49 protein-coding genes, 1 tRNA gene and 2 pseudogenes (1 of these 52 running past the window's edge) are annotated in these 57,671 nt (G+C 45.5%); 21 read left to right on the top strand and 31 right to left on the bottom strand.

Translation table 11 applies throughout. The annotated features are described in order from the left end of the window. Positions 1-202 precede the first annotated feature (202 nt). The 3 genes and pseudogenes from QUA97_RS05680 to QUA97_RS05690 all read right to left on the bottom strand — a co-directional run bounded on the left by QUA97_RS05680 (position 203) and on the right by QUA97_RS05690 (position 8,584). Complete coding sequence (locus QUA97_RS05680; protein WP_333193809.1) at positions 203-5,686, bottom strand: response regulator; 5,484 nt, start codon at positions 5,684-5,686, stop codon at positions 203-205. An 838-nt stretch (positions 5,687-6,524) separates the two neighbouring features. Beyond that, positions 6,525-6,680, bottom strand: coding sequence for a hypothetical protein (locus tag QUA97_RS05685; RefSeq protein WP_194070797.1), 156 nt, complete (start codon positions 6,678-6,680; stop codon positions 6,525-6,527). Positions 6,681-7,615: 935 nt separating this feature from the next. Continuing rightward, a pseudogene (locus QUA97_RS05690) lies at positions 7,616-8,584 on the bottom strand (metal ABC transporter solute-binding protein, Zn/Mn family). Between the two features lie 66 nt (positions 8,585-8,650). On the opposite strand from QUA97_RS05690, the gene QUA97_RS05695 reads away from it, so the two are divergent. Further along, positions 8,651-9,379, top strand: coding sequence for a metal ABC transporter ATP-binding protein (locus QUA97_RS05695; RefSeq protein ID WP_333193812.1), 729 nt, complete (start codon positions 8,651-8,653; stop codon positions 9,377-9,379). Continuing rightward, positions 9,379-9,735 (top strand): metal ABC transporter permease, encoded by a 357-nt coding sequence (locus QUA97_RS05700; RefSeq protein ID WP_333193814.1) that lies wholly within the window; start codon positions 9,379-9,381, stop codon positions 9,733-9,735. Before QUA97_RS05695 ends, QUA97_RS05700 begins: the two co-directional genes overlap by 1 nt. 283 nt (positions 9,736-10,018) lie before the next feature. Here the strand turns inward: QUA97_RS05700 and hemB (QUA97_RS05705) are convergent, their stop codons facing one another. The 8 genes and pseudogenes from hemB (QUA97_RS05705) to QUA97_RS05740 form a co-directional block, all read right to left on the bottom strand. Further along, a complete protein-coding gene (gene hemB / locus QUA97_RS05705) occupies positions 10,019-11,053 on the bottom strand; it encodes a porphobilinogen synthase (RefSeq protein WP_194070800.1) in 1,035 nt (344 codons plus the stop codon). 33 nt (positions 11,054-11,086) lie between these two features. After that, positions 11,087-11,443, bottom strand: a pseudogene (gene hisI, locus QUA97_RS05710) (phosphoribosyl-AMP cyclohydrolase). Between the two features lie 144 nt (positions 11,444-11,587). Then, positions 11,588-12,238: a GTP cyclohydrolase I FolE gene (gene folE, locus QUA97_RS05715; protein ID WP_293153275.1), complete on the bottom strand. Its 651-nt coding sequence runs from the start codon at positions 12,236-12,238 to the stop codon at positions 11,588-11,590. A 392-nt stretch (positions 12,239-12,630) separates the two neighbouring features. Next, entirely contained in the window at positions 12,631-13,656 is a 1,026-nt protein-coding gene (locus QUA97_RS05720; protein WP_333193819.1) for a CobW family GTP-binding protein, read from the bottom strand. 247 nt (positions 13,657-13,903) lie between these two features. After that, positions 13,904-14,473, bottom strand: coding sequence for a Crp/Fnr family transcriptional regulator (locus tag QUA97_RS05725; RefSeq protein WP_194070804.1), 570 nt, complete (start codon positions 14,471-14,473; stop codon positions 13,904-13,906). 157 nt (positions 14,474-14,630) lie between these two features. Beyond that, positions 14,631-15,359, bottom strand: coding sequence for a metallophosphatase (locus QUA97_RS05730; protein ID WP_333193944.1), 729 nt, complete (start codon positions 15,357-15,359; stop codon positions 14,631-14,633). Positions 15,360-15,531: 172 nt separating this feature from the next. After that, a complete protein-coding gene (locus QUA97_RS05735) occupies positions 15,532-16,347 on the bottom strand; it encodes a metallophosphoesterase family protein (RefSeq protein WP_333193821.1) in 816 nt (271 codons plus the stop codon). Further along, entirely contained in the window at positions 16,344-17,123 is a 780-nt protein-coding gene (locus QUA97_RS05740; RefSeq protein WP_333193823.1) for a GTP-binding protein, read from the bottom strand. Before QUA97_RS05740 ends, QUA97_RS05735 begins: the two co-directional genes overlap by 4 nt. Before the next feature lie 278 nt (positions 17,124-17,401). Here QUA97_RS05740 and QUA97_RS05745 point away from each other — a divergent pair, with 278 nt between their 5' ends. Together QUA97_RS05745 and QUA97_RS05750 are read left to right on the top strand one after the other, a co-directional pair. Next, entirely contained in the window at positions 17,402-17,620 is a 219-nt protein-coding gene (locus tag QUA97_RS05745; RefSeq protein ID WP_333193825.1) for a chlorophyll a/b-binding protein, read from the top strand. A 400-nt stretch (positions 17,621-18,020) separates the two neighbouring features. Continuing rightward, positions 18,021-18,470: a pyridoxamine 5'-phosphate oxidase family protein gene (locus tag QUA97_RS05750; RefSeq protein ID WP_333117378.1), complete on the top strand. Its 450-nt coding sequence runs from the start codon at positions 18,021-18,023 to the stop codon at positions 18,468-18,470. Between the two features lie 198 nt (positions 18,471-18,668). On the opposite strand, the gene QUA97_RS05755 is transcribed toward QUA97_RS05750, so the two are convergent. Then, entirely contained in the window at positions 18,669-19,541 is an 873-nt protein-coding gene (locus QUA97_RS05755) for an alpha/beta fold hydrolase (RefSeq protein WP_333193828.1), read from the bottom strand. A 332-nt stretch (positions 19,542-19,873) separates the two neighbouring features. Between QUA97_RS05755 and QUA97_RS05760 the strand changes: the two genes are divergently transcribed. Continuing rightward, complete coding sequence (locus QUA97_RS05760; RefSeq protein ID WP_194070624.1) at positions 19,874-20,368, top strand: GAF domain-containing protein; 495 nt, start codon at positions 19,874-19,876, stop codon at positions 20,366-20,368. 116 nt (positions 20,369-20,484) lie between these two features. Here QUA97_RS05760 and QUA97_RS05765 read toward each other — a convergent pair whose 3' ends face one another. The 4 genes from QUA97_RS05765 to uvrA form a co-directional block, all read right to left on the bottom strand. After that, positions 20,485-20,838 (bottom strand): helix-turn-helix domain-containing protein, encoded by a 354-nt coding sequence (locus QUA97_RS05765; RefSeq protein ID WP_194070625.1) that lies wholly within the window; start codon positions 20,836-20,838, stop codon positions 20,485-20,487. Between the two features lie 14 nt (positions 20,839-20,852). Then, positions 20,853-20,972, bottom strand: a complete 120-nt coding sequence (locus tag QUA97_RS05770) for a type II toxin-antitoxin system HigB family toxin (RefSeq protein ID WP_333193945.1) — start codon at positions 20,970-20,972, stop codon at positions 20,853-20,855. 63 nt (positions 20,973-21,035) lie between these two features. Next, positions 21,036-21,851, bottom strand: coding sequence for a hypothetical protein (locus QUA97_RS05775; RefSeq protein WP_333193831.1), 816 nt, complete (start codon positions 21,849-21,851; stop codon positions 21,036-21,038). Between the two features lie 177 nt (positions 21,852-22,028). Next, positions 22,029-24,992 (bottom strand): excinuclease ABC subunit UvrA, encoded by a 2,964-nt coding sequence (gene uvrA, locus QUA97_RS05780; RefSeq protein WP_333193833.1) that lies wholly within the window; start codon positions 24,990-24,992, stop codon positions 22,029-22,031. A 404-nt stretch (positions 24,993-25,396) separates the two neighbouring features. Here uvrA and QUA97_RS05785 point away from each other — a divergent pair, with 404 nt between their 5' ends. From QUA97_RS05785 to QUA97_RS05795, 3 genes are all read left to right on the top strand, one after another. Next, positions 25,397-27,178 (top strand): SWIM zinc finger family protein, encoded by a 1,782-nt coding sequence (locus QUA97_RS05785; RefSeq protein ID WP_333193835.1) that lies wholly within the window; start codon positions 25,397-25,399, stop codon positions 27,176-27,178. A 91-nt stretch (positions 27,179-27,269) separates the two neighbouring features. Next, a complete protein-coding gene (locus QUA97_RS05790; protein WP_255515923.1) occupies positions 27,270-27,578 on the top strand; it encodes a WD40 repeat domain-containing protein in 309 nt (102 codons plus the stop codon). Further along, a complete protein-coding gene (locus tag QUA97_RS05795; RefSeq protein ID WP_333193838.1) occupies positions 27,575-28,642 on the top strand; it encodes a WD40 repeat domain-containing protein in 1,068 nt (355 codons plus the stop codon). The genes QUA97_RS05790 and QUA97_RS05795 overlap by 4 nt, the downstream gene beginning before the upstream one ends. 247 nt (positions 28,643-28,889) lie before the next feature. Here QUA97_RS05795 and QUA97_RS05800 read toward each other — a convergent pair whose 3' ends face one another. Further along, complete coding sequence (locus tag QUA97_RS05800) at positions 28,890-29,522, bottom strand: 7-carboxy-7-deazaguanine synthase QueE (RefSeq protein WP_194070630.1); 633 nt, start codon at positions 29,520-29,522, stop codon at positions 28,890-28,892. A 192-nt stretch (positions 29,523-29,714) separates the two neighbouring features. Continuing rightward, positions 29,715-30,413 (bottom strand): class I SAM-dependent methyltransferase, encoded by a 699-nt coding sequence (locus tag QUA97_RS05805; protein WP_333193841.1) that lies wholly within the window; start codon positions 30,411-30,413, stop codon positions 29,715-29,717. Positions 30,414-31,241: 828 nt separating this feature from the next. Between QUA97_RS05805 and QUA97_RS05810 the strand changes: the two genes are divergently transcribed. Further along, positions 31,242-32,009, top strand: coding sequence for a hypothetical protein (locus QUA97_RS05810; RefSeq protein ID WP_333193843.1), 768 nt, complete (start codon positions 31,242-31,244; stop codon positions 32,007-32,009). Positions 32,010-32,270: 261 nt separating this feature from the next. On the opposite strand, the gene QUA97_RS05815 is transcribed toward QUA97_RS05810, so the two are convergent. After that, positions 32,271-32,459 (bottom strand): hypothetical protein, encoded by a 189-nt coding sequence (locus tag QUA97_RS05815; protein WP_333193949.1) that lies wholly within the window; start codon positions 32,457-32,459, stop codon positions 32,271-32,273. A 280-nt stretch (positions 32,460-32,739) separates the two neighbouring features. Between QUA97_RS05815 and QUA97_RS05820 the strand changes: the two genes are divergently transcribed. Then, positions 32,740-33,186, top strand: a complete 447-nt coding sequence (locus QUA97_RS05820; RefSeq protein WP_333193845.1) for a hypothetical protein — start codon at positions 32,740-32,742, stop codon at positions 33,184-33,186. Positions 33,187-33,345: 159 nt separating this feature from the next. Here the strand turns inward: QUA97_RS05820 and QUA97_RS05825 are convergent, their stop codons facing one another. Both QUA97_RS05825 and QUA97_RS05830 read right to left on the bottom strand, forming a co-directional pair. Then, positions 33,346-33,903 (bottom strand): cyclic nucleotide-binding domain-containing protein, encoded by a 558-nt coding sequence (locus QUA97_RS05825; RefSeq protein WP_333193847.1) that lies wholly within the window; start codon positions 33,901-33,903, stop codon positions 33,346-33,348. Positions 33,904-34,251: 348 nt separating this feature from the next. Continuing rightward, the gene (locus tag QUA97_RS05830) at positions 34,252-35,247 is read right to left on the bottom strand and encodes a DUF1517 domain-containing protein (protein ID WP_333193849.1); all 996 of its coding nucleotides are present in this window, start codon (positions 35,245-35,247) and stop codon (positions 34,252-34,254) included. A 778-nt stretch (positions 35,248-36,025) separates the two neighbouring features. On the opposite strand from QUA97_RS05830, the gene hemB (QUA97_RS05835) reads away from it, so the two are divergent. Further along, positions 36,026-37,009, top strand: coding sequence for a porphobilinogen synthase (hemB, locus tag QUA97_RS05835; RefSeq protein WP_333193851.1), 984 nt, complete (start codon positions 36,026-36,028; stop codon positions 37,007-37,009). Here the strand turns inward: hemB (QUA97_RS05835) and QUA97_RS05840 are convergent. Continuing rightward, entirely contained in the window at positions 36,973-37,200 is a 228-nt protein-coding gene (locus QUA97_RS05840) for a hypothetical protein (RefSeq protein ID WP_194070866.1), read from the bottom strand. The genes hemB (QUA97_RS05835) and QUA97_RS05840 overlap by 37 nt on opposite strands. Positions 37,201-37,376: 176 nt before the next feature. Here QUA97_RS05840 and QUA97_RS05845 point away from each other — a divergent pair, with 176 nt between their 5' ends. Continuing rightward, complete coding sequence (locus QUA97_RS05845) at positions 37,377-37,865, top strand: GNAT family N-acetyltransferase (RefSeq protein WP_194070867.1); 489 nt, start codon at positions 37,377-37,379, stop codon at positions 37,863-37,865. 414 nt (positions 37,866-38,279) lie between these two features. Here QUA97_RS05845 and QUA97_RS05850 read toward each other — a convergent pair whose 3' ends face one another. The 5 genes from QUA97_RS05850 to QUA97_RS05870 all read right to left on the bottom strand — a co-directional run bounded on the left by QUA97_RS05850 (position 38,280) and on the right by QUA97_RS05870 (position 42,438). Then, positions 38,280-39,215 (bottom strand): sensor histidine kinase, encoded by a 936-nt coding sequence (locus QUA97_RS05850; RefSeq protein WP_194070868.1) that lies wholly within the window; start codon positions 39,213-39,215, stop codon positions 38,280-38,282. Between the two features lie 25 nt (positions 39,216-39,240). Beyond that, positions 39,241-39,834 carry an L-threonylcarbamoyladenylate synthase gene (locus tag QUA97_RS05855; RefSeq protein ID WP_194070869.1) on the bottom strand — a complete coding sequence of 198 codons (594 nt, stop codon included), beginning with the start codon at positions 39,832-39,834 and terminating at the stop codon, positions 39,241-39,243. A 164-nt stretch (positions 39,835-39,998) separates the two neighbouring features. Then, positions 39,999-40,916, bottom strand: coding sequence for a peptide chain release factor N(5)-glutamine methyltransferase (gene prmC / locus QUA97_RS05860; RefSeq protein ID WP_228050352.1), 918 nt, complete (start codon positions 40,914-40,916; stop codon positions 39,999-40,001). A 445-nt stretch (positions 40,917-41,361) separates the two neighbouring features. Then, complete coding sequence (locus tag QUA97_RS05865; protein WP_194012713.1) at positions 41,362-42,207, bottom strand: Tic22 family protein; 846 nt, start codon at positions 42,205-42,207, stop codon at positions 41,362-41,364. A gap of 157 nt (positions 42,208-42,364) precedes the next feature. Then, positions 42,365-42,438: transfer RNA gene (locus QUA97_RS05870), tRNA-Pro, on the bottom strand. Positions 42,439-42,684: 246 nt separating this feature from the next. On the opposite strand from QUA97_RS05870, the gene QUA97_RS05875 reads away from it, so the two are divergent. Continuing rightward, positions 42,685-42,831, top strand: coding sequence for a hypothetical protein (locus tag QUA97_RS05875; RefSeq protein ID WP_333193856.1), 147 nt, complete (start codon positions 42,685-42,687; stop codon positions 42,829-42,831). Here QUA97_RS05875 and QUA97_RS05880 read toward each other — a convergent pair. Then, positions 42,828-43,379, bottom strand: a complete 552-nt coding sequence (locus QUA97_RS05880; protein ID WP_194012712.1) for a GNAT family N-acetyltransferase — start codon at positions 43,377-43,379, stop codon at positions 42,828-42,830. The genes QUA97_RS05875 and QUA97_RS05880 overlap by 4 nt on opposite strands. 643 nt (positions 43,380-44,022) lie before the next feature. Between QUA97_RS05880 and QUA97_RS05885 the strand changes: the two genes are divergently transcribed. The 7 genes from QUA97_RS05885 to QUA97_RS05915 all read left to right on the top strand — a co-directional run bounded on the left by QUA97_RS05885 (position 44,023) and on the right by QUA97_RS05915 (position 52,570). Then, positions 44,023-44,748 carry a hypothetical protein gene (locus QUA97_RS05885; RefSeq protein ID WP_006631881.1) on the top strand — a complete coding sequence of 242 codons (726 nt, stop codon included), beginning with the start codon at positions 44,023-44,025 and terminating at the stop codon, positions 44,746-44,748. 88 nt (positions 44,749-44,836) lie between these two features. Continuing rightward, on the top strand, positions 44,837-45,703 hold the full coding sequence (locus tag QUA97_RS05890) for an alpha/beta fold hydrolase (RefSeq protein WP_194070870.1): 867 nt from the start codon (positions 44,837-44,839) through the stop codon (positions 45,701-45,703). Between the two features lie 381 nt (positions 45,704-46,084). Continuing rightward, positions 46,085-47,188: a heat-inducible transcriptional repressor HrcA gene (hrcA, locus tag QUA97_RS05895; protein ID WP_442922485.1), complete on the top strand. Its 1,104-nt coding sequence runs from the start codon at positions 46,085-46,087 to the stop codon at positions 47,186-47,188. A gap of 996 nt (positions 47,189-48,184) precedes the next feature. Next, the gene (gene metG, locus QUA97_RS05900; RefSeq protein WP_333091813.1) at positions 48,185-49,792 is read left to right on the top strand and encodes a methionine--tRNA ligase; all 1,608 of its coding nucleotides are present in this window, start codon (positions 48,185-48,187) and stop codon (positions 49,790-49,792) included. Positions 49,793-49,883: 91 nt separating this feature from the next. Then, positions 49,884-50,489 carry a LabA-like NYN domain-containing protein gene (locus QUA97_RS05905; RefSeq protein ID WP_006631885.1) on the top strand — a complete coding sequence of 202 codons (606 nt, stop codon included), beginning with the start codon at positions 49,884-49,886 and terminating at the stop codon, positions 50,487-50,489. A gap of 212 nt (positions 50,490-50,701) precedes the next feature. Further along, positions 50,702-51,901 carry an LPS export ABC transporter periplasmic protein LptC gene (lptC, locus tag QUA97_RS05910; RefSeq protein ID WP_194067366.1) on the top strand — a complete coding sequence of 400 codons (1,200 nt, stop codon included), beginning with the start codon at positions 50,702-50,704 and terminating at the stop codon, positions 51,899-51,901. 81 nt (positions 51,902-51,982) lie between these two features. Next, complete coding sequence (locus QUA97_RS05915) at positions 51,983-52,570, top strand: Uma2 family endonuclease (protein ID WP_333193864.1); 588 nt, start codon at positions 51,983-51,985, stop codon at positions 52,568-52,570. Between the two features lie 243 nt (positions 52,571-52,813). On the opposite strand, the gene ffh is transcribed toward QUA97_RS05915, so the two are convergent. The 3 genes from ffh to QUA97_RS05930 all read right to left on the bottom strand — a co-directional run bounded on the left by ffh (position 52,814) and on the right by QUA97_RS05930 (position 55,866). Next, a complete protein-coding gene (gene ffh / locus QUA97_RS05920) occupies positions 52,814-54,235 on the bottom strand; it encodes a signal recognition particle protein (RefSeq protein ID WP_333193866.1) in 1,422 nt (473 codons plus the stop codon). A 382-nt stretch (positions 54,236-54,617) separates the two neighbouring features. Beyond that, on the bottom strand, positions 54,618-54,797 hold the full coding sequence (locus QUA97_RS05925; RefSeq protein WP_333193868.1) for an HNH endonuclease: 180 nt from the start codon (positions 54,795-54,797) through the stop codon (positions 54,618-54,620). A gap of 286 nt (positions 54,798-55,083) precedes the next feature. Next, positions 55,084-55,866: a calcium-binding protein gene (locus QUA97_RS05930; protein ID WP_194067363.1), complete on the bottom strand. Its 783-nt coding sequence runs from the start codon at positions 55,864-55,866 to the stop codon at positions 55,084-55,086. Between the two features lie 579 nt (positions 55,867-56,445). Between QUA97_RS05930 and QUA97_RS05935 the strand changes: the two genes are divergently transcribed. Further along, a protein-coding gene (locus QUA97_RS05935) for a GAF domain-containing protein (RefSeq protein WP_333193871.1) crosses the window boundary here: on the top strand, positions 56,446-57,671 show its 5' portion. It continues 1,063 nt past the right edge of the window; only the first 1,226 of its 2,289 coding nucleotides appear in the window; its start codon is at positions 56,446-56,448; the stop codon falls past the right edge of the window.

Here is a 57,671-nt window from a genome sequence, read left to right on the forward strand (position 1 = left end):
TAATGACTAATGACTAATGACTAATGACTAATGACTAATGACTAATGACTAATGACTAATGACTAATGACTAATAACCAATGACTAATGACTAATGACTAATAACCAATAACCAATAACCAATAACTAATAACCAATAACCAATAACCAATAACCAACAACCAATAACAACTAACCAATAACAACTAACAACTAACAACTAACTAATTCCCTATTTGCGATCGCAATTTCCCCGTTTTTAATTCAGTCTCAAACGCCATCCGTACCTTTTCCCACTCCGTTTCGGCTTCCAAAAGCCGATCGCGCGCCGTCCTCGCATCAAAAACCTGTTCCCCTCCCGACTCAACCGCCATGCGGCCCATATACTCCAACTCCTTGCAAACTTCCGAAAAAGACACCGCTCCTAAATTAGCGCTGCTCGACTTCAGGGTGTGAGAAGCCAGCTTCAAACTATCAGCATCGCCGATAAAAATAGCCTCTTTAATTGTTTCTAACTGCTGCGGTGCATCTAACAAATATATCTTAATCAACTCCCCCAAAAAATCCGGGTCTTCATCATCGTCTAACTCGCGGAGACTTTGCAAAACATGAAAATCGATCGGCGAATTTGCTGCAGGTTGAACCATCGAGTGTCCAGCAGCCTCACTGTCAACTTGCTCAGTAATCTGTGGATTTTTTAGTTCAGCAACGGCATCCAATTCATCCCGCTGCAGTGGTTGGCATTTGCCCAGGGCGATCGCCAACTCTTCCCGGCGCACCGGCTTAGTAATATAATCGTCCATACCCGCTTCCAGACACTTTTCGCGATCGCCCTGCATCGCATTAGCCGTCATCGCAATAATTCTCGGCTTCCGATTAGCAGGCCACTCCTGACAAATGCGGCGCGTCGCTTCCAACCCGTCCATCTCCGGCATCTGCACATCCATCAGCACAACATCGTAAGATTGCCGCTTCAGCGCCTCCAAAACCTCCAGCCCATTAGCCGCAATATCTGCCCGATATCCTATCCTGTCGAGCAAATGCGTAGCTACTTTTTGATTCACCACATTATCCTCCGCCAGCAAAATCCGAATCTGAGTAGAATTAGCTCCATCCTGTGCGACAGAATTGCTAGCCACCTGCCTCAAAACCGCAGGTGTCCGCTGCACGCGGTGCTGTTCTTGAGAATTTTCAAAATACTTCAATCCCGAAGTCAAAGTCGCCACATTTGAAACTTCTCCCCTACCACTTCTGCCGGCAACATATCCAAAAACTTGCAGCAACACATTATAAAACTGCGACTGTTTTAGAGGCTTAGTTAAAAAAGCCGAAAAATGTACTTCTGTAGTTTCAAGCTTTTTCCAGACTTCCGCCTTGCTCAAATAAGTAAACAGCACCAAAGGTAGCGGAACTTTGCGAGGGCTTGTAACGATGACATTCGGATTTAGCCCCTCGCCGCCAGACAAATTGCTCAGCTCCAAGGAACGAATCTTCACAGCCAAAGCCACGCCATCCATATCTGGTAGATTCATCGCCAAAATAGCCAAATCTAGCGCCGAGTTTTCTTGGATAATTTTCACAGCCTCAGCACCCGAACTTGCAGCTACAGGTATCATTCCCCAAGCCTCAGCTTGCCGAATCAAAACTTGCCGGTTAATGGCATGATTTTCGACAATCAACAAATGCTTGCCCGCCGCAAATTCCGGCAGTTTTTTTGACTCTCGACTTTCATTAGCTTCTGCTGTCACCGTGAAATAAAAAATTGAACCGGAACCCGATACCGACGGCGGATAAAATCCAGCAGGCGGAATTCCTGCGGTACTTTGTCCGATCGCCGAAACAGCAGGTTGAGACTTAGAACTTGCCGGACAAACTTGACTGACAACCCACATTTTACCACCCATCATATCGCTCAAACGCTGGCTGATAGCCAGTCCCAGACCAGTTCCGCCGTACTGTCGAGTTGTGGAAGCATCCACCTGCGAAAAAGCTTTAAATAGGCGATCGATCCGGTCTGGTGGAATGCCAATGCCCGTATCTTGGACAGCAAATTGAATCTCGTACTGTCTGTTACTTGGCAACTTTTCCTCCTTAGTTGCTAGCGGTTTCAGAGCTAAAATATTGGTTATTTCCGGCAAAATTTTAGCAGCTACAGGCTCGATTTTCCGAGCGGTACAAGAAACGACAATTTCTCCAGATTCTGTAAATTTGACTGCATTTCCTAGCAGATTTACCAGGATTTGGCGCAGCCGCGTGACATCTCCTAAAATGTTTTTTGGAACAGAATCGTCAATAAAGTAAGCTAGCTCTAAACCTTTTTCTGACGCTCTCGGAGCCAGCAATTCCAGAGATTCTTCTATGCAGTTTTGCAGGTCGAAGGGGCTACTTTCCAAATCCATTTTGCCCGATTCAATCTTGGAAAAGTCGAGAATATCGTTAATAATAGTCAGCAAAGCATCGCCGCTGGTGCGAATTGTCTCTACAAAATCCCGCTGTTCTGTAGTTAGTTCCATATCCAGCAGCAAACCGGTCATCCCGATTACCGCATTCATCGGAGTGCGAATTTCGTGACTCATCGTAGCTAAAAACTCGCTCTTAGCTCTGTTAGCAACTTCGGCCGCTTGTCGCGCTTGCTCCAAAGCTTCATTTTGCTCTACTAACTGTTGCTGTCGGTGAACTTCCTTTTCTAAAAGTTGGGCTTGGGCTAAGGTAATTCCGACTTGAGCGGCAACATCTTCTAACAGTTCAATTTCGTCGGGAGTCCACTGGCGAGTTGCATCGCACTGGTGCAAAGTAATAATGCCATTCGGTTCGCCTTGATAGGAAGTGCGAACCGCCAACATAGATTTTAAGCCGATGCGGCGGCACATCGGCACGGAAGATTCGAGCAAAGGATCGGCAAACACATCGGGAGATGCTAGGGCTATATCTTCAGCGAGCAGTTTTTCTGTGTAGGGGTTGTAAGTGACAGAAAGTTCTAAATCTAAAGCTGATATGTAACCTGGTTCGAGGTATTCTGCGACGCAAGGAAGGTGCGGATAAGGTTGGGAAAGGTAGGTGTGAATTGTACAGCGATTGACACCGAATACGCGCCCGATTTGGGTGGCGGTTGTCTGAAAAATTTCTTGAGTATCTAAGGTCGATCGCACTTTTTGAGTGATTTGTTTGAAGAGTAAAACGCACTGGTACTGACGCTGCAAAGTGTGCTCGCGTTCTTCGCGGGCAATTTCCGCGCCGATATAATTGCCCATCAATTTTAACATTTCAAAATTCAGCGGTTTCAAAGGTGGTTTAGCGGAGCTCGAAGTAAAGCTCAAAGTGCCAAAGATTCGCCCTTCCACTATTACCTGCGTGCCGACAAATGCCTCCAACCTGCGGACGGCGTAAGCCGGGTGGTTCTTCCACTGAGTAGTGCCGGCGGATTCGATAGAAATAGGTTCGTTCGATCGCAAAACCTCTCGTTCAAAAGTTCTACTCAAAGCAAAACCATCTCCTTTGGCAAATCCGAAGGGGAAATTTGACGGTACATAGGCGGCGATGACTTCGTAGCGATCGCCCAAAACCCTGCCCAACAGCCCGATATCCATCCCAAACTGACTGCAACCCATCGCCAGCAACTGAGCAGTGCGCTCCTCAAAGGAGCCTGACGAGCTCACCATTACCTCGTAGAGCGATCGAATTGCTCGCTGGCTTTCCCGCAATTCCTCAACGCCTTCGACGCGGCTGCAGACATCGTGCAAAGTTCCTAAAATTCCCGCTATTTCACCCTGGGAATTCAGCCGGACTTGAGCAAATATTTCTACCGAAATAAAGCCCGATTCAGGATGAATGTCTAATTCATTTTTCACCGAGTCCGAATTGTACTTAAATCGCAGTTCTCTCCGACAAAATTCCGATTTTCCAGACAGCAAAGACTCCAATAGATTTTCACACTGCGGGCGTTCATCTGGATGAACCCAATCGAAAAAATTAGTGTGCAAACTTTCGGCAACCGAAAAACCAGTAATTTCAGTCCAAGCGCGGTTGAGAAACGTCCAAACTCCCGCCGCATCCATCTGAAAAATTACTGTTGCTTTCAAAGAATCAAAGACTTGGAATCGATCGGGATCTGCGCCTTTGAGTTCTAACTGCTTATTTGGAGTAATATCTGTATGAGTTCCGACCAAGCGCAGCGGTTTGCCTGCAGCGCTCCGCAAAACTTGACCCCGGTTCAGCACCCAGATAGTGCTGCCGTCTTTGCAGTACATCCGATATTCTGCTGCAAAATCCGCTGTCTTTTGTGCGAAGTGCTCTTCTAAGGCTGCCTTTACTCCGTTAATGTCATCTCGGTGGATGCGACTCCACCATTCCGATCGGCGATTCGAGATTTCCCCTGCTTTGTAGCCGAGCATTTCTTGCCACCGCACGGAATAAAAAAACTCATCTGTTTCGAGATTCCAATCCCAAATCCCCTGATTGTTGACAGTAGCGGGGAGATTTTGGGGCTGCCGGAAACTGTTTTCTGCAATTTCAACTTCCTGGTGGCGATTTGCTGCCGGAAGCTGTATTTGGGCGGCGAGTTTTTTGTATTGCGCGTTGCTAGATTCTAGTTGTCGCTGCAAAGCGATCAAGCTAGAATGCAGAGATTTTGAATCTAGCGCTTGTAAAAGGATAGTTTTAGGATTGACAATCCCGATCGGGTGATTGCTTTCGTTAATGACTAATAATGGTAACTGGTAGTAGTATTGTTGCAGCAGGGCGACGGCTGCTTCTAGGGTAGATTGCGATCGTACCAGCGGCGGCGAGCTGTTGCAAATCGCTCCCGCTTTAATTTTGTTCGAGTCTCTTCCCAACGCCTGCAACTGCACGATGTCCCGCGAACTTACCACCCCAACGAGTTTGTGCAGGTTGGGATTTGTAAATTTGGAATTTGTAGCACCAGTCGAGTTTGGTTCTGGGGTTTCAGTAATTAATACATAGCTAACATTGTGTCGGAACATCAGTTGCGCCAGATAGCGAACTGAAGAACTAGCAGGAGCGTGAATAATTCGTCCTGCTGCGATTTGAGGAATTTGATAAAGTTTAATTAAACTCGCCGGCAGCTCTAATTTCGGTTGTGAACTTGGCAGCGGCGGAGGGAAAGCGAAGGTAACAGGTGGCGGATCGCTGCTTACTTTTTGTGGCGATTTCCCAAGTTCTTCCAACAGTTCTACCAAGCTTTGAGAGCTAATTAAACCGACAAGTTCTTCAGCGTCGCTGACGACGGGTAAATGACCAATCTGATATTTTTCCAGCAGATTTACTAAGGCAAAAAAGTCGGTAATTTCCGATTCTCTGGCTACAGTTACGGTTCTGATCATGATTTGCTCGATGGCAAATCCCCTCAAAGCAGCGCCGATGGAATTTAGCTGTACCACATCTCGCGCCGTAAAAATCCCCAACACCGTCTGCCCGCTCCCATAGGGAGCTTTTGAGCCGCCCTGATGCAGCCCGTTGCCGAAGGCCTTTACCGCACGCGGTAAGCCGTTGTAGAAACCCGACTGTTCCCGCAATCGTCGGGAATTCCCATTGCTGAGATTTTCCAGTTGAGAATGCTCGCGCGGCTCTACCACGAGGACGTAACTGGCTCCTGTGCTGCTCATCAGCTCGATCGCCTTTTCTACGGGCGTCTGAGGGGTGACGGTAAGGGGATTGCGGTTGATGACCTGACTGAGAGAAGGAATAAACATCAGCGGGCATAAGAGTGATATTTGTTAGAAAAACCCGATCGCGGGCAGCAGCTTGATTGAGAGGCTTTACCCGCGAGCTTTCCAAGCACGGTCAAACTTTCTGTACCATAAAATTCACCCCTACTTCCAGCATCTTGGCATTTAAAATTAATTCTGTGCCAAATCCTGACAATTGGCGGGTAACGACAAGTCAGAACCAATGCTATCTGCCACAGGGCGGACTTTTAACTGGCCGGCAATTCCTCGCCGGGCCTAACTACTGCGGGTTGACGAGCAAGAATTTCTGCGATTGTCTAGACTGCACCCTACTTTCTCGCCCTCAACGGAACTCTCGCTCAGATTCTGTTTGAGGCAAGATACCTATACACTACCAATTTACCAGCGGCCGCAGGCTTGTTACAAGATTGCCAATTAGTAGGTATATAAACTGTGCAATTAGGGGGTGGGAGAAGCCAGAGGGAGAGAACGGGAAAGGGGGAGCTTTGAATATATAGCCTTTCTCAAAAAGGTGAGGAGTTGAGATTTTAGATACTTCGGCTTCGCGAGCGTACAAGTTTGAGATTTTAGATTGGGGGATTGAGAAGTCGATCGGTCAATACCTCATTTTTGGCTCGGACTTGTATAGATTTTAGATTAGGGAATTAGGGAATGGGGAAATTGAGGGAATGGGGAAATTGAGGGATTGAGGGATTGAGGGAGCGATCGGTCAATCCCTCATTTTTGGCTCGAACTGCTATCAAACAAATAATTGCTATAATAACTGACTCTGTTATTATAGCAATTATTAATAATTGCTATAAATTCTCAATTATTAGACATTTTTATTTTAAATTACCGTCTACTGCGGGGATGTAGCGATCGCACCCGCAGCAGTACCCGATATTTTAATTGCGACGGCGTTTTGAGCAAAAATTGCGATCGGGCTGCACAACTCAAGAATCGGGGCGATTAAAATGCCTATAACTAAACTTATAATTATGGTTTTTGATAACACTTGAATGCTGACGTTGGACGTTGGACGTTGGACGTTTAACCCAAAGCAAGCAGGGACAGCACTAATGACTAATGACTAATAACGTTTGCGAGCGGGGACGCTAATGACTGATGACTAGCCTTCGACTTCGCTCTTCGGCTAAAATGACTAATGACTAATGACTAGCCTTCGACTTCGCTCTTCGGCTAAAATGACTGATGGCTGATGGCTGATGGCTGATGACTTCAACCAACGCTGAAGTTCCCCAGCGGCCGTAGCAATTACGACCGCCAATCTAAAATCTAAAATCGATTGACGGCTGGTGAAAGTCTGTTGTCTCAAATTGGGGTACAAGGCTGGAGTTTAGGTTGAAAAAGCCATAGAGTTTAGGTTGAGCGCGATCGCTACTTTGGATGATAATGAGTATTTTAGAATAATTAATAATTTATATCAACTAGCTTCCTAGGATTTACCGATTTTGCTCTCTTCTCGGCAAAAGCGGACGATCGATCTTTGTAATCGCAGTTACTATGGATGGCTAAGGTTGAAATCCTTTGCGGGTGCTGTAAGAGATGTTTCAGAACTCCACAGTATATGTGTCTGGGTTGTACGTGGCATAAGTTGCTCGATCGGCTCTGTTAGCGCAGTGTTCGAAGAGGAGCGCCCGCTGTGTAGTCGCAGACACCGTTGCAGGTGGCTCTTGAGAATCAAGTGTTAGTACCAAGCTATTGATAATAGTTAGCTATAGTTGACACTCAAATGCCTAAGCGCGATCGCCTCTCAAGAAAGCTTTAAGGGGCTTTTTTGTGGGTGGGGTTCAAGGTAGAACTCGAATAACGAGCGAAACATATTCGAGTTTTACCTTGAAAGGGTTTATTTAACCTATTTGCAGCCCGATCGTTTGTTGGCGAACCCGCCCCTAAAGCTAGTTGAAAATAGCCTTTGCAGTTCCTCGATTAAGGTTTAAAAGGAGTATATTTGCCACCCAAACCTTCTACAATTGTCCGAGTATTAGCAATCATCATTTTCTGATAAGTATCAGCCTCACTTCCCGGTTCTCCCAAACCATCAGCAAATAATTCTCTTGGCGAAACTTTCACCTTGGCTTCCTTTGCCACGGCCTCAATTAATTTAGGATTAATTGTAGTTTCAGCAAAAATTGTCGGCACTCCAGAAGCCTTAATTTCTCTAACTAATTGAGCCACCCGCGTTGGTATTGGCGCTTCATCGGTACTAATACCTTCTAAGGCTCCTACTACTGGAATTCCGTAAGCTTTTGAGTAGTAACCTAAAGCATCGTGAGTTGTAACAAGCTTGCGCTGTTTGTCAGGAATTGTGGTAATCTCTGATTTAATCCATGTATCTAGTTTTGTCAAACTTGAGGTAATTTGTTGAGTCTTTGCATTATAAACAGGTGCTTGGTTTGGCAAAATTTTACCGAGTTTACTGTTAATAACTTTTGCCATTGCCATGGCATTTTTAGCATCGTGCCAAATATGCGGATCTAGAACTTTTTTGCCGTCTTCTTCAAGCTATAGTGCTTTGGGTACTGCTGCTTCACCGACAGCAAGTTTCGCAGATTTATTGGAACTTGCTTTAATTAATCGAATTAAACTTGGTTCAAAATTATAACCGCTGTATAAAATCAACTTTGCTTGCTCAATTGCTTTGCGATCGTCTGGTTTTGAGGTGTAAACGTGGGGGTCTGAACCTGCATCTATCAAGCATTTGAGGTCAATAGTATTGCCAGCTATTTCCTTCGCTAAGCCGCAAATAACTGTAGACGTTGCCACGACTTGCGGACGACTTTGGGCGACAATCGGATTTTTATTCGTCTGTGAAAAAGTTACCCCCGCGCTACTCGATCCAGCCACCATCATCAAGCCAAACACAGCAAGGCCTTTGAATTTCAATCTTTGTAACATTGTCTGTTTCTCCTTTGTGCTATTATTATATTGTGATAATAATAATCGTTATTACTAAATTTTACTATGTTAGAGGTTCGGCATCTCGCTGTCAACTACCGAGGCGTTTCCGCTGTTGAGGATGTCAGCTTCAGCTTGGCACCGGGGCAAATCGTGGGGGTAATAGGGCCTAACGGCGCGGGGAAAAGTACGATGGTGAAGGCGATTTTAGGGCTAATTCCGACGGAAAATGGGGTTGTCAGGTATCGCGATCGCGCACTTTCTAAGCAGCTAGGAGAGGTGGCTTATGTGCCGCAGCGATCGCAGATAGACTGGGATTATCCTATTTCTATTCAAAATGTAGTAATGATGGCCCGGACACGCCATAGGAGTTGGTGGCGATCGCCTTCACGTCAATCCAGAGAAATTGTCAAAGCCGCCTTAGAAAGAGTCGGAATTTGGGAATTAAGAAACCGCCAAATTGGGGAGTTGTCAGGGGGACAACAACAGCGAGTATTTTTAGCTCAATCATTAGCGCAAGAAGCTGAGTTATTTTTCTTTGATGAGCCTTTTTCGGGAGTTGACAAAAAGACAGAAGCTATACTATTTGAAGTTTTTGACGAACTGAAAGCTGAAGGTAAAATCTTGCTAGTAATTGGTCATGAATTGGGAGAAGCTTCGAGGAAGTACGACCGATTTTTATTGATAAATAAACAACTAATTGCTGATGGAAACAAGTCAGAAGTAATTACCGCTGACAATATTCAGCGGGCCTATGGCGATTGTGTAATATTGGTGCAACGGGAGATTGACTAATGTTAAATTTACTCAGAGAACCCCTAGAATTTGAGTTCATGCGGAATATGCAAGCAGTAGGCGTTGTGTTAGTAGTTTCTCTACTGATTGGACCGAGTATCTCTGGCTATTTATTAGTTAAAGAATTGCACCCGATGATGGGATTTGGAGCAATTATCGGTGTAATCAGTAGTGTGTCTGGGATGTATATTAGTTATTACTTAAATCTGCCTTCAGGTGCAGCAATTGTGTTAGTTGTCACTGGGTTATTTTTAGTAGCATTACTCTTTAGTCCGTCTCAAGGGATTTTGACTCGGCCATCGATGGTGAGTCGTAGGAGTAAGATTTTGCAGCAGTTGAAACAACTGGGGCGGTAATATTCTAGTCTTGAATATACGGGGGCTTAGAAACCGGTTTTTTTTACAAAAATACTGGTTGTAATATCAATTCCGATTACATTGGAATGATATAGAGGAGACGGCAGTGCCGTTTCCCTACCGTGATTAATTGTAGGGAGACGGCACTGCCGTCTCCTGATTTCGGTAATATTAATAATTCCGATGCTACCGGATTTGATATAACTGGCAGATTCGGTAAAAAACCCGGTTTGTCTGTTGGAGTGCGTCGAAGACTGAAGTATCCGCGCTTAAAAAAATTCTCTTATTTCAACATCAAAGCAACTTCCTTAGCAAAATAAGTCAAAATCAAATCAGCACCAGCTCGTTTGATACTCGTCAAATTCTCCAAAATAATCCGCTTTTCATCAATCCAACCCAACTGTGCAGCAGCTTTGATCATTGCGTATTCGCCGCTGACATTATAAGCAGCTACGGGCAAATTAGTTGCTTCGCGCACTTGGCAGATAATATCCAGATAGGCCAAAGCAGGTTTTACCATCACAATATCTGCACCTTCTGCTATATCCAAAGCAACTTCTTTCAGTGCTTCTCGTGCATTAGCAGCATCCATTTGATAAGTCTTTTTGTCTCCAAATTTCGGGGCAGAATCGAGGGCATCTCGAAACGGGCCGTAATAAGCAGAGGCATATTTTGCTGAATAAGCCATGATTGCTGTATCGATGTATCCTGCGGCATCTAAGGCTTTGCGAATTGCGCCGATTCTGCCGTCCATCATGTCGGAAGGTGCTACCATATCCGCACCGGCGGCGGCTTGAGAAACTGCCATTTTTACTAAAACTTCAACAGTCGGATCGTTGAGAATTTTACCAGTTTCGTCAACTAAACCGTCGTGTCCATGAGTGGTAAAAGGATCGAGGGCTACGTCGGTAATTACAACTATTTCGGGGATGTTTTGTTTGATGGCTTTGACTGTTTGTTGCACCAATCCGCCCGGGTTGTAGCTTTCGGTTCCGGTGTCATCTTTTTTGCTGTCTGAGATAACTGGAAAAAGGGCGATCGCATTAATTCCTAACTCCCAACATTCAGCTATTTCTTTGAGCAATAAATCCAAGGAATAGCGATAACAACCAGGCATAGAAGCAATCTCAACTTTTTGCCCTTCCCCTTCCATCACAAACATCGGATAGATGAGGTCGTCAACAGTCAGGTGATTTTCCCGTACCATCCGCCGCAAAGCTGGTGTACGGCGGAGGCGGCGGGGACGGATGGTTGTGAGGGAAGGATTTTGATTGTTTGGAGTGGGAACGGCGGACTCGACGTTATTTGCAGATGACATAGGAACTGGGTGCAATAATGATAATCATTATTATTACATTATTGCACCCAGTGGTAGCGCCACGGAATTGAAAAAACAACTCCTCACGCCTGTGTGACAAGCTATTTCACCAATCTGTTCTATTTTGAGCAGAATAGTATCGGCATCGCAATCGTAAAATATTTGTTTGACTTTTTGGATGTGCCCGGATGTCACGCCTTTGTGCCAAAGTTCAGAGCGCGATCAACTCCAATAGTGTGCTTCTCCTGTAGCTAGAGTCTGCTCGATCGACTCTTTGTTCATCCAAGCCATCATTAAAATGGTACTATCTCGATAGTCCTGGGCGATCGCCGGAATTAAACCTTTATTATTAAACTTTAAAGCTTCAATCCACAAATATTTTTGATCCATATTCAGTTTAGATAAGATTTTTTACCACAGAGGGCGCAGAGGGCGCAGAGGGAGGAAAGGAAAAGAGAGAAATATGGTAATCTAATATGACTCTTTTTTCTTTGTTCAGCCTGCAAACACGGAAGTTTTCGCAGACAATTCTAGCTAGTGAAAGCTTGATTTGTGCGCGATTAAACTCATAAATTCTTGACGAGTTCTGGAATCTTCAGCAAACACTCCCCGCATCGCTGAAGTCGCAGTCCAAGAACCTGGTTTTTGCACACCGCGCATTACCATACACATATGAGTTGCTTCGATTACAACTGCTACACCTTGAGGTTTTAGCAATCCTTGAAGTGCATCCGCAATTTGTGCAGTTAAGCGTTCTTGTACTTGCAATCTGCGGCCGTACATTTCACAAATTCGAGCAATTTTTGACAGTCCAATTACTTTCCCGTTGGGAATGTACGCAACGTGTGCTTTGCCAATAATTGGCAGGATGTGATGTTCGCAGGAACTGAAAATATCAATGTCCCGCACTAACACCATTTCGTTAGCATTTTCTGTGAATACTGCTCCGTTGAGCAGTTCGTCCAGAGATTGACGATAACCTCCAGTTAAGAACTGCAAGGCTTTCACAACTCGTTTCGGTGTATCTCGTAACCCTTCACGGTCTGGGTCTTCTCCCAATCCTAGCAGCAATGTACGCACTGCTTGTCTCATTTCTTCATCTGAAACAGGGGGTTGAGATTGGGTAGGAATTGATGACACTACACCATTTGGAGAAGTCAGTTCTGGGCGAGTAGATAAAGTCATGCTTGCAGTTTTTGAAAATGTTTAACAGTGGGTATGGACTTTTACTTGCCATTTGATTATAACAAGATTTACAAAATGTAACATTAAAATATTTAGATTTTTTTGGGATGATTTTTATGGCTGACATTGTAAAACTAGCCATTGGTAGTTACATGATTTTTTTGTCAAAAACTGCAACGACTAACGACAGAATTAAATCTAAAATGTGTCGGATAGAACCCTAGTTAATTTGTAAGGTGCGTCGCTTGCGGGATCTGGGAGAGAAATTGCTTCTTTACGGGTGGCGACGCACCTTACACGGGCCATAATATTGTGTGTACCACATATACATGGAATATGCTGTAAATCTAAAAGCTCTTAGCTATGAACGTGATACTGAGATGGACGCAATCTTAAACTAAGCAATTGTTAAGTTGTTCTCGAATTTGAGCGGTATCTAAGTTGCGACCGATGACTACGAGTTGATTCTTAGGTGGAGTCAACCATTCGTAAGCATTTAGTTCATAGCGCGCGCCGCTAAGTTGAAAAATGTGTCTCATTGGACTTTCTTTAAACCAGAGAATGCCTTTTGCCCGAAATACATCGCAGGGCATTTCTTCGGTGAGAAATTCTTGGAATTTGTGGAGATCAAAAGGTCGATCGCTCTGAAATGATAGTGAAACAAATCCGTCATTATCTAAGTGAGTCGAGTGATGTCCGTGATGGTGATGTTCATGATGGTGTTCGTGATTCTCGTGTTTTTCCTCAGTTTCAAAACTCTCGAAAAGATCGGCTTGCGTCAAACCCACACCCAAAATTAAGGGTAAAGGAACTTCGCCATATTCAGAGTGTAAAATTCTCGCTCCTTCTTTCACAGTGCGAATGTAAGCTTCTAATTCTTCTACTTTTTCTGAAGGAGCTAAATCGGTTTTGTTCATCAGCACGATATCTGCAAATGCTACTTGTTTTAAAGCTGCTTCGCTGTCAAAATTGTCGGTGGTGAATGTTTCGCTATCGACTACAGTGAGTACAGAATCTAGACTGGTTAAATCCCGCAATTCCGTGCCGAGAAATGTCAATATAATCGGCAGTGGATCGGCAACTCCCGTGGTTTCAATTACCATGCAATCGATGCGGTCTTCCCGTTCTAAAACTCGGTATACTGCATCAACTAAGCCTTCATTGATGGTACAACAAATACAGCCGTTGCTCAGCTCTACCATGTCATTTTCGGTAGAAATTAAAAGCTGCGAATCGATGTTAATATCGCCAAATTCGTTAACTAAAACTGCTACTTTTAAATCTTGGCGATTTTTGAGGATTTGATTGAGTAAAGTGGTTTTTCCGCTGCCGAGAAAGCCGGTAATTATGGTTACGGGCATTCCTCTTTTGGGAAAATCGGAAACTAAATCTGGGGTTTGTACAGTGAGATTAGTCATTGTCCCTCGTTGATTAATTGTAGAAGCCCTGCTGTCAATTTGGAACGCCGCTAAGCATCCCAAAGCTCTTGTCGATAGCACTTCCTAGCCAAAATTTAGGTACGATCGCCTGTATCGCACCGAACCGGTTATGATAATCATTATCATAATTTAGATGTGCTTTAAGCGCAAGCCCTAGAATTATTGCTCAGCTAGCTGATGACTCATAAACACTTCACTGTCATCCCTTTTCCAGATAAATCCCATGTTACAAACGGGAATTTAAAACAATGTATTGAGGGCGAGTGCGATCGATAATTCCCTCCTCCTCCAGCCGACACATCAGCCGCGTCACCGTAATCCGCGTAATTCCCATCGCCTCTGAAATCTCCTGGTGAGTCAATCTCAGATCGATCAAAACTCCTTGTGCGACTTCCCGACCAAATTTTTTTCCCAACCAAACCAATAGTTGCAGCAATCTATCCCGCAGACATTCGCTGCGAACAATGCAGAAAAATTCTTGAGTTTGCTGAAGATGTCTGAAAACTTCATCTAAGGATTGATAGCACAAATTTTGAGGAATGTAACTAATTTCTACATGAGTCTTGCACTCAATTTGATAAGGTTGGACGCCTGACAGTGACTGGCCCAGCACGTCTCCAACTCCCCAATATCCCAGCGTGATTGGTGTCCCCTGGTCGCTCCAAGTTAAGGTTCGGACAGAGCCGCGTTCAATTCGCAGCAACCCTTTAGAGGGCACGGGCACTAACTGACGGCGGGTGAAAGTCTGGTGTCTGAAACTAGCGTACAAGGCTGGGGTGTAGGTTGAAAGAGTCATAGGATTGAGGTTGAGCGCCACCGCTACTTTGGATGATGATGTACAGTTTAGATTAATTGATAATTAATATCAATTAATTTGAGGCAATTTGCCGATCGTCCTGTCTCCCAGGCCAGAGCGGATGATGAATATTTGCGATCGCAGCTACTATGGACGGCTAAGGTTGAAGCCCTTTGCGGGTGCTGTAAGAGACGTTTCGGAACTTTACTGTATCGGTGTCCGGGTCGTACAGGGTATAAGTTGCTTGTCCGGCGAGCCGCCCGATATTCCCGACTCCGATCGCCCGCCGTGCAGTTGCAGACACGGTTGCAGGTGGCTCCTGAGAATCCAGAGTCTGCAGCCAGTTATTGATAATACTTAGCTGTAATTGATACTCAAATGCTAAGCCCGATCGCCCGCAAAACAAAGTATTAGCATCAGCGCGGATTGTGCGATCGAGCATCACAGGCGGCGGAGTCTCCGGGGTAAGCTCATCAGAGGCGCTAACCGTACTCCCGTGAATCAACAAACAATCCAATTCATGAAAACCAAAATTCAAAGAGCGCAACCACTCTACAGTTTTCCGGCTGACAGAATCCCAGAGCAACTTAATCGTATCTGCGCCGTATTTTTGTCGCAATTCTGCCGCATCAGGGCTAGAACCTATTCCGTGTAAGTTGAAACACTGTTCTTCCCACCACCCGATACAGATTTGAGGTGCTATTTCTCCTCGTTTGGGCGATCGGACTCGCTGCACTAATTTTTCGCATTCGGGATTCGGGCCGACTAAATCGCCTAAGATATACAATTCGTCAACGCGAATTCTCAGGCACTTTATGTCAGCTACTACAGATTGATAAGCAGCAATATTTCCTTCTATTCCTGTTAATACGACCCAGTTTTTTATGGGTTTCAACTGTTAGTATTTGTCAAGATTTTTGCGGAGTTTGTTTTGAACGGATCTCTTACACCAATGTCAAAAAGTTGTAGGGTGGGTTCACCAACAATAATCGCCAAAAACCAATAAGCTCATAAACCGGCACCCACCCAACTAATGACTAATGACTAATGACTAATGACTACCTCTCACAAACATGAGTAGGATCGTCAGCTCTTTCGGCATATTCCAAACCCCTAGCCAAACGCCAAGCAAAAATCGGCGGCCAACCTTTTTCAATAATTGCAGCGCAAGTAGCATGATAGTCATATTCGACTTCTCGCAATGTCGCCTGTTGAGCGTCAACATCATAAATCACGTAGGTAGCATTCGGTCTACCGTGGCGCGGTTCTCCTATAGAACCAACATTCACAATCCGCTTTAAAGGAGCAGTAAAACTTAAATCTTTGTCTCCTTCGATGCTCGACCCGCTGACTCGAACCTGCATATTTCCAGCATCTAAAGTACGAACGTAGGGTACATGAGTGTTACCGCAAAACAGCAGGTCAGCATCGGCAGAAAATACCCGCTCTAAGGCATAAAAAGCATCCATTTTTGGCAGTAAATATTCGTGATTGCTGTGGGGGCTACCGTGAACGAAACACCTATTGTATTCTCGCAAACTGTGTGGCAAAGTGGCTAAATATTCCCGCGTTTCTAAGGGGATTTGTGCGTTAGTCCATTCGTGGGCTAATTTGCCTCTTTTTTCGGCTAAAACAGACGGATAGCTGCATTCGCATGAGTTCAAACCTTCGACAATATCTTCGTCCCAGCAGCCGACGCAAGTGGGAATGTCGAGGGAGCGAATCATTTCTACTACGGCGTGGGGATGCGGGCCGTAGCCGACTAAATCTCCAAGGCAAAAGATTTTTTCTGCTTGTTGTTCGTCAATGTCTGACAAAACGGCATTTAAGGCTTCGTAGTTGCCGTGAATGCAGGACATAACTGCTATTTTCATTCGGTTTCTTCTTCTCCTAATAATAGTGCTTGTTTGACTTGCTGTTGGTAATTCAACAGAATTGTTTCGGACAGACAGCAATCTTCTAGGGTTTGTCCTAATGCTGTTTCATCGAGATTTTCGCCGACAATTTCTATGCCGCTAAATCTTTGGGGGCGGCCTTCGAGCCAGCGGGGAAGTGGCAATTCTTCGTGGGCGGTTTCTTTGAATTCGGCAGCGAAATCGAAGTAAAAAGATCGCCCGTCGGCTATGTCAAAAATGCCTTTGGCTCTGTGAACCTTGCCGTAGGCTCCTTGGGTCATTTCTTGGTACCAAAACAGATCGAGGCTGGCTGGATCGAGGACTTGTCCGCTAGCGGGGCTGCGCCAAATTGATAGTTTTTCTGGTTCGCCGCTAACGGCTATTCCCTCGACAATTACATCTGCCCATTGATGCCATTCGGTGTCTTTGATTTCTGGCGGCACTACAGCAAATCGGCGGCTGGGAAAGCTTTGGAGTAGGTTTTCTACTGCTGTCAGTTGCAGGTAAAATCCCAGTTCGATGTAGGCTGAAACGCCGTTTTCTAGGTGTTTCGCGAGCTCGGATTCTTGCCCGTCTGTCAGGGTGGTGATTTGCCCAAATTCGGCGGCGATGCACGTTTGGTCGATCGGCACATTGCCGCTTCCGGGGCAAAAATACAGCAGGGGCGGGGTTTGGGCTGCTAGCTGCTGTCGAATCCAGGTTGTTTTGCCGCTTCCGGGCGGGCCCGCTACGGCGGTGATTGTGGGTTGACTCATAAATATAATGATAATCGTTATCAACCAAGTTGGCTCTTATATATTTAGATTTAAGGTTTTGAACGGGCATCCTGCCCGCTCCACTCTTCGTGGCTATGCCTCTGGAACCAGTTACCGTGCAAGTTAGATCCGCGACAGCTTAGCGTTTCGAGGCCGCCCAAGTCTTAGTGCCAACGTTTGTGACTAGCATCACAAACTTTTATGCGCCCAATCACTGTAATATAAGTTAATACTCTGTTACATTTATTCATATAAAGCAACGAAACAAGGAAAAATCCATGACTTCACGTAACATGATGGTAGATGACCAAGGCCTCCTCAACAACTTCGCGATCGAACCCACGATGTATGTAGACGCCAACGTCAGCACCGGTTTCACACAATACGCTGAGAAAGTTAACGGACGTTTTGCGATGATCGGATTTGTTTCTTTGCTGGCGATCGAAGTTTTGACAGGACAAGGCTTTCTTACATTACTCAAAAATTCTTTAGGCTAGGGCGATCGGTTACATAGATTTAATATAATCTCCGCTGAATAGCTCATAATAAAAAATGTTTGCAGTCAGGACTTTAGTCGTAACTGCAAACCATTTTTTTGTTTAAAATATGTTTGGCCGCTTGTGGCCTATCAAAATAAATCTTATGTCCGATCGCGCGATCGGACATAAGATTAAAACTAATCAGAGCCATACAAATTTTTATACAAACAATCTCGGTCTAAAGGTAGATGACAATTGTGAACAATTAAGGTTACAATCTCCAAAATCATACATTTTTTAGAAAAACCAAACAGGCGCATCAACAACGCAATAAATTAGACCAGCAGCCCAACTCGTGAAGAAATTTTAAACATCGAGGGATTTCTCTAGAGTACCTAAGTCTTATAAGGAGCATAAAATGTTAGATATTGATGAAATGAGCTCAAAAGAAATACAAGAGCTTTTGCAGAAAGTAGGGCACGGACACCTCGGCTGTGTATTTGAAGGGCATCCATACGTTGTCCCAATGCACTATTATCTCCAAGATTCCGACATATACATTTTCACAACTGTCGGGATGAAAACTAAGTATATGGACGGAAATCCAGAAGTCTGCTTGCAAGTTGAAGAAGTCCGCGATTCGGAACACTGGCGCAGCGTTGTCGTCAACGGGCGAGCAGAACGCCTCACCCAGCAGCCAGACATCGATCGCGCGATGCAATTGGTCAAAGAACACAACCCCACACTTTCACCCGCCATCAATCGCACTTGGATTGACTCTTGGGGGCGTGCGGAGGTAATAGCAATCTACCGCATTTACCCCAGCGAAATGAGCGGGCGTACGACGCAGGGAATCAGCAGTCGGTAAGCTTGGAGACATCTGGGTTGAGTAGAGAAAATAGGACTCACTTGAAACCGGGTTTTTTACGAAAATACTTAATTAAGACCTTCAATCTCGCTAAAAAACCCGGTTTCTGAGTGTCGGAGTGCGTCCAAAACTGAAATTACTAAAAAGTCCTCCGGGGGGAAAACCCTGCGCCAGCGGAAAATAGTGCAAAATATTTTCTCAAACAGCTTTGCTTGCCAAAAACTCTCTCATGTACCGATTCACTAACTGCGGCTGTTCCTGCTGTACCCAGTGGCTGCAATTAGGAATGTACTGAATCTGAAAATCCCGGACGTAATCTTCAGTCCCGTAAGTTAACTCTTTGCCGAGGGCGCTATCGTTTTCTCCCCAAATCATCAGCGTCGGAACTTGCAGCACATCCCAATTCTGGCGATCGACCAATCCGCTAGCAATGTTGCGGTAATAATTGATAGTAGCAGTCAGAGCGCCCGGTTTAGCCGCCGCATCTTTGTAAGCTTGGATGTCAGAGGGGGTAAAGCTGCTTTTGTCAACAGCCATGCCTTCAAAAGCAAGGGCGATCGCCCGATAGTCACCCAACCGAATTAAGAACTCCGGCAAAATCGGCAACTGAAACAAAAAAACGTACCAACTTTTTCGCAATTGTTGGGGAGTTCGCAGCCCTTCCGCAAACTTGGCCGGATGCGGTAAATTCATCACAATTAATTTATCGACCATCTCTGGATAAGCATAGGCAAAATTCCAGGCGATCGCCCCTCCCCAGTCGTGACCGACTAAAACGCAACTTTCGTATCCCAAACCCTGAATAATTCCCTTGACATCTTGCACAAACTCTGCCATCACGTAGGCAGATTTATCCTTCGGTTTGTCGCTGTCATTGTAACCTCTGAGATCCACAGCGACAACTTGATAATCTGACGCAAATTCCGGGATTTGATGGCGCCAAGAATACCAAAATTCGGGAAATCCGTGCAGCATCAGCATCAGCGGCCCGGAACCTTGAGTGACACCATGAAGCTTGATGTTATTTGTCGCAATAAATGCGTGTTTCCAAGCTTCTTTCAGCACAGGCATATTTGATAGTTCCTCTAGCTAGAGATAGATTTTAGCAGTTAAATAAGTTGAGATTTCAGATTAAAGAATTGAACAATTCAAAACGATATATCGCCCTTCGTGATTTGGTGATTCCTGTGTGGAACAGGTGTCGAGCCCTTTTCCCGAAAGGATTGCGAACTCAGTCAAAATATTAGTATAATGTTACTTCCGTTTCGAGAACTGTCAAGCCAAAAATAACTTATTTTCGAGCGGGCGAGAATCCAGAACCTCAAAGAGTTGACAATTTTTGAAGATGCAAGTTAAATAATTCATAGTTTGCGAGTACACTAGAAATTGAAGGAGTTCATATCATGTCTGGCGATCGCCTGCAAAACATTGTTAACCGCTTGACAGATAGTCTAAAGCGCGACGTATTAGTTGAAAAATCCCTATACGACATTCGAGAAGTTTTGCAGAGCGATCGCGCGGTGCTGTATTATTTTTACAGGCAGTGGCAGGGTCAAGTGACTTGCGAGATGTTAAGTGCGATCGAATTCTCAATCTTAGGCTCAACCGGGCCAGACGAATGTTTTAACGACGAATACGCAGCATTGTACGAAGGCGGCAGAGTTAGAGCAATTGCAGATATTGAAACAGAACCCCTCAACCAATGTCACCGAGATTTTCTGCGTAGCATGAAGGTTCGCGCTAATTTAGTCGTGCCAATTTTAACGAAAAAAGGGCTGTGGGGGCTGTTAGTTGCTCATCAATGCAGCGGGCCCCGCACTTGGTTGCGATCGGACATTGAATTCATGCAAAAACAAGCGCAAAATATAGCAATGTCTCCGACAATTCAAGATAGTTAATCTTTCATCCAAAATCCTGCTTTGTGACTATTCAGGTGCATTGTCTGTGCAATGGAAAATTACCAACTGTCCCAAAATATGGTGTTCTATTGTTAGGCGGAGGTTTGTAGCGACTCCTAGGGCTGGATGAGAATCTCAGCGGGAATTCCTAACTCTTGATTCAGCTTCCGAATCATTTCCAAAGTCAAGGAGCGTTTGCGAGATAATATCTCAGAAACTTTAACTCGACTGCCAATACATTGTTCCAAATCGCTACCAGACCATCCGCGAGCCTCCATGTAGTATTGAATGGCTGCAATGGGATCGGGTATTGCGATCGGAAAGTGTGCCTTCTCGTAAGCTTCTACTAGGGTACTGAGCACATCTAGGCGATCGGACTCAGGTGTATTAGGAGCTGCATTAAACAGCAACTCAACCTCTCGAAGGGCATCCTGATAGTCAGTTTGGGTTCTAATTGGACGTATATCCATATATCAATTTGTGTTTAGATTGTTTCTGCATCTACCTTGTCATACTCGGCATGAGTGCCAATAAAGCGGATAAAAATAATGCCGATGTCATAACGGATTGAGACAATCAGCCGTAAAATGAAGCGGCGACAAATAACCTCGAATTCATCACCAGTGGTTTTTGCTCGTCCGCTGCCATAAACTGTTACCTCTAGCGCTTATGGTGACTGGCTTTTAGCCTTTTTAATTAGCTTTAAACAAGCGTGTATCGATGCCAGATAGTAATAGAAAATCCAACTATAAAAAATGGCTTTGTCATAATCCTGCTGTTGAGCGTCCTTGTGGTGTCGTATTCCAAAATTATTAGCTATATTAAATAAATCGTCCTCGTCTTTCTTGAAGACTACTTTCTTAATTTGAGGACGCAGAAACTCAAGAACATCAACTAAGTCTCGAACTGCATCACGCTTTCCATCTAGAGATGAGCGAGAACGTCTAAATTTTAGAATTGCGGATTGAACTCGCTGCTCAACATTTTCAGGATCGTAAGGAGGCAGTTCTGCAAGAACTAACTCCTCCAATCCTTGCTCGGGAAATTCTAGAATTTCACCATTTTCGGATAGTTCATATCCCTCTCTATAGTCACACAAGAGCTGATTAATTCTCTCTCTAAATTCTTGCTGACCAGCTAAGGTGTCATAATAATCCTCATAATCATCCCATCCATCGTATCCATGAATATGCTTAGAAACACAATCGTAAAGAAACTCGATGACATCAAACAAGTCATCCTCTGAATAATTATTACATTTTTCCTCAATTGGCCATAAGTCAGGTTTCTTGAGGTCGATAAACATTTGTGCTTCTATATCAGCACCTAGCTTGCTTGGAACATCTCCAGAGTTTTCAGAAAAATAACCGTTCTTTAGAAACTCAAGATAAACAGCTTTGAAAAGTTTAACGAATATGGGTAGATCGAAGCGACTCGCATCAGGATTTTTGCCAGTACGATGAGAATAGTATTTCCGACTCATGAACGATTATCCTAATTTTGTAAATATATCTGGATGGGCGAAGGATTCGCACCTATATTCTATCAATTAGACGACGTATTTTAGTATGGTGCGTCAGATGAGTTTCTTAAACGATTATTGAAGGTTTAAATATCTGACGCACCTTACTAATTATGAGAATTGCGTAATTCCTGCTAGTTAACTAACAGCTACAGCCTCCCCCAAAGGATGCTGCTCTAAAACAGCTTTCAAATATTTCCCAGTATAAGAACGAGAATTTGCCGATACCTCCTCCGGCGTTCCCGCCACAATAATCTCGCCGCCCTTATCTCCTCCTTCCGGGCCCAAATCGATCGCCCAATCGCAGCACCGAATCACATCCAAATTGTGTTCGATGACCAAAATTGAATTACCCTTATCCACCAACCTTTGCAGCACATTTAACAAATGGTGAACGTCGTAAAACGACAAACCAGTCGTCGGTTCATCAATCAAATAAAGCGTCTTCCCAGTCGCGCGGCGCGACAGTTCCGTTGCCAGCTTTACCCGCTGCGCTTCGCCTCCTGAAAGAGTCGGTGCAGGCTGTCCCAACTGAATGTAACCCAAACCCACATCCACCAAAGTTTGCAATCTGACACCAGCCCTAGGAATATTTTTAAACATTTCCCAGGCTTCCTCTACTGTCATGTTCAAAACATCAGAAATAGACTTGCCTTTATACTTCACTTGCAGCGTTTCCCGGTTGTAGCGCGCACCCTTGCAAACCTCGCACTGCACGTAAACATCCGGCAGAAAATTCATCGAAATTACGTTCACTCCTTGGCCGCCGCAAGCTTCGCACCTGCCTCCTTTCACGTTAAAAGAAAACTGCCCAGCTTTGTAACCTCTTGCCTTCGCTTCAATGCTTTCGGCAAACAAATCCCGAATCACATCAAAGACTCCGGTGTAAGTAGCGGGATTGGAACGCGGAGTGCGGCCGATGGGAGATTGATCGATGACAATTACCTTATCAACCACATCCTGCAGAGACCGTTCGCCCTTCGTTTTGAGAGCTTCCATATCCGGCGGTAAAGGAACTTTTTTGGTAAGATAGTGTTGCAGCGACGGGTACAGCAATTCATTGATTAAGGTGGATTTTCCCGAACCGGAAACACCTGTCACGCAGACGAGTTTACCCAGCGGAATTTCCACATCAATATTTTTTAAATTGTTGCGTGTCGCATTTTTGATTGAGAGAGCTTTACCGTTGCCTTTTCTCCTTTCATTGGGAGTTTCAATTACTCGTTTTCCCGACAAATAAGCACCGGTTAAAGATTCCTCGGCGGCAAGCAAGTTTTCTAAACTTCCTTGCGAGATAATTTTGCCGCCGTGAACGCCTGCGCCTGGCCCGATATCGACAATGTGGTCGGCCGATCGCATGGTTTCTTCATCGTGTTCTACGACAATCAAAGTATTGCCTAAATCGCGCAATTTTGTTAAGGTTTGCAGCAGCTTAAAGTTGTCTCTTTGGTGCAGTCCGATGCTGGGTTCGTCCAAAACGTAGAGGACACCGGTCAAGCCGGAACCGATTTGAGTGGCGAGGCGAATTCGCTGGGCTTCGCCGCCGGAAAGCGTCATTGCTGGACGGTCTAATGTCAGATAATCTAATCCGACATCCAGCAAAAATTGCAGCCTAGCTTTGATTTCTCTCAGGGCTAAGTCGGATATTTGAAATTGCCGATCGCTCAATCCCAAATTCTCGACTCTCTCTCGACAGTCGCGAATCGAAATACTGGTCAAATCGACAATGCGGTACTGTCCCAGCCGCACCGCCAGCGCCTCTGCTTTCAAGCGTTTGCCGCGACAAACCTCGCAAGGGCGATCGACTCGATACTGTTCCAGTTTCTGCTTAATTAAATCAGAACCAGTATCGTCGTACTGGCGCTGCAACATGGAAATTACACCTTTAAAATCTCTCCGCAAATCATTGACGCTGGTGTCTCGCTTTTTACCTTCTGCGGTTTGTTTAAACTCGTTTCCATACAAAATCACCTGTTGGTGTTGTGGCTTCAATCGGAACCAAGGAGTGTCGATATCAAAGCCGCAAGCATCAGCAACACTGCACAACAAAGAGAGATAATAGGAATTGTCTTTGTCTGACCAAGGGGCGATCGCGCAATAAACAGGTGCTTTCTCGTCAGGAATGACCAACTCCGGCGCAAAAGTCCGCAAATTCCCCAAACCGTGGCAGTTTTGGCAAGCGCCGTAGGGCGAATTAAACGAAAACAATCGGGGCGAAAGTTCTTCCATCACCGCGCCGTGTTCGGGACAAGCAAAGTTTTCGGAAAATACGATCGGCCCGTTGGGTTCGGAATTTTCCTCAGTCGGTAACTCTTCAACGATCGCAATTCCCTCAGAATGTCGCAGACAAGTTGTTAGAGAGTCAACTAAACGTTCTTCTAAACCGGCTTTTTTAACTAACCTGTCAACAACTATCTCGATGTTGTGCGTATGATTTTTATCTAATTCGATATTTTCTGACAGTTCTAAAATTTCTCCGTTAACTTTGACTCGAATAAATCCTTCGGAAGCTAAACTAGACAGTAATTTGCGGTGAGTGCCTTTTTTTCCGCGCACCACGGGCGCCAGAAGGTGAAAACGAGTGCCGTCTGGAAGTGCCATGACTCGATCGCACATTTCATCAATTGTCTGCGGCGCAATGCAGCGATCGCAAATCGGACAGTGCGGTTCGCCAGCTCTGCCGTAGAGCAATCTGAGATAATCGTAAATTTCTGTAACAGTGCCGACAGTCGATCGCGGGTTGTGAGAAGTTGACTTTTGGTCGATCGAAATAGCCGGACTCAACCCCTCGATCGCGTCCACATCCGGTTTGTCCAACTGTCCCAAAAACTGGCGCGCGTAGGCGCTGAGAGACTCAACGTAGCGGCGCTGTCCCTCTGCAAAAATTGTATCGAAAGCCAGGGAAGACTTACCGGAACCGGAGACACCAGTAAACACGATCAGTCGATCGCGCGGCAGTTCCAAATCGATATTCTTCAGGTTGTGCTGTCTCGCACCCCGAATCTGAATCGTATTTTGGCTGTTGGAGTTCAAAGTCGTCACATGATGTCCGTTGTGGGATGCACTTGACTGACTGGGTGAGGTTTCGGCGCGTTGGGACATGAGAGTAGTGCAAAACAGTGCTTAACCATCTTAGCGCTGCCTTTGGAATAGATAGCATCCAAACTCAAGAATATCAAAGAATCGTCAAATAGTTGACAGTTGACAGTTGACAGTTGACAGTTGAGGGTTCAGTTTTAATACCCGCTGCTGTTTGCACAGTAGACTGCATAATGTTTACTTCCCCTGCATTGAGATTAACATCAAAGAATCTTTAAATAAGTTTCCGTCGGCCCGTCGGGCAAAACCTTCAAAATTTGATGCTTCAAATCCACTTCAATTCCCAGCATGGTTTAAGCGTTCGGAATGCGAGTCCCAATTAAATCCGAGGACTTTAGTCCTCACTACAAACCGACATTTTTCGGGTAAAATCGAGTCTAATATTTTAATTACTGAGGCTTAGTGTCATGCCTATTCCCAAACTTAGTGAAACAATCATCAAAAATAACAGTTCTGAGCGATCGCTCAACCGAGCCGAAGATTACTATTTAGGTGGAACTGTTACTAACGCAGTCCTCCGTGGCAATATGGTGCAAGCAACAGTATACGGTTCTCAATCTCAAGCCTACAGCGTTAGCCTGCCGTTCAATCCTACGGGATTAACATCTGGAGTATTCTGCACTTGTCCTTACGATGGCGATGGATGGTGCAAACACATTATCGCGACGCTGTTTTTGTGTCTGCGAGAACCCGAAAAAATTGAACATGGCGAGAGGCTGGAAGACTTGCTTTCTCGGCTCAACGATGCCCAAATCTATGAGTTAGTAGAGCATTTAGCGGACAATGAACCGTCGCTGATCAATGCGATCGAACTATACGTTAATTCTAACGCTGTGTCTGCGCCGACAAGCCAATTGACGAAAATACATCGCCAAAGTGCGATCGATCCTGCTCCTTTTCGGCGACAAGTACGAGACATTTTCCGACAAGCTGAGGATTATTCCGAGTATGAATATGGTTATGATGAAGAAGACCCAATTACAGAAGAAATTTTAGAATTAATTCAGCAAGCCCAGGAATTCAGCGAACAAGGAGATGGCAAAAACGCTTTAGTAATTTTAGAAGCTATTACTGCAGGCTGCGTTGATGATTGGGATGAGATAGAAGAATATGGTTTTGAAAGTTATGAAATCACCAATGCTTTGGATGAAGCTTGGACAACAGCCATTTTGACCGCCGAACTAACTGCTGAGGAAGAAATAGATTTTCAGGTGATGTTAGAAGGTTGGAACGATGAATGGGATTGTAATTTCAGCATGAGTTTGGAAGCTTTACGCCAAGGTTGGGACTACCCGCCACTCCAGCAGATATTGGAAGGAAACCTTACTGGAACGGGAATCTGGGCTGATAATCCACCAGATTATGCTCGTGAATTAACCTTGACTCGCTTACAAATTCTCGATCGCCAGAACCGCGAAAAAGAATACTTATACCTAGCCAAGGCAGAAGGCTGTATTCAACAATATTTGACCATGTTAGCTCGTTTGGGGAGAATAGAAGAAGCTGTGAAAGCTGCGGAAACCGAGATGACATCAGTCGAAGAGGCTTTTGCTCTAGTTCAAATTTTACAAGAAGACGGATATTCAGAAGAAGCTCTAGAAATTTGTCAAGCTGGGTTGAATTTACCCGGCAATCTTACCTATAAACTGGCAATTTGTATGAGTGAATTAGCCGATGAATTAGGCGAAAAAGAAGCTGCGTTTAATGCTAAACTTAAAATTTTTAAAATTCAACCTTCCTTGAATGATTATCTTTCATTGCAGGAGTTATCAGGAGATAATTGGTCAACCTTGAGAGTAGATTTGTTGGCAATTGTAAGAACCATTCAAAGCTACAGTTCTACCGAAGCAAAGGTTGATATTTTTCTGCATGAAAAAATGATTGAAGAGGCGATCGCCGTTGTAGAAACATCTTACAGTTCAGAACTCGTTCATCGAGTGATGATGGCAGCAATTCCCCATCGCCCAGATTGGGTAATCGCCAATGCTTGTCAGCGCGCTGAATCGATTCTAAATGCAATGAAATCAGCCGAGTACGATAGTGCAATTAAGTGGCTAGAAAAAGCCCGTGCTGCCTATATACAAGCTGAGCGAAAAGTTGAGTGGTCTGCTTATCGCGCTCAACTGATGGAAGTACACAATCGGAAGCGGAAATTCATGGGATTGTTCAGAAACTCATATTTAAATTAAGTCTTAATTTTATCATAAATTTCTGGCAAAAATTGCAGACTTTTGTGAAATTATCTGCGCTTATCTGTATCGATATGCCTCGCATCTGCCCTTGATATCATGTCCGAGCGATTTCTATAACAAAGTCGTTTTCTCGCCCGATGGCAAAATCCTCGCCTCCGCTAGCGAAGACAATACCATCAAACTCTGGAACCCAGACGGCATCTTGCTTATAACCCTTACCGGACACCGCGATAACGTTGGGAATCTCAGTTATTCGCCCCATGGATTGACGATCGCATCTTCGGGCTCCGACGGCACTGTCAAACTCTGGAATACCGCCGACGGCACTTTGCTCAAAACCTTTACAGGACATAGGGGCTGGGCAACAAGCGTCTCAGTTATTCGCCCCATGGATTGACGATCGCATCTTCGGGCTCCGACGGCACTGTCAAACTCTGGAATGCTGCAGACGGAACAGAAATCGCTACGCTGAAAGGCCATACCAAACCTGTCAGAAGTGTCAGTTTTTCCGACGACGGCAAAACCCTAGCATCGGCTGGCGAAGAGGGTTTAGTCAAGCTGTGGGATGTCGAAAACCTGACTCTTCTCACCACCCTGCAAGCCCAGAATAAGGAAATCTGGAGCGTCAAATTCAGCCCTCCTGCCAGCAACAGCCCAACTCTGGCTACCGCTAGCGAAGATGGAACCGTCAAATTGTGGAATTTACCGCTGTTAGGAAATATCGAGCCACAAACGCTCAAAGGACACAGTGGCAGGGTTTCGAGCCTGAGTTTCAGTCCCGGCGGCCGCACTTTGGCAACCGCAGGTACCGATCGCGCGGTACGACTCTGGAACCTCGCCGGCATCGAACCGAAAGTTCTAGAAAGCCACCGCAGTCAGGTTTTCAGCGCGAGTTTCTCGCCAGACGGCAAAACTATTGCTTCCGGTAGTCGCGATCGTACTGTTAAATTGTGGAATGCACAAAACGGCAGCGAAATCAAATCTTTTTTAGGACATCGAGGTGCTGTCACCAGCGTCAGTTTCGCCCCTGATGGCAAAATTTTAGCATCCGCGTCGGGCGATCGAACTATTAAATTATGGAACCTAGAAACTGGGCAAGAAATCAAAACTCTTTCAGGACATCAAAGGGAAATTGACAGCGTTGTTTTCAGTCCCGACGGTAAAATTTTAGCATCTGCAAGTTTCGATCGCACAATTAAACTGTGGAATGTGGCAGACGCCACAACAAACTCGGAGGCTGTGCCCCTACAAGTTTTTGACGGACATCGCGATCGAGTTAACGATGTTAACATTAGTCCCGACGGCAAAACTCTTGTTTCTGCTAGCGACGATTTTACTTTAAGGATCTGGAATTTGGAACTAGATGTAGATAGTTTAATGAAGCTGAGTTGCCAATGGCTGGGCAATTATATTGCTAACTATCCTGACGAAAGGGCGATCGCCCAAATCTGCAATCCTTAAAAAAATTGAATAATATCGTGTCCGCTATACGGGATCTAAGATGTTGATGTGAATCATGGCGGGGATGGGGCGGGTTTATGAGATTATATCGTTTCCGTTTGGATCGTCAGGTGATTTAACCGCAGAGTACACAGAGTACACAGAGTCCGAGAATATATATCTGAATCATTCCGATGCTACCGGATTTGATATTATTTGTGGTTTCATAGATAGTTTATCAATCCGCCCCTACAGGATTTTGGGATGTTTATTGCACGCCAATAAACTTGTGAGTTTGCAAAGACAACCTATAACTCGGATGCTGTTTTAGTAACTCCAAAATAATCGGAATCGCCCGCTCTCGCGATTCCCATTCCGGCTGCAAAAACACAGGAATATTCCTATCTTCAACAAAATATTTTTTGTAAAAATCAACTTCTTCACCCGTGCTAACTACCAACTTAATTTCATTGGCTTTCTCCCAGAAATGCTCTTGTACCGGATATTTAGGATTGACGTGTTCCTTAGGAGACAGAGTAATCCAAGCCAGTGGCGAAACATCTTGCCAATAGGCGCCAGAAGTTTCGATACTTACCTGTTTGTCAGCTTGTAACAATGCTGCCACTAATTTTGGCAAATTCGGGTGGATGAAAGGTTCGCCGCCAGTAATGACAACTCTCGGCGACTGCAATTGAGCTAGCAATTGTGCGATCGACTGCGGCACCGACGGCAAACCTTTGCCACCTTTCGAGTAGCCAGTATCGCACCAAGGACACCCCACGGGACAACCTGCCAATCTAATAAAATCAACTAAAGTACCTGTCCAATAACCTTCGCCTTGAACAGTACACTGAAAAGTTTCGTGAATCGGTAATTTTATTTGTAAATTTGATACCAGCATTTGTCACTTTAATTTAATAATATTTGTTGAGGATTTTGATTAATTCTAATCGATCGTCGGTAATTAATATAGTTCTAGATAAAGGGGTAGGCAGAAACCGGGTTTTTCACCAAAATACTGTATCGCAGCCTTCAATACAGATAAAAACCCGGTTTCTTTGGTCTTAATAAAGTTCCCAGCAGCTAAAACTCTTTAATTGTGATGTTCCGGCTGCATCATAGTTGCCCAGCGGCGTTTCAGGGCTAAAGTTAGTCCGTCAGCAATGGGGACAACACTCAGAGTAACTCTCGGATCGTTACGCAATTTGTCGTTGAAACTGCGAAGGGCGAGGGTACTTGTGTCTTGTACTTGAGGATCGGCAACTCGTCCCGACCACAGAACGTTGTCAATTACTATTAAACCGCCATTGCGTACAAGTTGGAGCGATCGCTCAAAATAAGCCTCATAATTTTCTTTATCCGCGTCTATAAATGCAAAATCAAAGGTTCCTGCTTGTCCCTCGGCTATTAGTTTGTCGAGAGTATTTATTGCCGGGCCCAATTGCAAGAAAATTTTGTTTGCGACACCTGCTGCTTCCCAATAGCGCCGCGCTATAGAAGTATATTCCTCGCTGACATCGCAGGCAATAATTTGACCGTTAGGAGGCAGCGCTAAGGCTACGCACAGGGAGCTATAACCAGTAAAAACTCCAACTTCTAAGGTTTTTGTCGCTCCCATAAGCTGCACCAGCATCTCCATAAACTGACCTTGTTCGGGAGCTATTTGCATCATACCCATCGGATGCTTAGCAGTTTCTTCCCGCAGTGCAGCGAGAATATCTGGTTCCCGCAGGGAAATAGATAATAGATAATCGTAAAGTTTATTTTCTAGACCAATAGTTGAGTTCGTCATCGGTTTGTCCTTGCTGCTGACTTTTGATTTGAGATTGTATGCGTGCAGTTATTGGAAATCGGATACGGTAGAGTTAATTTTAGCTATTTTGCTGTGGCTGCAGCTTGCGGTATGACCCTCTCGGTGACAAGCTGGTAATTTGCTTTCACGGGCGATCGACCTTTCAATCAGTTTATCTCAGCCGCAGGCGATCGAGCTGCTCTGCAAAAGAAAAGTGGAGAGAGGAGCGTTTTGACATTGCTGCGTTGTTCCCCAAGTGTAACCCTGGGAGTTATACCAGTTCAAAAAAGAATGCCACTGTAGATAAGCTGTAAACCCAGACACAATCAGTCATTACTAATTTCAAATCTTAAATTTTAAATTGTATGACTTGGGGAAAATCTGACTTTATCCCGATCGCTAATCACTAATGAATAATTATGTATAACTTAGGCAATTCTTACAGACAAACCGTTTTATTTAACTATTATTGCTCGGCAAAAGACCGTGTATTTTTTTTCAAACAAACCAGGTGTCTGGAAACTCTTGTGTCCTGGAATATTACTAATCACTAATAAACTGGGTTGAACAATAGGACGCTTTATCAACTGTCACAGCTTATTCTTCCACACCCCAAAAACCTACCCACAATCAAAATAACATTCCACGATTGAGATATAGCAAGTATTTCAATAAAAAAGTCAGGTTGGTTGCAACCCTTGCCTAGCACTGTTACTCATAACTAATTAACCTGGATTAATAGGACGATTACTTAACTGTCACAGTTTCTGGCTCCATATCAAAACAACCTACTCACAATCGAAATAACATTTCACAAAGGCTTTCTTTATGTACAGTTTTGCAGGTTTTGGTGCGGGTACGGGCTTATTTCTATTGTTGGTTTTTTCCATTCTGCAATGGCTGCACGTCCCCGCCGGCAGTTTTATTGATTGGGTAATTGCCATTGCTATTTTTGAATGGCTGTTGCTGATAGTTACTGTTCCTTGGAATGTCCATTTTGAAGCTAAAGAAGTTTTAGCGCAAGCGGCTGAATCTACTAAAAAAAATATTGCTGTCGATCATGAACAAGTCAAATACGTTAATGTATTAGTTCGCCGATCGCTCTTTGTGGCGATCGCCCTGCATCTCGGAAGCGCGATCGTATTTTACGCCCTCGCCGCCACTGGAATTAGTGCTGTGGGCTATCTCAGTTCCGGTGCTGCACTGCTGTTAACTGTAATGCGTCCAGCTATCCGAGGTTATCAATATTTAGCCCAGCGGCTGACAACTATCCGCAGCCAATTTTTGTACCCCCGCGAAGATATTGTCGAACTCCGCAGCCGCTTTGCAAACTTAGAATCTACAGTTAGAGATTTATCCAATCAATTCAGTTCAAATAATCCGAATTCGTGGGTGGCTGTCCAAGAGCGGGAGCAACAGGCTACCACCAGAGAATTAACTAATTTATCGGCATCTCTACAATCTTTGCAAGCGAAAAATCAGGCAGAACACACTAAACTGGCAAGAGATGCAGAAAGTGCGATCGCCCAACTTACCGACGACGGACAATTTCTCAACCACGTCCGCGAAATCATCCGCTTCTATAAAGAAGCATAAAGTCAGTAGTCAGTAGTCAGTAGTCATTAGTCATTAGTCATTAGTCATTAGTCATTAGTCATTAGTCATTAGTCATTAGTCATTGGGAATTGTTAGCTGTTGACTTTTGACTGTTAGCTGTTAACTGTTAGCTGTTGACTGTTAACTAATAACTAAGCTGTTGCGGCATTTAAACTGTATGTCAAAACAAATAAAACTCTTGTAGAGGTGGGCATCATGCCCGCCCTGAATATACAATTTAAATGCGCGACGACTTAATAACTAACAACCAATAACTAACAACCAATAACCAATAACCAATAACCAATAACCAATAACCAATAACCAATAACTAACAACCAATAACCAATAACCAATAACCAATAACCAATAACCAATAACCAATAACCAATAACCAATAACCAATAACCAATAACTAACAACTACCAACTGCCAACTACCAACTGCCAACTACCAACTGCCAACTACCAACTACCAACTGCCAACTGCCAACTGCCAACTGACTAATTCCCTACCTTTAGATAGATGTCAAAGGATCCCTACTGTAAATTTTTCACAAAAAACAGAGATTAATCAGTCTTAAGGAAGACTCAATAAATGTATTAATGTAATATATAGCAGGAATTGATCGCAAACTCTAACCAAAGATAGTTTGTGAATGAGTTAGCTTAGGCTTAATATTTGAACATAAGCCAAAGACCTTTTGAAAAAACTCAAGAAGGAATAAATCATGACTAATCGCCAGCCAACACCGCCCGAGAGTGAAATTAGCAAAGCAACACCAACCGACGAAAAAATCGAAGCTAATATGGAAGCCCCCCACTACGACAGGGGCATTACTCCTGCTGAGACAGCAGCGCGGCAAGAACGCGAAGGCGCTAACTTCATGCACGCAACCACCGAAGCAAAGCAGAAAAGCGCCAAAACAGACGACCAAACCGATGACGAAAGCATTCACACTACAGATGGTTATACAGTAGACAAAGAAGGTCTTGTTAACAATTATGCGATCGAACCGGAAATGTACATCAACGAACCGGGCGATTTGAGAGCAAAAGAAGAAGCCGAAGCAGCAGAACGCGCTCGAATTCTTGCGGAAATCAAAGATAAAAAAGGCGAGGAAGGAAAACTGACAGAAGAAGCAGACACCCGTCACAAAGGGCCGGGAATTATCTAGATTGCCTGGTTGATAGTTGCGCCTCAGCGCGCGAGGTAGCAACAAAATAGGGCCCGGATTTTTTTAGATACGGGAAAGGTCGATCGACCTTTCCCCTAAAATCCTGGCCCTATTTTGCTTGAGAATGCTGTGACATATATCCCGATGCCTAAAAATTACTCAAGCCCTAACATTTTCCCTCAGCCAATTAAACTTTGCCTGAGCTAGGGCTAAATTTTGCATAATGCTAGGATTGATATCCTCGCGCTCCAATTCTGGTCGATCAAATTCTTCTATATTGCGCCCGTATTCTATATGTCTAATCGTACCGCGCATCCTGTCTGCCAAACAGAGCGAAATTCCATAATAAAAACGGGAAGCAAAACCCATATCGTGTTCGAGTTTGACTACTAACTGCCGCCGGGGAATTGCCAGCAAGTGAGTTTTTTCGATCGCCTTTACCGTAGCCAAAGGAGGGCGAGCATCAATAAAAGAAACTTCTCCCACAAGTTCACCGCTAGCTATTCTAGCGAGTTCTTTCGTCTCTTGGGCCTCGATAGAAACGCTCAAACTCCCTTCCAAAACAATATATAACGCATCTATCTGTCTCCCTTCAACAATCAAAATCCCGCCCGCATCGAGAACTTCCCTTTTACCTTTTTGGACGATCCAGTCAATATCGTCGTTATTTAGCTGGCTCAAAATAAAAAGTGCTTTTTTTCTGCTGCTGTTTGCCATAAATTTAGCTCCCGATCGCTTCTTTATATAATCATCTTTCGTCTGCTCGTTACCAGTCGGAGCGACAGTAATGCAGATCCGGATGAAGAGCCTTTCTTTACCTCTGCGCCTCGGGATAGAAAAAATTGTGGCAGATGTTTAAGTTATTAAATTTTCGTTCCCAACCGCTGAGGCATCGCGTTGAATAATTAATCTTTTAATAATAGCATTTGTTGAATAAATTTTTTGAACTCGATCGGCATTCACAACAGATTGCAAATTTCTTGTCTGACAACCGATCGGGTTCGCCCCACAGCTTTCTTTGGGGATGGGGCGCCCGAAACAATGCTCCGCGCCCCGTTTGGCTCGCTAAATCAATCGCAAATCAGGATAGCCGGCCAACATATCATCAGCAGTGAGAGTGTCGCCGTTAGCTTGAGGAGTCCACAGCACCTCAACCGCCAGCAACTGCTCGCTCGATACTCCACCAATCTGGCGCAAAGCTTGGCGCAAATCTTCAGAGTTTTTCACTACTGGCAATTCCAATTTGCCTTGAGTACCGACAATCACCGTCACCACAATAAATTCACCGGGAGCAGAATTCAAATCGGAAGCAACCAGCGCGCCGTTTTCCTGCAAACCAGGCAAGATATTGCTGCTCCCTGCCTGCCGGAGCTGATTGTTATAATTCGAGAGCGTTTCTTCAGTAAACTTACTGCGTTCTGCCAAAGAAAACTGGTTAAATTTAGCTTCGGCTGCTTCCAAGCGAGTTTGCATAGATTCAGCGCCCGCGTAAACCCAGTATTCAGGATGGCGCAGCATCGCCAGAGTAGATTCTTGCAGCACTTGAGCGCGACCGACTGCTGTATCGGTATCCGCTGTGCGCGCTAGGGAGTCGAGTTCGGCTTGCAAAGTGCGGGCCTCTGCTAACAAACCCACTTGCAAGCGGGCCACAGATACCGTGGTGCTAGAAACGCTGTTGCCGAGTTCGTCAGTTCCACCCCGGGCGCTGCGGAAGCTTTGCACGAGGAAATTGGCTATCGAAATAAAAATCAAAATCGAGAACAGGCCGCCAAATCCGCCGCCAAATCCAAAAAACGGCAGCAAGAACGGGAAACCAAATCCACCGCCAAATCCACCGCCATAGCCGCCAGGGTAGTAACCCCCTCCAGACGGCGCGTAGGTGCGGCTCGGAGATGAATAACTGCGCGCGGGCGCTCCAAAAGATCCGCCACCGATGCGTCCTCCGCTGCGAGCAGCCAGGGCTCCGTCAGCGTTACTGAGGGCTAGCGTCACTACCAGACCGATCGCAAATAGTGATTTCAAAAGCGGTTTCATCATCTTTGAAATTAGTTGCTTGTACATAACACCGTTACTATTCGATACATTTATAATTTACAATCTATTCTGGCGGATGGGCAGCGCGGTTGTAGGGGTGAACTGTGTGAGATATCCGTACTAGCCGAACCCTACACCGCTAGAACTCTGTCTGGGAAGGACAAAGGCTAGAGAGAGAATAGAGGACTAAAGTCCTTACTGCGAACCGCGTCCGCGGATTTTACAGAACTTTACGTAGTTTGAGGGCGATCGACCAACAATAAGCTCTAGACTTGTGAAATACCTAACACTGACCTTTTGGTACAGTGCAGGCTTCGTGTCTCGTTTGCCGTTGCACGGCGTTGGGGATATCCATTGCTGAATATTCGTCACCCAAGACGATCCGAGTCTGACACAGCATCTCTGGGTTTTTACACCCTTTATCCCTTCCTAGGGAACCCACGCAGAAGCCCTATTTCCTAGGGCAAAAACTATTTTCGTACCACAAACTTGGATTGTATTTTCTGGTGGGACGTGCCTTACCAACCAGCGGTCTGTTCTTTCCCCCTTTCTCTGGCAGTTGTCCTGGGCAAGCATACCACTGCTACTATAGCCTGTTGTTTGCAGTCGAGTGGGTGGGTCGCAACCATTTACATCTTAGACGTTTTGCTGACACAATCCGAAAATTTTCGATAATTTCTTTAACTTATTTAGCCGATATCCCGACGCTGAATTGAGTACAATTACAGCGCGGGACTGACGCCAAATAAGTCAAAGAAACGCCCCAGTCCTAGAAACCAGGACTTTATCCACCGTAAAAAATATTATGTTTCCAACCCACCGCCCCCGCCGCCTCCGCAACCATCCCCAACTCCGCCGGATGGTACGCGAAAATATCTTGACAACCAGCGATTTAATTTACCCTCTATTTGCCGTACCGGGGGAAGCTGTTGCCAAAGAAGTTACATCGATGCCCGGAGTTTACCAGCTATCGGTAGACAAAATCGTAGAAGAAGCAAAAGAAGTTTACGACCTCGGCATTCCCGCGATTATTTTATTCGGGATTCCCGCAGACAAAGATACAGATGCGACAGGTGCTTGGCACGATTGCGGCATCGTCCAAAAAGCGACGGAAGCAGTTAAAAAAGCCGTACCCGATTTAATCGTCAGCGTCGATACTTGTCTGTGCGAATATACCAGTCACGGTCACTGCGGCTATTTGGAAGTCGGAGATTTAAGCGGCCGAGTTTTGAACGATCCGACACTAGAATTGCTCAAAAAAACCGCCGTTGCTCAAGCTAGGGCGGGTGCAGATATTATCGCACCTTCGGGAATGATGGACGGTTTTGTCGGAGCAATTCGCGAAGGATTGGACAGTGCCGGATTTGAAGATATTCCTATCATGTCTTACGCGGCCAAATATGCCTCAGCTTATTATGGCCCGTTCCGGGATGCGGCGGATTCTGCTCCTCAATTTGGCGATCGGCGCACCTACCAAATGGACCCAGGAAACGGCCGCGAAGCTCTCAAAGAAATTGCTCTCGACATTGCCGAAGGCGCGGATATGCTGATGGTTAAACCGGCTTTAGCATATATGGACATCATCTGGCGGGTCAAGGAAGCAACTAACCTGCCAGTTGCGGCTTACAACGTTTCTGGAGAATACGCGATGGTGAAAGCCGCCGCCCTTAACGGTTGGATTGATGAAGAAAGAGTAGTGATGGAAACCTTGACAGGATTTAAGCGTGCTGGTGCTGATTTGATCTTGACTTATCACGCCAAAGATGCGGCCCGCTGGCTGCAAAACTGAGCCCCACCTAATGCCCCAATACGTTTGGAGTCGGAATAACGGGCGGTTGAAACCGCCTCAGCGTCAAACCAAACCGATGCTAAGCGGGTTGAAGAAAACGAGGTAAAAATTACGCGCTCATCTTCTTCAGTCCGCAGAGGCAGACTTTGCTTGAGAAGAAGCTGTTTCAACCGCCGTCCGACTTTTTTCACAAGATTTACACAAAATAGTATTAATCATCACTGAAATTAGTTAGATAATATGTATGAATAACAATAGTTTTGTAAATCGGGAATTTAATCGTCGATAGTTCCCCAACAAAATCAACTATGCCGGTTAAGACAGTAAAAGTAACAGAGTTTAGATAAAAATTAAAGGCACATTGAGCATGACATCAACCAGTAGGGATTCCAGTCACATTCAATTTTGCATAGAGCGCGATCGCGCGGACATCGTACAAATCCAAGAACTATTTAAAGCAGCCGCCTTTTGGGCGAGGGAACGCAAGATAGAAGATTGGGAAATTGCGATCGCCAACAGCGAACCAGTGGTAACAGTTTGGGATGCCTCGCGGGCGATCGGCTTTGCTAGAGCCACATCCGACGGCATCTATCGAGCCACCATCTGGGATGTCGCCATTCACCCAGATTACCAAGGTGCAGGACTAGGCCGCAAATTAGTCCAAACAGTCTTGAGTCATCCTCGGATGTGCCGAGTAGAGCGAGTTTACTTGATGACAACCTACAAACAAAGCTTCTACGAGCGCATCGGTTTTCAGCACAACGCCAGCACCACAATGGTACTTGAAAATCAGCTTCTAGACGAGAATATCGAATTAGAAATTAGCAAGGGCGAATTGCTAATTTCTAATTGTTAAACAAGCACAAAACTTAAACCAAAATCTCTAAATAGTATGGCGTGCAATGCACGCCATACTATTTACAAATAGTTTACCTCTTCCCTCCCTCCGTTAAATCAATTACACAATCTGTTTCCTTCTTCCTGATGACTAATAACTAATGATATCAAATCCGGTAGGATCGGAATGATTCAGATATATATCCTCTCCCTCTGTGTACTCTGTGTACTAATAAGGTTAAATCACCTGACGATGCAAGCGGAAACGATATGACTAATGACTACTGACTACTGACTAATGACTAATGACTAATGACTAATGACTAATGACTAATGACTACTGACTAATGACTACTGACTAATGACTAATGACTAATGACTACTGACTAATGACTACTGACTACTGACTAATGACTACTGACTACTGACTACTTCACAAAGTTGCCAAAGGAATAGAACACTGAGTGCGATTAAAATTGGAATCTTCAGACTCAGAAGGCACAGCTAGAACCTCCAACTTTCCATTCATCAAACTTAATAAAGTCTGATTCATCAATAACCTCATGCCAGAAGACACCTTAGAATTATCGCTGTTGTTATTAGCATCCGATACCAAATCATGCTTTAGCAAATCCCAAGACTCGCTCCAAGCACTAATTGAACGCTGATCGTCCACCCAAATATGAACGCATCCAGATTCCGGCGAACAATGGGCCGAAACAGAAATACTCCCCTCATCCATCTGAGCAATAGCAGTATCTACCAAATTAACTAAAACTTGCCGAAATCTGGGCAAATCTGCCAATACATAAATCCCCGGATCGGGCGGCAATATCTCCAAACGAATGCTGCGATTAGCAGCTTGCAAGTAAGTTAAATCATCAACTTCATCAAAAACCTTAGCTAACTGAATCGGCTCAATATCCATCGTGTCAGTGCCGTGTTCAGTTTTAGCAACAGAGATAATTTCATCTATCAATTTCACTAGCTTGAGTGCTGCAACGTGAGCTTGTTCGACAAACTCTCGTTCCTCTGCAGGATCGTCGCACAAATCCGACAGAATTAATTGCAGCGTACCAATCATAGTGCTCAGGGGCGATCGCAACTCGTGAGAAGTTCGAGCCAAAAAGCCCCCCTTAAATAGACTCATCTCCGATGCCATCTGATAAGCCAATTGAGTTTGCTTCAGTTGCTCAGCCAAGGCATCAAACTTCTCTAAGTTAATTTCTTGAGGAGTTGGCGGCATAGGGGACACAGGTTCTGGCTGTTGCGAGCTTTTTTGTCGCCCGCGCCAAATCAAACTGCTTCCCCAACCCAGTCCTAATCCCATACCTAAATATATCAAGTCGCTCCAGCCGATCGGCGCCATATTGCTTTGCCTAGGAGTTTAGCTTTTAGCATTTTAGCTCGATCGCGCCCTGTCGCAAGATTTCCCAATCACCACCAGTCCATTTCGCCACAGTCGAAGGCAAACTCGAAGCTGTTGTTGCTGTTGTTAATTCAGCAGCAACTAATGTCAAGACTTCGGGAAACTGCGCTTCTATTTCTGCCACCGACGACCGAGGCGCTTGGCCGGATAGATTAGCACTGGTAGTAGCCAAAGGGCCTGTCTGCTCTAAAATCTTGAGGGCAAGGGGAAAATTAGGCACTCGTAGCCCTATTGTAGTCGGGTCGATCGGATTCATCGCAGCGGGAACTTTTGCCGAAGCTGGGAGCACCAAAGTTAACGCCCCAGGCCAATAGGATTGGGCCACTTGCTGCCAGAATGTTAATTCTGCCGGACTCCCCTGCACGTAAGGCCACAAAGCTTGGGATGATGCTGCCATCAAAATCAGCGGCTTGTCTTGACTGCGCTGTTTAGCTGCAAAAATCAACTCCGCGCGATCGGGCCGCGCAGCCAAAGCGGGTACAGTATCTGTAGGAAAACTGACAATACAATCTCCTGAAATTGCCCCTTGAATCAAGGAGTCGAGCGAAACTTGGGTCATCCGATTTTAGATGGTAGATTTTAGATTTTGCATAAATTTTTGATGCGAGCCTGTCAACCGCAGATTTCAGGCAGATAGACACAGATTAACGCAGATCATTTCAAGAGAGGAATGTGTATAAATCGAATCTTGTCTGTTTTAAAATTACAGCATATTTGGGCAATCTAAAGACGATAGGCTAAGGCAAAGCGATCGATTCCCGCTAAATCAGAAAATATCTGAACTTGACCATAACTCCCGTGACTTTCCAGCATATCAGCCACAGCCGTTTCTTGTCCCGCCATCATCTCAACCACCCAAACTCCCCCCGATTCTAAATAATCGGGAGCCGTTTCTACCAAATGCCGGATGCACTCTAACCCGTCAAAACCGCCGTCTAAGGCTAGGTGAGGTTCGTGCTTCAAAACTTCCGGTTGCAGAGTCAGCACGGTGCTGCTGGGAATGTAAGGGGGGTTAGACACCATGCCACTAACTTTGCCCTTGAGAAATTCTAGGGGTTCCCACCACAAACCTTGATAAAAATTAACTCGCGAGCCAAAACCCAAATTCTCAGCATTTTGTCGAGCCACTGCCAAAGCTTCCGAAGTACAATCTACTGCATAAACTGTAGCATTTGTCAACTCCGAAGCTAGACCGATCGCGATCGCCCCGCTACCCGTACCCAAATCCACCCAATGCGATTTTGGATCGATTGAACAACTTTTAACAGCATCCACAGCCAAATCGATCAGCAATTCCGTTTCAGGACGAGGAATGAGCACCGCCGGCGTTACTTTCAGCGAAAAATTCCGCCAATGTGCGACTCCCGTCAAATACTGCACGGGCACCCGTTCCTGCAAGCGCTGCTCCCACAATCGATCGAGTTCAGGTAAAGACAACTTTAATTCAATTTTTGGCAAATCTTTAAACGACTCCAAACGCAGAGCCAATTTATCCAAACCTGCCAGCTCTTGCAGCAGCCAGTCGAGTTCTGAATTGGGAATGTCACAGGCGATCGCCTCCGTCTTAGCTTGATTCACCCACTGCCACAACTCTAAACCGGAAACAAACATCAGATTTTTTAGTAATTGAGAATTAGTCATTTGTTATTTGTTATTTGTTATTTGTTATTTGTTGTTGGTTGTTAGTTATTTGCTATTTGTTATTTGCTATTTGTTATTGGTTGTTGGTTGTTGGTTATTTGTTGTTGGTTATTTGTTGTTGGTTATCAAAAAAGTGAGTATAGCCCTAGGCCCTAGGCCCTAGGCCCTAGGCCCTAGGCCCTAGGCCGCATATTACCTCATATGAGAGCTTGAAAGGCTATAGTCATTAGTCATTAGTCATTAGTCATTTGGAATTGGTAAATAGTAGGTTGAGTCGAGCAGTCCAACCTACTAACTTAATCCTGAATGCAAAACCTAATTATGTAGGCTTCGATCCACACCGCACCTTACCGCTATTATCAGTAGTGCATGAAACCACTTCTTGCGTAAATTCTGTCTGTAACTAATGACTACTGACTAATGACTACTGACCAATGACTAACAGTTAGCGAGTCGGTCGAGCTGGAGCCGGAGAGGCTGGAGCCGGTCGAGCTGGAGCCGGAGAGGCTGGAGCCACCTGTGGATTTTGGCCAGCACCGGCGGGTTGGAGCGATCGCACAAATTCCAGCGACTCCCGCGACGGCACCAAAATCATTTGGGTCAAAAACTGGTCGTTTTCAGTACGCAGAGCTTCCAAAACGCTTTCCAAGTTCACAACCTCAATCTTAATCGAGGTCGTTATGTTGGGTTGCTGCTGCTTAAAACGCTCCACCATTCCCAGCAATTCTTCCTTATTAAAAAATAAAGGAATCACCTCTTGCTGGCCCCGTTGAATCGTCAAATAACCATTTTCCGCGCCCCCTCTGGCCAAAAACAGGGGTACACCGTTGAATTCGTTAACTTGTTGCCCAGTCTGCTGAAGTACAGTTTTAGCCGACTGCACCTGCTGCGGAGCCGGCACAAAAGCAAACTGCACCTGATCCGGCTTGCCTTTATTGGCTTGAGTGATTTGATAAATTTCCCCCAGCGACACCGGCATCACGCGCACCGATGCAGCCAACTGAGGATTTCTGGTTTTGAGCTGATCGACAAAAGCTTGAGCATCTTTCTGGCTGATAAAAATTCCCGCCACCGAAGCATTGCCAGTTTGACCTTGACCTTGTTTGGGTACAGAAGCGATCAGGGGCGCACCTTGAGCGTCTGTAATTGTAAATACTGGCACCGATCGCAATTTTTCCAAAATTTGTGGTTCGGGAATTGCCAGTGCAGACATCTTACCCATTGGCTGTGGCCCTAGCAGAGCGCAGCCGACAATTCCCAATATTGCGCCGAAACGAACTAATGATTTCATGTTTTTCCACCAGGAGCAGTTCTGAAACACATTAACGCAAAGACTGACACCTTGACACGATCGGCAAAAACTGCCTTAATCTGTTTACATTTTGACTAAATGTAAACAGATTGAGACTGTTTCTGTTTCAATCTATCTATTATTTAACATTGTGCGATCGGGATGACAGGATTTGAACCTGCGACATCCTGCTCCCAAAGCAGGCGCGCTACCAAGCTGCGCTACATCCCGTTGTGATAGTTAGCTATCCTTTAACTATTAACACACAACACCCTCAGTTTGTCAAGCTTTTTTTATTTTAGCTTTGGGTGCGGGGCCGAAGTTACCTTCAGTTTTTGCTGTTTGACAATAGTTGCACCACTTCAAAGCAGCCATGCTGCGAAACATCAGGAGCGTAAATGACCCCGCCCAAACACGGATACCGTTTCCCGCAGGACTCTCGCGAACAGGTAAAAATTTGAGACCAAAGTTCCTGCTTTGGTGATTCACCCAGCAGCAAGCAAATCTTCAATACCCGAATCGACTTACCGCAGCGCAGGGGGCGAGGAGGTGTTAGCAGCGTCGATCTTGAATGCTGGACTTTGCTCTCAAAAAATCAACGCCGATTTGCACCTGACTGGCTAATCTGGATACCAAAACATACCTTTAATCCCCTCCGGATCGGACATGAAGCCCAAATTTCGGTAAAAATCCACCACTTGAGGGTCAGCAAATAAGGTAATGTTGCTGATATCTTCACTGCGGAGTTTTTTAATGATGTATTGCATCAGCGCTTTGCCCATGCCTTTACCCTGGTAGTCAGGATGAACTACCACATCCCAAAGCGTGGCATTAAAAGCATGGTCTGAAGTCGCTCTGGCGAAACCCACCAGCCGTCGCTGGTTGCCCCGCATCTCCCACATAGAGACGACTAGGAAGCTGTGCACAATAGCTTTTTTGACTTTACGCAGGGGACGGCGAGACCAACCCACTGCATTACAAAGTTCTTCGAGTTCGTAGAGATCGATGTCCCGATCGCAACTGAAAAAGATGCGAGCGTTGCCACTGGCGGGTTTGCGAAATGTTGGGGAAAGCGGATCGCCTAACCCGACGGCCACATCTTCCTCAAATTCCGCTGTTTGGGATACAGAGGCAGACTCAGGACTACTAAATAAGTTTTTCCAAAAACCCATGCAGGCGCGGTTGAGGTAGTAGAAGTTGGACTACGTGAAAGAAAACCCGACAGACAAACCCACTCCGAGCGGCGTGGGATAAATTACGGGTAGCCTTTTGAGCAACAGTTTACGGTAAACTCATCTTACGCCGAAAGCAGCGATTTGTCGTCTAACATTGAGTCTGAGCTTTTTTTGATTCTCGTCAAGTGAGGGAGAAATGTTCTGCAAGCCTGTGCTCGAACAATCCGCTCTTAAGGTAAAATTTGTTGCTGGCTCACGACAGAGGCATTTTGGGAATTGCTTCTTTTAAGTGCTGCCGATCGCGCCGGAACTTATACGCTGGCTGGGAAATACGACCCGAAGATCGCAACCATGACCTTCTGGTAATACATTCTCACACAGATTTTACCCACCCAACAACGGATACCGTGCCACTTACGACCGTCGTGGAGAGATAGAAATTTTAGACAAGAGTTCCAACTCCCAGATTCATCTGTGGAGTAAATCTACAATCTAAAATCTACAATCTAAAATCTACTGACCTCTGGTTTTAGTTTGGAGGCGATCGCAATTTAAGTCGAATCGTCAAATCGAAAATCCCATTGCCATAAGGCATGGGAGAGCAAATACCTAGTATATCTCCCGCACCTTCCCCTCAATTATGGCTTCGGGTTTAAAACCATCTACCCTAGAACTTCTCAAGCGCTTTAACCGAGCGTTTCCACAGTTTTACGAGCAATTTGTTAGTAGTGAAATCCAACTGCAAAACCTCAAATTAGCTTATCAGCTTTACAAAACTCGGCAAGCAGTCATCGAAATCAGAGCCGAAGGTAATAAAAGTGCCCTGCATTTTGCTTACCGGAACCAATCTTTTCTCCTGAGCGACATTTTTGGAGTATTGGCGGCCTACGGGCTGACCATTCACAGTCTGAGTCTGTACGGTCAAATTTACCCGCCAATGCTGGTATTTATCAAATTGGTAGTATCTCGCGGCGGCAAGGTGCTGGCAGATAAAACAGCAGAAAATGTCTGCAGGGCAGTTCGAGAGGCCTTGGCGGGGCATTTTGAGGTTGAAGAGATGTTGGCTGTGGAATTTAATCTAGACGCGGGTTTGGAAGATGTGGCAACTGAATTTTACGTCGATCCGGTTTTCCACTTGCCAGCTTTGCTGATAGAAGCTGATAATCAGCCTGGACTTTTTTACAAAGTTATGTATGCCATCTGGCAAGAGGATTTGTTGGTGGTAAATGCTAATTTGCTGGTTTGGCGGGGGCGAACTCGCCTGATTCTCTACTTGTTGGGGCCCAATGAAAGTTTGATTCCTGAGTATCTGGGGCAGAAAATCGCTGAGGGGGTGCGACAAAGATTGCTGGGCGAGCGATTTTAGGTGGTTGGCAGTTGACTGTTGGCAGTTGGCAGTTGGTAGTTCGCGATCGATCTGTTCTTGAGCGTTGATTTCGGGATAGGATAAATGTATGGCAACCATCGACATCCTAGGGGTTCGGCACGCTTGCGATTTGACGGCTCCGACTGCAACTTCTCCGGTTCTGGTATTTGTCCACGGCTGGCTGTTAAGCCGCCACTACTGGCAACCTGTGACCGATCGCTTGGCACAAAACTATCAGTGCTTGACCTACGATTTGCGCGGGTTTGGCGATTCTCAACCGGACGGCGACGGTCATCCGGGGCCTTCGGAACCGCTCGATTCCTGCTACACTCCCGCAGCTTACGCTCGCGATTTGGAAATTTTACTCGAAAAACTAGATATTTCTAATGCTTGGTTGGTGGGACACTCTCTCGGCGGTACGATCGCTCTTTGGGCCGCCGGCCAATTTTCCGATCGCGTTAAAGGTGTCGTCTGCATCAATGCAGGCGGCGGCATCTATCTAAAGGAAGAATTCGAGCGCTTTCGAGCGGTCGGCAAGCAGCTAGTGAAAATGCGTCCCCGCTGGCTGTCTCACTTGCCGCTAGCAGATTTCGTGTTTGCCCGCGATTCTGTGGCAAGATCGATCGGCAGATGTTGGGGAAGGCAGCGCTTGATAGATTTCGTGGCAGCCAATCCTGACGCAGCTTTGCGGGCTTTGTTGGACTCCACCACAGAAGCGGAGATTCACCTCTTGCCGCAAATAGTGTCCCAACTCAAGCAGCCTGTTTATTTTATTGCCGGCAGTAAAGACAAAATTATGGAACCAAAATACGTGCTGCATTTGGCTAGCTTTCACTGGATGTTCCAAGGTTGCGGCGAGAATGTCCTTCAGATTGATAGCGGTCATTTGGCAATGGTTGAACAGCCAGATGCAGTGGCTAGTTACTTGCAAAATATTCTTCACGAACACGCTTAAAGGGCATGGGGCATCGGGCATCGGGCGAGCGCGAAGCGGAGGGATGGCGCATCGGCCCGCGCAGGGCATGGGGCATGGCGCATAGGGCATAGGGCATGGGGAATTGGGGCATGGGGCATCGGCCCGCGCAGGGCATGGGGCATCGGAGGTTATTGGTAACGAATAACCAATAACCAATAACGAATAACCAATAACGAATAACCAATAACCAATAACGAATAACCAATAACCAATAACGAATAACCAATAACCAATAACAACTGACTTCTTCCTCAACCTAAAATCTGTTATGTTAATTAGATAACTCTGCCCGATCGCCCTCTTGGGACAGACGTTTCGATTCAATAGTGGCTTTCAACTCTAAATTGTAATTCTACTTAAATATCTGTGCGCGTTAACCTCACCGATCGGCAACAACACATCCTTTGGGCAACGGTTCGCCACTACATAGCTACAGCGGAACCCGTTGGCTCAAAAGCTTTGGTTGACGAATTCAACCTCAGCGTCAGCCCAGCTACAATTCGCAATGCTATGGGGACTCTAGAAAAAGCTGGACTGCTATATCAGCCCCACACTTCGGCAGGACGAGTCCCCTCTGATTCCGGCTACAGAATTTATGTAGACCAGTTGATTCAGCCCTCTGATACCCTAGCCCGCAAAGTTGAACAGGTACTAGACCAGCTCAACTGGTCAGACGGCCGCATGGATGCCGCACTCCGCGGCGCTGCTCAAATCCTGGCAACTATCAGCGGCTACATTGCCATGATCACGATACCGCAAACCAATACGGCTTGCTTGCGCCACTTGCAACTGGTGCAGCTAGAGGCGGGAAAGGTGATGCTGATCGTGGTGACTGATGTTTACGAAACTCATTCGGTGTTGGTGCAGTTACCCAAGCACGCAGATGGTAGCTGGCCAGATGAGGCAATTGTCGATCGCCAATTGCAGATTTTGTCAAATTTTTTGAACACCAAGCTGCGGGGGCGATCGATCTCGGAACTCTCAACTGTAGACTGGAGCGAGTTAGATCGAGACTTTGAACTCTACGCAGAATGGATGGAAACCATGCTGGCTGCTTTGAGCAGCCGCCAAAGCAATCCCACCTACACGCGAATTCTGATTGGCGGTTTGGCAGAAGCCCTGCGCTTGCCTGAGTTTTCGCAGTTGCAGCAAGTGCAAACCCTGGTGCAATTGCTCGAACAAGAGCAGGAACTGCTTTGGCCTTTGATTTTTGAATCGCCGGATTTGGAGAAGTCAGGGAAGCGGGTAACGGTGCGTATTGGCTCGGAAAATTCCTTAGAACCAATTCGCGGCTGTACTCTGATTTCTTCGATTTACCGCCGGGGATCGGTGCCGGTGGGTAGTGTTGGGGTTTTGGGGCCGACGCGGATGGTTTACGAAAATGCGATCGCGGTGGTGGAAGCTGCAGCAGATTATTTGTCGGAAGCTATGGGCGGAAATCGAGTTAATTTTCCAGAAGGATAAGCTGTGACGGCATTTGAATTTAATTTTGGGGCGGGCTAAGAGTGCCCGCCCGACTCATGGTTTCGAGAAATAGGGTTTTGAAAGTTAGATCCCACATTCGGCACCCTCAATTGTTGCTCGTTACGAATAAGAGCCTGGTAATGCAGATAGGCAAGGCTCTGCTTCTCTTTACCTCGCGGCTTGTGGAAAGAGAAAAGCGCGGCCGATGTTTAAGTTATTAAATTTTTGTTCCTTAGATCCCACATTCGACACCATCAACTGTTACGTTCGGTTTTTACGGTTTTAGATATAGCATTTAAGCTATAAATTATACTTTAAACCGTATATTTACGCAAATAAATCGGGAATAAGCCCGATCGCTCGCTGAAACAATCGATTATTCTCGGTGATTGTACTGTGAAACAGCCAGGGTAAGGAATATGGGTTAATACCTTGTTAGATGCACGCTAATGCGATCGCCCCAAGTTGAAGTAATTTGGTTTTTTTTGTGCCCTAAAGCCGCTTGCAACATCGAAACAACCGGGGTTGATTGACAAAAAATCTTGGCTTTCAGGTTCTGGTTGGGCCAAGAAACTAAACCACTCGCGCTTCACGAGAGATTTTTATTCTAAAAAACGGGGTTTCTGCCTCCCTGGGTCGATCGGAAACAGTGAGGATTTGCAGGCGATTAAGAGCTCGATAGCTTAGTTTCTCGCTGGGAGATGGCAAGTGGGGCGATCGCACCTTGGCGATCCAAAAATTAAGGAAACTGGACAGACAATGCTAGGGAGGCACAAGTCAGTAAAATTTCCAAATATTAAGACATTTTAGAGAGTTCGTCAAAAACAACTAAAAAAGATTAGTGTTGATATGAAAGCTATATTTCTTTTGGAAATAGCTCTGGTTAGACAAATGCAAATAACTTGCAGTAAATTTAGCTTGATTGCGGCTCCATCAAAGATTTAAACGCTGAGTTAAGATCGAAACTCAATTTAGGGAATTTTCTTTTAGCATTCAATGAAATCGACCGATCAAACTAAGAATACCTTTGCAATTACAACGCCTCTGTACTATGTAAACGATTTACCTCACGTTGGCAGCGCTTACACGACTATGGCCGCAGATGCCCTAGCCAGATTTGAGCGGCTGCGGGGCAAATCGGTCTTGATGATTACCGGGACTGACGAACACGGGCAGAAAATTCAGCGCACCGCCGAAAGTTTGGGACGATCGCCCCAAGCTCACTGCGACTTAGTAGTTCCGGCCTTTGAAACGCTGTGGGAACAACTCTCTATCCAGTACGATCGCTTCATCCGCACAACTTCGCGCCGCCACGAGTACATTGTCAAAGAATTTTTCCAGCGCGTCTGGAACTCCGGCGACATCTACTTGAACCAGCAACAAGGCTGGTACTGCGTCTCCTGCGAAGAATTTAAAGATGAGCGGGATTTGTTACCGGGAAATCGGTGTTCCGTCCACACCAGCAAGGAAGTTGAGTGGCGCGACGAAGAAAACTACTTTTTTCGCCTGTCGCGATATCAAGACCAACTGCTGGCCTTGTACGCAGAACGTCCAGACTTCATCGCGCCGGAAAGTCGGCGCAATGAAGTTCTCAGCTTCGTCAACTCCGGCCTGCAAGACTTTTCGATTTCGAGAGTTAATCTCGCGTGGGGCCTACCAATACCGGTTGATTCGAGTCACACTATTTACGTCTGGTTTGACGCTTTGCTGGGATATGTCACAGCCTTGCTAGATCCGGACAGCGATCCGATGTTAGAGAATGCTTTATCTAAATGGTGGCCGATTGACCTGCACTTGATCGGCAAAGATATTCTCCGGTTTCATGCAGTTTACTGGCCGGCAATGCTAATGTCAGCGGGTTTGTCAGTGCCGGGGCGCGTCTTCGCTCACGGTTTTTTGACCAAAGACGGCAAAAAAATGGGGAAATCGGAGGGCAATACTTTAAACCCAGTCGAATTGGTAAATAAATACGGCGCTGATGCAGTGCGTTACTATTTCCTCAAAGAAATTGAGTTCGGAGAAGACGGCGATTTTAATGAAACTCGGTTTATCAATATATTGAATGCTGAGCTAGCAAACGATTTGGGAAATTTGCTCAACCGCACCTTAAACATGGCTCGCAAATATTGCGGAGGCTTAGTGCCAAATGTATCAGCAGATAACATTTCCGGCGACAACCTTCTCAAGAGTATGAGCCTGGATTTGGGCGATCGAGTCGCGGGTTTTTACGAAGAATTGGCTTTTAGCAAGGCTTGCGAAGCTGTACTTGCATTAGTGAGAGCCGGGAACAAGTTTATTGACGTACAAGCACCTTGGAGTTTGTACAAGCAAGGACAGCTCGAAAGTGTCCAACAAGTGCTATATTCTGTTCTGGAATCTGTTAGACTGGCATCTTACCTTTTATCGCCGATTCTTCCTAATATCAGCACTGCTATCTATCAGCAGCTAGGTTTTTCAATTGACTTTAACGATCGGGTTGCCGTTAACAGTTCAGCGACTTTTGCAGTTCATGCTGCCTGGGGCGCAATGCCAGCCAACCAAACTCTGGGGGAACCCCAACCAGTGTTTAAGCGGCTCGAACTGTTGGAAACATTACCGTCATAGTTCGCAGCCAGCGATCGGGGTGCTATGACAGATTATGAATTAGCACTTTTTTCCTTAACCAATCTTTCATAAAAATTGAGGCATAACAATCATGTTGAATAGAATAGAAAGCAACGACCTTTTTACACCGGAACAGGTTCTCGAAAATCGGGGTCGAGTAGCAATTTTTATTGACGGCTCTAACCTTTTTTACGCGGCTTTACAGTTAGGCATAGAAATTGATTACACTAAGCTATTGTGCCGTTTAACAGCCGGTTCACGGCTGTTACGCTCTTTTTTCTATACTGGTGTCGATCGCACTAACGAGAAACAGCAGGGGTTTTTGCTGTGGATGCGTCGCAACGGCTACCGAGTGATTTCTAAGGATTTGGTGCAGTTACCAGATGGTTCTAAGAAAGCCAATTTGGATGTAGAAATTGCTGTGGACATGATGGCTTTAGTCGGGTCTTACGACACAGCGGTTTTGGTCAGCGGTGACGGCGATTTGGCCTATGCTGTGGATGCTGTGAGCTATCGCGGTGTGCGGGTGGAAGTCGTGAGTTTGCGATCGATGACCAGTGACAGTTTAATTAATGTAGCCGATCGCTACATCGATTTAGAAATGATTAAGGATGACATCCAAAAAACATCGCGCCCTAACTATGCTTACCGCCCGCTGTCGGGTCTAAGCTTGATGGAAGAACACGACGACAGATAGGGAATGGGGAATGGGGAATGGGGAATGGGGGATAGGCATAGGTAATAGGTAAGGGGTGGAATCATTAAAAATAAGAAGTTAAAAATTTAGATAAAGTATAAAACATTTTTAATTTTTGATTTAGTGTTTTTAATTAGCCAACTACCAATTACCAATTACCAATTATCAATTACCAATCCCTCCGCTTTGCTCCGCCCAATTATCGATTACCAATGATTAATCTCCAATCTCAAAATTCCCATCTCAAATCCCCAAAATTCGTGCTGCTATTTTTAGCAGCATTGATTTTGGGGATTAGTGCTTGTGCTGCTCCCCAAGAAACTCAAAATAACAAATTAGCGGACGATCTCAAAACCGCTCAGCAGGCAAACAGCAGTTTAACATTGAACAAAGTAACCCTAGAACAAGCAAACGAAAAGGGCGAAACCTTCTGGAAAGTTAACTCAAAAACTGCCGTTTACAGCAAAGACCAAAAGACAGTTGACGTTCAGAAACCAGTGGGAAAATTGTTTCAGGATGGCAAAGAAATATACGACATTCAGGGAGATACCGGGCAGGTATTTCAGGAAGGAAATCAGGTTTTTATCAAAGGTAACATCGTCGCTACTGACCTAAAAAATGGCTTGGTATTGCGGGGAAACGAGCTAGAGTGGCGACCGAAGGAAGATGTTTTAGTTGTTCGCAATAATTTGACCGGAGAGAACAAACAGGTGACAGCTTCAGCGAAGGAAGCGCGGGTTTTCAGTAGGGCGAAGAGGATGGAGTTATTCGGTTCTGTGGTGGCGAACGTGAAAGATCCGGTTTTGCAACTGCGTACCGAGCACTTAGTGTGGTTTGTCGAGCAACAAAAAATCAACAGCGACCAACCGACTCAAATTGATAGATATAAAGATAAAAAAGTAACAGACAGCGGTTTTGCTGACCAGGTAGATGTAGACTTAAAAACCAAGATTGCGACCTTAACGAAAAACGCTCAATTAATGCCATCAGACCCGCCGCTGCAAATAGAAAGTAGTTTGATGAGTTGGAATTTTCCGGCTCAATCTGTGGTATCGCCCGGGCCTGTGAAGGTTTTTCACCGGGTGGAAAAGGTGACAATGACTGGGGATCGGGGGCGGGGAGATTTAGAGAAAAAGATTTTTTATTTAACTGGAAATGTGGTAGGAATTGGGGAAAAACGTCAATCTCAATTAAATACCGATCGCGTAACGTGGTATTTAACTAACCAAACTTTTGACGCAGAAGGAAATGTGGTTTACAAGCAACTAAATCCGGTGTTTAATTTGACTGGGCCGAGGGCGGCGGGAGAGCTTAAAAATCAAACTGTGATTGTTAAGGGTGACGGTGGCGGCGGCCAAGTTGTTACGGAGTTTGTGCCGGATGAAAATAAGGGAATTTTGGAAAGTAAATAGAATTGCAACCGCAGATGTGGGCAGATGAACGCAGGTGAACGCAGATATAATTAAGATGGGATTGAGTAAGGAGCGGTTGGGATGACGACAACTTTAGAAAAGTTAGAATTACTCGATAAACCTATCTTAATTGACGGACTGAGCTGGAGAGAGTTTAAAGCTGTTGAACAGTTGCTCTCGCGTCCGGGGGTGAGATTGTCGTTTTTAGATGGGGTATTGGAGATTAGACGTATTTCTGGAAGAAAACATCAAATTGTTAAAGAACGGATTTCAACGCTAGTGAATCTGTATTTAGAATCCACAGGGATTGATTTTACGCCAACGGGCTCGGTGACACTAGAAAGTGAAACTGGAAGGGTGAAGCGAGAAGCGGATTTGTCTTACGAATTGGGGGCTAACCGAGAACATCCTGATTTGGTGGTGGAAGTGGTGGTGACTAGCGGTGGGATTAATAAGTTAGAGGCTTACAAACGCCTGGAAATTCCTGAAGTTTGGTTTTGGGAAAATGGCGCACTTCGTATGTATTCGTTGGGGGCTGATGAATATGCAGAGGTCGATCGCTCTTGTGTTCTCCCAGACTTAGATATTGTACTATTGGCGCGGTGTATCAATATGGAAAATCACCTTCAAGCCATGCGCGAATTCAGACAAGCAATTCAAAGTGTTTAGCAGCCTGTTTTTAGAGTAGATTATTGAACCGCGAAGACGCAGTACGCGAAGCGGCGCGCCAGCGCTAGGACACGAAGGAAGAATCAGGAAGAAGATAGATTGTTGATAGGGAGGCACCCTAGGGTATTTGGGATGGTGCGTCGCTGTGATATTTTTAAGCTGACTTGCAGATTATCAATAGCGACGCACCCTACGCTTTCTACTTCTTCCTTCTTCCTTCTTGCTTCTTCCCTCTTCCTTCGATTACAACTGACCAAAACCTTTTTTAGGCTTGTTCTTTTTCTTTTTCTTCTGGCCGCCCATTCCCGGCATTCCCGGCATTCCTCCCATTCCTGGCATTCCCGGCATTCCTCCCATTCCTGCAAAGTTGCCTTGACTCATTTGCTGCATCATGGTACGCATTTTTTGGAAGTCGCTGACGAGTTTTGTTACGTCATTTTCGGCGTAGCCTGCGCCTTTTCCTATACGGCGGCGACGGGATGGAGAACTTGCTAAAAGTTCGGGATTGCGGCGTTCTTCAATTGTCATTGAATTAATCATGGCTTCGGTGCGTTTTAGCTGCACTTCTCCCTGCCGCATTTGTTCGTCTGAGAGTTTGTTCATCCCCGGAATCATTTTCATGATGCCGCCGAGGGAACCCATATTTTTTAACAGTCTGGTTTGTTTGAGAAAGTCGGTAAAGTCAAACTTTGCCGTGAGCATTTTCTCTTGCATTTTCTCGGCGTCGGCGATGTCGAATTCTTCTTGCGCTTTTTCGACTAGCGTCAAGACATCGCCCATGCCAAGTATTCTCGATGCCATGCGATCGGGATAAAATGGTTGCAATGCTTCCACTTTTTCGCCTACGCCGACAAATTTAATCGGCGCGCCGGATATTTGGCGCACGGATAAGGCTGCACCGCCGCGGCTGTCGCCGTCTAATTTGGTGAGGATTGCACCGGTAATCCCGATTTGTTCGTGAAAGGTGCGGGTTAAATTTGCGGCTTCTTGGCCGGTCATGGCATCAACAACTAACAGCGTTTCATGGGGTTGTACTGTTTGTTTGATGCGAACCAATTCTGCCATCATTTCTTGGTCGATTTGCAGGCGGCCTGCTGTGTCGATGATGATGGTATCTACGCCTAGTTCTTTGCCGCGTTCGAGCCCTTGGCGGGCGATTTCTACGGGATCGGTATCTTTGCCTAATTCAAATACTGGTACGTCGATTTGTTTACCGAGGGTAAGCAATTGGTCGATCGCCGCTGGTCGATAAATGTCGGTGGCGACTAGCAGTGCGGTAAGATTTTGCTTGCGGAGGTGCAGGGCTAGTTTGGCGGTGGCCGTGGTTTTCCCGGTTCCTTGCAAACCCGCCATCAGGATGACGGTGGGCGCGGATTCGGCGGTGGCGAGGGGTACGTTGGTTTCCCCCATGACGCGGACGAGTTCGTCGTGGACGATTTTGATGAATTGTTGGTCGGGACGGACGCCTGAAACGACTTCTGCCCCTTGTGCTTTGGCCGTTACCTCTCCGACAAAGTTTTTGACGACTTGGAGGTTGACATCGGCTTCCAGGAGGGCGCGGCGGACTTCTTTGATGGCGTCTTGGATGTTGCTCTCGGAGATTTTATTCTGTCCGCGCAGTTTTTTCCAGGTGGATTCGAGTCGATCGGCAAGGGCTTCAAACATAGGGCTTTGTTGGCTAGTCAGTCTTTTTTATTTTAGGGCTAAACGGGGGTTTTTGGATTGATGTTTGCTGAAAGAGTCCCAAACGCACGATCAACTCAAGAAACCGGGTTTTTTATGAAAATATTTCTTGTCACCCACAGCATCGTGTAAAAAACCCGGTTTCTGCCCTCATGGGTAGTTTGATGTTTGTATTTTTTAACCGCTGGCAATTTTCCACTAATTTTTGTTTTATTCTGTTGGCGGGTGCCAGCCAGCACTCCCACTGACGCCTAACGGTGACAGCAATATTATTGTTTAGTTGTAGTGCTGTGACTGTCGCGCGACAGCAGTCTGTAACTCCTCGAATTTCTGTACCTTCTTCACTCCAAGCAAAACGATCCGACTATTGCTGAGTGCGCGGGTTAAACAACGTAACGCTCGTTTGCGTGACTGAATCTAATGCGTCTGTTTGGGTTCCTTTGTAATTATTGCACAGACTGCAGGCCAGCCAGAGGTTTTCTTCAGCGTCGGTGCCACCCACTGCTTTGGGAATAATATGGTCAATTTCTAATATTCCCAGCACATACATTTGTCAACTAGGACAATAACCGCATCAGTCAAGTCGCGAGGGTACAAATTTTAGATTTTGAATTTAGGATTAAACTATTAGTAATTGATGGTTAATTTGACAAGTAATTATTAATCAAACAAATCCTCATTCCTCTTTTAGAGAACTTAAGCTGTGAGACAGGGAATTAATTCCCTGCCGGACTTTTGGACTGCGGAAAAGATTTATTAGCGCCAGCGATCCTTAGCTTCGCTCTACTCAATAAATAGCTCGATCGCCCATCAAATCCGCCTACCAAAAACTAAGCCAAAAACTGGAACTGAGTACCGTTAATTGCCAAAGCAAACGGACTGGCTTCTTCAAAGGAACCGAGAAGCTCAAAGTTATCCGTGTTTAAAACCACCCCCAAAATCCGTCCGTCTCTTCGATTGCGAATCACCATATCATCAATAATTCCGTCGTTATCGTAAGCGATCAGATTGTCGTCAGTGAAGAGGAGGTCTAGTTCTGTTAAACCGTCAGTCAAACCGATGCGATCGCCTTCCTCAAAATTAAAATCTGTAATGACATCGGCTGCATTGACTCCAAATCCTTCGTCGTTGCTTCTGAGCACCAATATATCAGCACCGGGGCCTCCCGTGAGCACGTCAATTCCCCGATCGCCCACCAAGAAATCGTTGCCATCATTGCCGTCTAAATCGTCGTCTCCTTGCCCTCCCCGCAGGACATCGTTTCCAGACCCTCCAAAAATAATGTCGTTTCCCGCGTCGCCCCTAACTAAATCGTTGCCATCATTTCCATCCAGGCGATCGTTCTCTTTGCCGCCGTAAATGATATCATTTCCCTCGCCACCGCCGATAATATCATCCCCATTATTTCCTAGCAGCCGTTCGTTAGAATCCGACGAACCTGCTATGGTATCGTTGCCGTCTAGTCCCCAAACTCCCCAGGGAAAAGACGATAAATTTCCCTCTTCTACGTCAATCTCATCTGGTGTAGCGAATGCCAAAAAACGCGGGCCGCCACCAGCAAATACAGGAAATCCAGTCAAATCACCGATGAGATTGTTAATCGTCAAAGCCATAAGTATGTCCTTGCCAAAATGTTAATATTTACATTATATATTTTAATTAAATCATTGACAAATAGCAAGGCTATTTTATTTTATATTCCTTCAATAGACTCAATAATTGATGGCAATTGGCAAATCATCAATTACTAATTACAATTTTAAATTGCCAAGGCTGTGCCTCGTTCAACCCAAAGCTGCTATTTCGCCGAGGAGTCAAATAGCATTAGTCGCTGACAGGATCCGCTACGGCTCACCGCCTATAATGGGTGTTACCCGTCAGCCCGCAAACACGTTAATATCACCTATAACGTCGAGACTCAGAGGTTGTTTGTCAAGCAAAGTAAAAGTTTTTGGAGCGATCCTCCGAAAATACACCCAGTTTCCGAGACCAATACACAAACTTTACAAACAAGATCTAAGTTCTTTACATTCGCTCTAAATCGCCGTTCGCTCATTTTTTAACAAAATCCACTGCTTTCAGGTGTTTTGCTTATGTCTACTCCTAAATCGCCTTCCCCTCAAAACAACAATAACTCCGTAAAATCACGGTCAACCGCAAGTATCGCTCAAACAGAGCAAGACAGTGACAAGATGTCAAGCGAACCAAGCATGGAACAGCTACTCGAAGCTTTGGCGGCCCAAGTACCCAGTAAATCTGCTGAAATTGAAGGCTTGAAAACGTGGAAACAAGATTTAGAGCGACTGTTTCAATTTCTCGGCGATCGCCGCGTTTTAATCGCAGTCATGGAACCGGGAACTTTTGCCATACGTTATGGTAACGCGGCATTTTGCCGCTTGGCGGGTTGGGAGGGCACGCCCTTGGTAACTCAATCTAATAACGGTTGGTTTGCAGAAGCTGGCATCAGTTTGCTGGAACTGTTCGAGGATGGGGATGTCAAAATGGCAGAGCAATTGTACCGCCGTCACCTTTTGCATTGGGTGTTTAAGCAATTTTATCAAATTGACCTTGACAGTTTGCGGCTGCTAGATGAACCTCTCACGGCGAGTATGAAAAATCCCAAACACCGCGAACCTAAATTTATTGAATTTTGGTTGGGTTCGGAACAGTTAAAAATTACTCGAATTGACTCAAAAATAGATGAATTTGCCGATGTTCGTTTAAAATTAATGCCTGTTGCAGAATTGGAAGCTTGGCTGATGCAGCCGAATCAACTGGCAAATTTAGCCGATCGACTAAATTTAGATAATTACCTGGTGGAAGGTTTGTTGCTGCTAGAAGGTGTTGATGTCACGGTGCAGGAGCAAATACGGCGGCTGACTCAGTTATTGATCGATCGCAATTCGATGCTGCGGCCAGATAAATTTGAGAGAATCGATCGGTGTTTGCGATCGCTCTTCCATGCTGACGGCACTTTGCTGCTGCGCCCCGACGGCGAACAGGCACAGCTATTAGTTGCCAAAGATGACCAAAATTTGCAGCCGATTGTTTATTCAATGCAATCCCTAGAAGCTTCTCACTTTTTTAAGGCTACCGCAGCAAATCAAGTTTGGAACGTGCCAGACTTGCGCCGGGAATGCGAAACCGAGTGCGATCGAGCTTTGCGAAAAATGGGGACTCGATCGATGCTCCTCGTGCCCCTAGCCGTCAAATCTGTCACCCGCGAGGGGTGCGGGCTGCGGATTTTGGGCGTGGTGGGGCTGCTGTGCGATCGGCCCAACCAGTTCAACAACATCGACGCTCAACACGCCCAAGAACTCATTCCCGCCTTCATTGCAGCGCTGCGGCAAGCCATGCAGCAGCGGTTTACCAACATTCACAACATCCACCCCGCAGTCGAGTGGCGGTTCGCCCAAGA

Source organism: Microcoleus sp. CZ3-B2 (assembly GCF_036705055.1).
Classification (GTDB): Bacteria; Cyanobacteriota; Cyanobacteriia; order Cyanobacteriales; family Microcoleaceae; genus Microcoleus.

Bases quoted from the DNA above. Each gene is read 5' to 3' on its own strand.
- hemB (WP_194070800.1), bottom strand. From the start codon at position 11,053: ATGTCATCTGCAAATAACGTCGAGTCCGCCGTTCCCACTCCAAACAAT.
- QUA97_RS05805 (WP_333193841.1), bottom strand. From the start codon at position 30,413: ATGACGAACTCAACTATTGGTCTAGAAAATAAACTTTACGATTATCTA.
- QUA97_RS05890 (WP_194070870.1), top strand. From the start codon at position 44,837: ATGGCAACCATCGACATCCTAGGGGTTCGGCACGCTTGCGATTTGACG.
- QUA97_RS05845 (WP_194070867.1), top strand. From the start codon at position 37,377: ATGACATCAACCAGTAGGGATTCCAGTCACATTCAATTTTGCATAGAG.
- QUA97_RS05885 (WP_006631881.1), top strand. From the start codon at position 44,023: ATGGCTTCGGGTTTAAAACCATCTACCCTAGAACTTCTCAAGCGCTTT.
- QUA97_RS05775 (WP_333193831.1), bottom strand. From the start codon at position 21,851: ATGAGTCGGAAATACTATTCTCATCGTACTGGCAAAAATCCTGATGCG.
- uvrA (WP_333193833.1), bottom strand. From the start codon at position 24,992: ATGTCCCAACGCGCCGAAACCTCACCCAGTCAGTCAAGTGCATCCCAC.
- metG (WP_333091813.1), top strand. From the start codon at position 48,185: ATGAAATCGACCGATCAAACTAAGAATACCTTTGCAATTACAACGCCT.
- QUA97_RS05765 (WP_194070625.1), bottom strand. From the start codon at position 20,838: ATGGATATACGTCCAATTAGAACCCAAACTGACTATCAGGATGCCCTT.
- lptC (WP_194067366.1), top strand. From the start codon at position 50,702: ATGATTAATCTCCAATCTCAAAATTCCCATCTCAAATCCCCAAAATTC.
- QUA97_RS05785 (WP_333193835.1), top strand. From the start codon at position 25,397: ATGCCTATTCCCAAACTTAGTGAAACAATCATCAAAAATAACAGTTCT.
- QUA97_RS05800 (WP_194070630.1), bottom strand. From the start codon at position 29,522: ATGCTGGTATCAAATTTACAAATAAAATTACCGATTCACGAAACTTTT.
- QUA97_RS05755 (WP_333193828.1), bottom strand. From the start codon at position 19,541: ATGCCTGTGCTGAAAGAAGCTTGGAAACACGCATTTATTGCGACAAAT.
- QUA97_RS05750 (WP_333117378.1), top strand. From the start codon at position 18,021: ATGTTAGATATTGATGAAATGAGCTCAAAAGAAATACAAGAGCTTTTG.
- QUA97_RS05700 (WP_333193814.1), top strand. From the start codon at position 9,379: ATGTTAAATTTACTCAGAGAACCCCTAGAATTTGAGTTCATGCGGAAT.
- QUA97_RS05905 (WP_006631885.1), top strand. From the start codon at position 49,884: ATGTTGAATAGAATAGAAAGCAACGACCTTTTTACACCGGAACAGGTT.
- hemB (WP_333193851.1), top strand. From the start codon at position 36,026: ATGTTTCCAACCCACCGCCCCCGCCGCCTCCGCAACCATCCCCAACTC.
- QUA97_RS05825 (WP_333193847.1), bottom strand. From the start codon at position 33,903: ATGGCAAACAGCAGCAGAAAAAAAGCACTTTTTATTTTGAGCCAGCTA.
- QUA97_RS05720 (WP_333193819.1), bottom strand. From the start codon at position 13,656: ATGACTAATCTCACTGTACAAACCCCAGATTTAGTTTCCGATTTTCCC.
- QUA97_RS05740 (WP_333193823.1), bottom strand. From the start codon at position 17,123: ATGAGTCAACCCACAATCACCGCCGTAGCGGGCCCGCCCGGAAGCGGC.
- QUA97_RS05680 (WP_333193809.1), bottom strand. From the start codon at position 5,686: ATGTTTATTCCTTCTCTCAGTCAGGTCATCAACCGCAATCCCCTTACC.
- QUA97_RS05695 (WP_333193812.1), top strand. From the start codon at position 8,651: ATGTTAGAGGTTCGGCATCTCGCTGTCAACTACCGAGGCGTTTCCGCT.
- QUA97_RS05880 (WP_194012712.1), bottom strand. From the start codon at position 43,379: ATGGGTTTTTGGAAAAACTTATTTAGTAGTCCTGAGTCTGCCTCTGTA.
- QUA97_RS05745 (WP_333193825.1), top strand. From the start codon at position 17,402: ATGACTTCACGTAACATGATGGTAGATGACCAAGGCCTCCTCAACAAC.
- QUA97_RS05735 (WP_333193821.1), bottom strand. From the start codon at position 16,347: ATGAAAATAGCAGTTATGTCCTGCATTCACGGCAACTACGAAGCCTTA.
- QUA97_RS05830 (WP_333193849.1), bottom strand. From the start codon at position 35,247: ATGTACAAGCAACTAATTTCAAAGATGATGAAACCGCTTTTGAAATCA.
- QUA97_RS05725 (WP_194070804.1), bottom strand. From the start codon at position 14,473: ATGACTCTTTCAACCTACACCCCAGCCTTGTACGCTAGTTTCAGACAC.
- prmC (WP_228050352.1), bottom strand. From the start codon at position 40,916: ATGACTAATTCTCAATTACTAAAAAATCTGATGTTTGTTTCCGGTTTA.
- QUA97_RS05820 (WP_333193845.1), top strand. From the start codon at position 32,740: ATGACTAATCGCCAGCCAACACCGCCCGAGAGTGAAATTAGCAAAGCA.
- QUA97_RS05810 (WP_333193843.1), top strand. From the start codon at position 31,242: ATGTACAGTTTTGCAGGTTTTGGTGCGGGTACGGGCTTATTTCTATTG.
- ffh (WP_333193866.1), bottom strand. From the start codon at position 54,235: ATGTTTGAAGCCCTTGCCGATCGACTCGAATCCACCTGGAAAAAACTG.
- QUA97_RS05850 (WP_194070868.1), bottom strand. From the start codon at position 39,215: ATGGCGCCGATCGGCTGGAGCGACTTGATATATTTAGGTATGGGATTA.
- QUA97_RS05930 (WP_194067363.1), bottom strand. From the start codon at position 55,866: ATGGCTTTGACGATTAACAATCTCATCGGTGATTTGACTGGATTTCCT.
- QUA97_RS05855 (WP_194070869.1), bottom strand. From the start codon at position 39,834: ATGACCCAAGTTTCGCTCGACTCCTTGATTCAAGGGGCAATTTCAGGA.
- QUA97_RS05915 (WP_333193864.1), top strand. From the start codon at position 51,983: ATGACGACAACTTTAGAAAAGTTAGAATTACTCGATAAACCTATCTTA.
- QUA97_RS05760 (WP_194070624.1), top strand. From the start codon at position 19,874: ATGTCTGGCGATCGCCTGCAAAACATTGTTAACCGCTTGACAGATAGT.
- QUA97_RS05865 (WP_194012713.1), bottom strand. From the start codon at position 42,207: ATGAAATCATTAGTTCGTTTCGGCGCAATATTGGGAATTGTCGGCTGC.
- folE (WP_293153275.1), bottom strand. From the start codon at position 12,238: ATGACTTTATCTACTCGCCCAGAACTGACTTCTCCAAATGGTGTAGTG.